Origin of the sequence: Marinomonas posidonica IVIA-Po-181 (assembly GCF_000214215.1) — a bacterium.
In the GTDB taxonomy this organism is placed as follows: domain Bacteria; phylum Pseudomonadota; class Gammaproteobacteria; order Pseudomonadales; family Marinomonadaceae; genus Marinomonas; species Marinomonas posidonica.
On sequence record NC_015559.1, the window covers coordinates 3,571,651 to 3,629,321 of the forward strand.

The 57,671-nt window shown below is 45.6% G+C and carries 47 protein-coding genes, 2 tRNA genes, 6 rRNA genes and 1 pseudogene (2 of these 56 only partly in view); 19 read left to right on the top strand and 37 right to left on the bottom strand.

The annotated features are described in order from the left end of the window. Positions 1-136: the beginning of an ABC transporter substrate-binding protein gene (locus tag MAR181_RS16465; protein ID WP_013797739.1), read on the bottom strand. The gene continues 1,415 nt to the left of window position 1, outside the view; the window shows 136 of its 1,551 coding nt (coding positions 1-136); it begins with the start codon at positions 134-136; the stop codon falls past the left edge of the window. Between the two features lie 219 nt (positions 137-355). Here MAR181_RS16465 and MAR181_RS16470 point away from each other — a divergent pair, with 219 nt between their 5' ends. Beyond that, on the top strand, positions 356-1,282 hold the full coding sequence (locus MAR181_RS16470; RefSeq protein WP_013797740.1) for a LysR family transcriptional regulator: 927 nt from the start codon (positions 356-358) through the stop codon (positions 1,280-1,282). Between the two features lie 120 nt (positions 1,283-1,402). Then, the gene (locus MAR181_RS16475; protein ID WP_041651432.1) at positions 1,403-1,636 is read left to right on the top strand and encodes an FIG domain-containing protein; all 234 of its coding nucleotides are present in this window, start codon (positions 1,403-1,405) and stop codon (positions 1,634-1,636) included. 68 nt (positions 1,637-1,704) lie between these two features. Here MAR181_RS16475 and MAR181_RS16480 read toward each other — a convergent pair whose 3' ends face one another. Continuing rightward, positions 1,705-2,121, bottom strand: coding sequence for a cupin domain-containing protein (locus MAR181_RS16480; protein WP_013797741.1), 417 nt, complete (start codon positions 2,119-2,121; stop codon positions 1,705-1,707). A 422-nt stretch (positions 2,122-2,543) separates the two neighbouring features. Here MAR181_RS16480 and MAR181_RS16485 point away from each other — a divergent pair, with 422 nt between their 5' ends. Beyond that, entirely contained in the window at positions 2,544-3,281 is a 738-nt protein-coding gene (locus tag MAR181_RS16485; protein WP_013797742.1) for a substrate-binding periplasmic protein, read from the top strand. 604 nt (positions 3,282-3,885) lie between these two features. Here MAR181_RS16485 and rrf (MAR181_RS16490) read toward each other — a convergent pair. The 11 genes from rrf (MAR181_RS16490) to guaB form a co-directional block, all read right to left on the bottom strand. Further along, positions 3,886-4,000: ribosomal RNA gene (gene rrf, locus MAR181_RS16490) — 5S ribosomal RNA — on the bottom strand. Positions 4,001-4,160: 160 nt separating this feature from the next. Further along, positions 4,161-7,050: ribosomal RNA gene (locus tag MAR181_RS16495) — 23S ribosomal RNA — on the bottom strand. A 334-nt stretch (positions 7,051-7,384) separates the two neighbouring features. Further along, positions 7,385-8,924, bottom strand: a 16S ribosomal RNA gene (locus MAR181_RS16500). Together the 16S, 23S and 5S rRNA genes form the textbook arrangement of a ribosomal RNA operon. Before the next feature lie 410 nt (positions 8,925-9,334). Next, positions 9,335-9,601: a hypothetical protein gene (locus tag MAR181_RS16505; RefSeq protein WP_013797744.1), complete on the bottom strand. Its 267-nt coding sequence runs from the start codon at positions 9,599-9,601 to the stop codon at positions 9,335-9,337. A gap of 293 nt (positions 9,602-9,894) precedes the next feature. Then, entirely contained in the window at positions 9,895-10,596 is a 702-nt protein-coding gene (gene sfsA, locus MAR181_RS16510; RefSeq protein ID WP_013797745.1) for a DNA/RNA nuclease SfsA, read from the bottom strand. 313 nt (positions 10,597-10,909) lie between these two features. Then, on the bottom strand, positions 10,910-11,368 hold the full coding sequence (locus MAR181_RS16515) for a DUF6641 family protein (protein ID WP_342632927.1): 459 nt from the start codon (positions 11,366-11,368) through the stop codon (positions 10,910-10,912). Positions 11,369-11,897: 529 nt separating this feature from the next. After that, a complete protein-coding gene (locus MAR181_RS18525) occupies positions 11,898-12,074 on the bottom strand; it encodes a hypothetical protein (RefSeq protein WP_013797747.1) in 177 nt (58 codons plus the stop codon). A 68-nt stretch (positions 12,075-12,142) separates the two neighbouring features. Then, positions 12,143-13,024, bottom strand: a complete 882-nt coding sequence (locus MAR181_RS16520; RefSeq protein ID WP_013797748.1) for an FkbM family methyltransferase — start codon at positions 13,022-13,024, stop codon at positions 12,143-12,145. Next, complete coding sequence (locus MAR181_RS18425; RefSeq protein ID WP_013797749.1) at positions 13,021-13,197, bottom strand: H-NS histone family protein; 177 nt, start codon at positions 13,195-13,197, stop codon at positions 13,021-13,023. The genes MAR181_RS16520 and MAR181_RS18425 overlap by 4 nt, the downstream gene beginning before the upstream one ends. Before the next feature lie 842 nt (positions 13,198-14,039). Continuing rightward, entirely contained in the window at positions 14,040-15,617 is a 1,578-nt protein-coding gene (gene guaA, locus MAR181_RS16525) for a glutamine-hydrolyzing GMP synthase (protein WP_013797750.1), read from the bottom strand. Between the two features lie 132 nt (positions 15,618-15,749). Continuing rightward, positions 15,750-17,216, bottom strand: a complete 1,467-nt coding sequence (guaB, locus tag MAR181_RS16530; protein WP_013797751.1) for an IMP dehydrogenase — start codon at positions 17,214-17,216, stop codon at positions 15,750-15,752. Positions 17,217-17,309: 93 nt separating this feature from the next. Here guaB and xseA point away from each other — a divergent pair, with 93 nt between their 5' ends. From xseA to MAR181_RS18760, 4 genes and pseudogenes are all read left to right on the top strand, one after another. Then, entirely contained in the window at positions 17,310-18,662 is a 1,353-nt protein-coding gene (gene xseA / locus MAR181_RS16535; protein ID WP_013797752.1) for an exodeoxyribonuclease VII large subunit, read from the top strand. Positions 18,663-18,848: 186 nt separating this feature from the next. Further along, complete coding sequence (gene parS / locus MAR181_RS16540) at positions 18,849-19,295, top strand: type II RES/Xre toxin-antitoxin system antitoxin (RefSeq protein WP_013797753.1); 447 nt, start codon at positions 18,849-18,851, stop codon at positions 19,293-19,295. 2 nt (positions 19,296-19,297) lie between these two features. Next, the gene (locus MAR181_RS16545) at positions 19,298-19,618 is read left to right on the top strand and encodes an RES family NAD+ phosphorylase (protein WP_216086351.1); all 321 of its coding nucleotides are present in this window, start codon (positions 19,298-19,300) and stop codon (positions 19,616-19,618) included. Between the two features lie 11 nt (positions 19,619-19,629). Beyond that, positions 19,630-19,770 (top strand): annotated as a pseudogene (locus MAR181_RS18760) (RES domain-containing protein); the annotation flags it as partial. A gap of 21 nt (positions 19,771-19,791) precedes the next feature. Here MAR181_RS18760 and MAR181_RS16550 read toward each other — a convergent pair. Further along, positions 19,792-20,688, bottom strand: a complete 897-nt coding sequence (locus MAR181_RS16550) for a LysR family transcriptional regulator (protein ID WP_013797754.1) — start codon at positions 20,686-20,688, stop codon at positions 19,792-19,794. Between the two features lie 153 nt (positions 20,689-20,841). Here MAR181_RS16550 and MAR181_RS16555 point away from each other — a divergent pair, with 153 nt between their 5' ends. Both MAR181_RS16555 and MAR181_RS16560 read left to right on the top strand, forming a co-directional pair. Further along, entirely contained in the window at positions 20,842-21,360 is a 519-nt protein-coding gene (locus MAR181_RS16555; RefSeq protein WP_013797755.1) for a hypothetical protein, read from the top strand. A gap of 37 nt (positions 21,361-21,397) precedes the next feature. Then, positions 21,398-21,769, top strand: coding sequence for a DUF4260 family protein (locus tag MAR181_RS16560; RefSeq protein ID WP_013797756.1), 372 nt, complete (start codon positions 21,398-21,400; stop codon positions 21,767-21,769). A 298-nt stretch (positions 21,770-22,067) separates the two neighbouring features. Here the strand turns inward: MAR181_RS16560 and MAR181_RS18440 are convergent, their stop codons facing one another. Together MAR181_RS18440 and MAR181_RS16570 are read right to left on the bottom strand one after the other, a co-directional pair. Then, entirely contained in the window at positions 22,068-23,996 is a 1,929-nt protein-coding gene (locus tag MAR181_RS18440) for a methyl-accepting chemotaxis protein (protein WP_013797757.1), read from the bottom strand. A 148-nt stretch (positions 23,997-24,144) separates the two neighbouring features. Further along, complete coding sequence (locus MAR181_RS16570; RefSeq protein ID WP_083815578.1) at positions 24,145-24,840, bottom strand: AAA-type ATPase lid domain-containing protein; 696 nt, start codon at positions 24,838-24,840, stop codon at positions 24,145-24,147. A gap of 13 nt (positions 24,841-24,853) precedes the next feature. On the opposite strand from MAR181_RS16570, the gene MAR181_RS16575 reads away from it, so the two are divergent. Next, positions 24,854-25,750 (top strand): O-acetylserine/cysteine exporter, encoded by an 897-nt coding sequence (locus tag MAR181_RS16575; protein WP_013797758.1) that lies wholly within the window; start codon positions 24,854-24,856, stop codon positions 25,748-25,750. 21 nt (positions 25,751-25,771) lie between these two features. On the opposite strand, the gene MAR181_RS16580 is transcribed toward MAR181_RS16575, so the two are convergent. The 9 genes from MAR181_RS16580 to MAR181_RS16620 form a co-directional block, all read right to left on the bottom strand. Further along, on the bottom strand, positions 25,772-26,602 hold the full coding sequence (locus MAR181_RS16580; RefSeq protein ID WP_013797759.1) for an ion transporter: 831 nt from the start codon (positions 26,600-26,602) through the stop codon (positions 25,772-25,774). A gap of 111 nt (positions 26,603-26,713) precedes the next feature. After that, on the bottom strand, positions 26,714-26,989 hold the full coding sequence (locus MAR181_RS16585) for a hypothetical protein (protein WP_013797760.1): 276 nt from the start codon (positions 26,987-26,989) through the stop codon (positions 26,714-26,716). Between the two features lie 245 nt (positions 26,990-27,234). After that, complete coding sequence (locus MAR181_RS16590) at positions 27,235-28,122, bottom strand: AEC family transporter (protein WP_013797761.1); 888 nt, start codon at positions 28,120-28,122, stop codon at positions 27,235-27,237. A 68-nt stretch (positions 28,123-28,190) separates the two neighbouring features. Then, a complete protein-coding gene (locus MAR181_RS16595) occupies positions 28,191-29,171 on the bottom strand; it encodes a substrate-binding domain-containing protein (RefSeq protein ID WP_013797762.1) in 981 nt (326 codons plus the stop codon). Between the two features lie 149 nt (positions 29,172-29,320). Further along, positions 29,321-30,115 carry an ATP-binding cassette domain-containing protein gene (locus MAR181_RS16600; RefSeq protein ID WP_013797763.1) on the bottom strand — a complete coding sequence of 265 codons (795 nt, stop codon included), beginning with the start codon at positions 30,113-30,115 and terminating at the stop codon, positions 29,321-29,323. Continuing rightward, complete coding sequence (locus tag MAR181_RS16605; protein ID WP_013797764.1) at positions 30,115-31,197, bottom strand: ABC transporter permease; 1,083 nt, start codon at positions 31,195-31,197, stop codon at positions 30,115-30,117. The genes MAR181_RS16600 and MAR181_RS16605 overlap by 1 nt, the downstream gene beginning before the upstream one ends. A gap of 93 nt (positions 31,198-31,290) precedes the next feature. Then, on the bottom strand, positions 31,291-32,322 hold the full coding sequence (locus MAR181_RS16610; protein ID WP_013797765.1) for a sugar ABC transporter substrate-binding protein: 1,032 nt from the start codon (positions 32,320-32,322) through the stop codon (positions 31,291-31,293). A gap of 139 nt (positions 32,323-32,461) precedes the next feature. Continuing rightward, positions 32,462-34,972, bottom strand: coding sequence for a PAS-domain containing protein (locus MAR181_RS16615; RefSeq protein WP_013797766.1), 2,511 nt, complete (start codon positions 34,970-34,972; stop codon positions 32,462-32,464). Then, entirely contained in the window at positions 34,972-35,706 is a 735-nt protein-coding gene (locus MAR181_RS16620) for a response regulator (protein ID WP_013797767.1), read from the bottom strand. Before MAR181_RS16620 ends, MAR181_RS16615 begins: the two co-directional genes overlap by 1 nt. Positions 35,707-35,826: 120 nt before the next feature. On the opposite strand from MAR181_RS16620, the gene MAR181_RS16625 reads away from it, so the two are divergent. The 8 genes from MAR181_RS16625 (at position 35,827) to hrpB (ending at position 45,601) form a co-directional block, all read left to right on the top strand. Beyond that, entirely contained in the window at positions 35,827-36,117 is a 291-nt protein-coding gene (locus MAR181_RS16625) for a 2Fe-2S iron-sulfur cluster-binding protein (protein ID WP_144011344.1), read from the top strand. 217 nt (positions 36,118-36,334) lie between these two features. After that, positions 36,335-38,155, top strand: coding sequence for an ABC transporter permease (locus tag MAR181_RS16630; protein WP_013797769.1), 1,821 nt, complete (start codon positions 36,335-36,337; stop codon positions 38,153-38,155). Between the two features lie 4 nt (positions 38,156-38,159). Beyond that, positions 38,160-39,332 carry an ABC transporter ATP-binding protein gene (locus tag MAR181_RS16635; protein WP_013797770.1) on the top strand — a complete coding sequence of 391 codons (1,173 nt, stop codon included), beginning with the start codon at positions 38,160-38,162 and terminating at the stop codon, positions 39,330-39,332. Further along, positions 39,329-40,435, top strand: a complete 1,107-nt coding sequence (locus tag MAR181_RS16640; RefSeq protein ID WP_013797771.1) for an ABC transporter substrate-binding protein — start codon at positions 39,329-39,331, stop codon at positions 40,433-40,435. The genes MAR181_RS16635 and MAR181_RS16640 overlap by 4 nt, the downstream gene beginning before the upstream one ends. A gap of 93 nt (positions 40,436-40,528) precedes the next feature. Continuing rightward, the gene (locus tag MAR181_RS16645) at positions 40,529-41,338 is read left to right on the top strand and encodes an inositol monophosphatase family protein (protein WP_013797772.1); all 810 of its coding nucleotides are present in this window, start codon (positions 40,529-40,531) and stop codon (positions 41,336-41,338) included. After that, positions 41,335-41,979, top strand: a complete 645-nt coding sequence (locus tag MAR181_RS16650) for a dual specificity protein phosphatase family protein (RefSeq protein ID WP_013797773.1) — start codon at positions 41,335-41,337, stop codon at positions 41,977-41,979. Before MAR181_RS16645 ends, MAR181_RS16650 begins: the two co-directional genes overlap by 4 nt. Continuing rightward, positions 41,980-42,990 carry a LacI family DNA-binding transcriptional regulator gene (locus MAR181_RS16655; protein WP_013797774.1) on the top strand — a complete coding sequence of 337 codons (1,011 nt, stop codon included), beginning with the start codon at positions 41,980-41,982 and terminating at the stop codon, positions 42,988-42,990. It begins immediately after the preceding gene. Positions 42,991-43,069: 79 nt separating this feature from the next. After that, a complete protein-coding gene (gene hrpB, locus MAR181_RS16660; RefSeq protein WP_013797775.1) occupies positions 43,070-45,601 on the top strand; it encodes an ATP-dependent helicase HrpB in 2,532 nt (843 codons plus the stop codon). Here the strand turns inward: hrpB and MAR181_RS16665 are convergent. Next, positions 45,584-46,591 (bottom strand): oxidoreductase family protein, encoded by a 1,008-nt coding sequence (locus MAR181_RS16665; protein WP_013797776.1) that lies wholly within the window; start codon positions 46,589-46,591, stop codon positions 45,584-45,586. The two genes, hrpB and MAR181_RS16665, sit on opposite strands and share 18 nt — an antisense overlap. Positions 46,592-46,767: 176 nt before the next feature. Here MAR181_RS16665 and MAR181_RS16670 point away from each other — a divergent pair, with 176 nt between their 5' ends. Then, positions 46,768-47,649: a dimethylarginine dimethylaminohydrolase family protein gene (locus MAR181_RS16670; protein WP_013797777.1), complete on the top strand. Its 882-nt coding sequence runs from the start codon at positions 46,768-46,770 to the stop codon at positions 47,647-47,649. A gap of 4 nt (positions 47,650-47,653) precedes the next feature. On the opposite strand, the gene MAR181_RS16675 is transcribed toward MAR181_RS16670, so the two are convergent. The 11 genes from MAR181_RS16675 to ispH all read right to left on the bottom strand — a co-directional run. Further along, a complete protein-coding gene (locus tag MAR181_RS16675) occupies positions 47,654-47,872 on the bottom strand; it encodes a hypothetical protein (protein ID WP_013797778.1) in 219 nt (72 codons plus the stop codon). Positions 47,873-48,050: 178 nt separating this feature from the next. Continuing rightward, positions 48,051-48,551, bottom strand: a complete 501-nt coding sequence (locus MAR181_RS16680) for a GNAT family N-acetyltransferase (protein ID WP_013797779.1) — start codon at positions 48,549-48,551, stop codon at positions 48,051-48,053. A 92-nt stretch (positions 48,552-48,643) separates the two neighbouring features. Further along, a complete protein-coding gene (locus tag MAR181_RS16685) occupies positions 48,644-48,949 on the bottom strand; it encodes a chorismate mutase (protein ID WP_013797780.1) in 306 nt (101 codons plus the stop codon). A 241-nt stretch (positions 48,950-49,190) separates the two neighbouring features. Beyond that, complete coding sequence (locus tag MAR181_RS16690; protein ID WP_013797781.1) at positions 49,191-49,583, bottom strand: hypothetical protein; 393 nt, start codon at positions 49,581-49,583, stop codon at positions 49,191-49,193. A gap of 495 nt (positions 49,584-50,078) precedes the next feature. After that, a complete protein-coding gene (locus MAR181_RS16700; RefSeq protein ID WP_013797782.1) occupies positions 50,079-50,747 on the bottom strand; it encodes a LysE family translocator in 669 nt (222 codons plus the stop codon). 631 nt (positions 50,748-51,378) lie between these two features. After that, positions 51,379-51,493, bottom strand: a 5S ribosomal RNA gene (rrf, locus tag MAR181_RS16705). Between the two features lie 184 nt (positions 51,494-51,677). Then, a 23S ribosomal RNA gene (locus MAR181_RS16710) occupies positions 51,678-54,567 on the bottom strand. A 290-nt stretch (positions 54,568-54,857) separates the two neighbouring features. After that, a tRNA-Ala gene (locus MAR181_RS16715) sits at positions 54,858-54,933 on the bottom strand. Positions 54,934-55,040: 107 nt separating this feature from the next. After that, positions 55,041-55,117 (bottom strand) — tRNA-Ile (locus MAR181_RS16720). Between the two features lie 189 nt (positions 55,118-55,306). After that, a 16S ribosomal RNA gene (locus MAR181_RS16725) occupies positions 55,307-56,846 on the bottom strand. A gap of 254 nt (positions 56,847-57,100) precedes the next feature. Next, positions 57,101-57,671, bottom strand: partial view of a 4-hydroxy-3-methylbut-2-enyl diphosphate reductase gene (ispH, locus tag MAR181_RS16730; protein ID WP_013797783.1) — the 3' portion only. Its footprint extends 380 nt past the window's final position; 571 of the gene's 951 nt are visible here — the last part of the coding sequence; the start codon falls outside the window, past its right edge — the gene reads right to left on this strand; it ends in the stop codon at positions 57,101-57,103.

Below are 57,671 nucleotides of genomic sequence, written 5' to 3' on the forward strand. Positions count from 1 at the left end.
TGTCGGAAGCATACACAAGCGTATCGTTGCTTTTATCTGCCCATGCGGATGCAGAGGAGGCAATCGCACACGTAATAAGAGAATTCAAAAGAGTTTTTCGAAGAGTAAAACGGGGACTACGACTTTTTTCCATCATTCTGCTTCCTATCATTCTATTGGTAAATTGTGACAATAATACAACCTGCCTTCACATTAATAGAAAAGAATGCATTGCCACAATTAACAAATATGCAAACATTCATTGCCAAATAGGCAACACTATGGCTTGATAAAAACCAAAATCAAAAATATGTCTGGAACAATCAAATAAGTGTTCTAAAGACGACATAACTCGAACTTTTCCACGGTATTTTCAATGAAAGCATCACTAAGACTTCAAGACACCGCCATTCGATATTTTCTAGAAGTGGCGCAATTAGGCTCGATCAGCGAAGCCTCTATACGACTCAACGTAGCCTCTAGCGCAATCAGTAGGCAAATTGGCAGTTTAGAAGACATACTTGGTGCAACGCTTTTTGAACGCCAACCAAGAGGAATGAAGCTAAGTGCAGCGGGCGAGATGCTGGCCACGTATGCGCGCAAGAATGCATTAGAATCCGCCAGAGTTGTTGCTGAGATAGGCGCGCTAAACGGACTTGAAAAAGGCCACATTAATATCGCTTGCTCCGAAGGATTTGCCATGGACTTTATTCCACGCACAATCTCAAACTTTCGTCGGCAACACGATGGCATTCACTTTCATCTCAAAGTCTGCGCACCGGGAGACGTTGCCAAACTGGTCAGCCATGGCGAATCAGACATTGGCATCACCTTAAGCTTATCACCAACAAAAGACATTAAAGTTGAATACCGTCAGCCGTCTCCTATTATGGCGGTATTTCACCCCAGTCACCCCCTTGCCCATAAAAAGTCCGTTTCGCTTTCGCAATTACAGCCCTATCCCATTGCACTGCCCGAAGAAAATACCACTGTCAGACAACTCTTTGATATCTGTTGCAGCCGCCTGAATCTTTTATTCGAACCTATCCTTGAATCAAACCACATGGCAACCCTAAGCCGCTTTACAAGCTTTGGTGGTGGCATTCATCTTTCCGGTGAAATCTCAATGCGCCATCAAATAGCAACACAAGAATTAATCGCAGTACCAATTCGAGATCGAGGAATGGACGTCAGAAACATCGAAGTACAGACCCTTTCCGGCAGAACACTACCAAATGTTGTTAAAGTCTTTCTGGACTATTTGATTGACAAAATGAAACATGAAGAAACGATAGGCTGTTAAAAAAACACGGCTGGATGAAACCCATCTTCCTCAGCCAGTAATATAAACGAACAACTCCTAAACAGCATAAACCGCTGACGATGTCGGTGAAATACATCGTATTTTGTGTCGAGGCGGTACTTGATTTACCCTTGGGACAGCAAGTCACCAAACCGAGCAGGGAAATTACGTTTGATGTATCAAGCAAACCCTATGGCCATGCTGATCAAACAATCAGCTGGTAAAGCACATGCATGCAGTCAACGCATTCTTGATATCCAGCCAGAAGGCATTCACCAGAGAGTGGTGGTGATTCTTGGCGTAGCAAACGAAGTGGATAAGTGCCTAAGTTATGAACATACCGAAACAAACTGACTTAAAAGAAACGGCATGTGGATAAAAACGGAGCTACTGCTCCGTTTTTTTATTCCTTAAATAACGCATTATAAAGGAATGACTTCACTCACTTCAGGCGATCCATATTGCAGGCCAAATTCAACCAAGGCTTTGAAGCCAACATGGGTAACCATATCGTAGGGGTAATTTCGCGGTACTAATAACCAATCACCAGCTTTGTACTCAACGCCATTAAACGTCGCTCTGCCATCGATCAATAACCTAAAAGTAGGTTCATCATGAGTATGTTTTAAGGCTTGAGTCTCCGCTGCAACCGACACCAACATACTGTGTCTAAAGCAATTTTTATCAATCGGAATATCCTTCCTAATAAACAGTTCACCTTCATCGTGAGGCTGGAAAAAATCCCCCCACCCAAAATCCACATTACTGACAATCTCAGTAATAGATTCTGGATCAATAAAAGCTGAAAAGTCTACTAACGTCGTCACATCGCTGCTCATTTTACTCTCCTGTAATTTGAGTGTTCCCATATGGTGAAGCATCAGCATAGAGCGAAATGAGCAACCTTGACAATAGGAAAGCGTATTGACTTGATTCAGCCTAACCCTCTCATCGCCAATTAAGATAAGTTTATATTTCTATTCATTATCAATAAGATACGAAGCAATATAAGCCAATGACAGTGCCACAATCTGCTTCATTAGACTCGAGAATGAACTGTTTCCCGTCGTCCACCAATAAATGCATTTGTCTAAGTGCATATATATTTGATCTGGTTTCATCAAAAATACCGACTCTTTCACACTCACACTTATTCTGTAACAAAACGTGAATAGATATTCAATTTATCAAGAGTAAGAGGTAGATTAAAATGAAGCTGTTCACCTAATAATCAAAAAAATAACTGAAAGGGAACCAAAATATGAAATCACTAAAGCTATTGATATCAGTCATCACCATCGTCTTTCCCCTTATTGTGTCAGCACAAACTGTTAAATTAACCACAATGAATTGGTCTCCCTTTTACGCTGAAAGTTTGAATAATGGCGGCTTTATTACTGCTATTGTTGAAGAGGCTCTGTCTGAAGCAGGTTATGACAGCACTGTCGAATTTACGGGATGGCAAACAGCACTTGATACGGTGAAATCCGGTAGTAAAGATGCGCTTATTGGCGCTTACTACACAGAGGAAAGAACTAAGGACTACTATTACTCCATCCCGATTTATACCGTTTTAGTAGGCCTGATCAAGACCTCTGACTTTCCACTGAAAAACTACAATTCTTTTAATGCAATTAACGAATATAAAATAGGTAAAATTGAAGGCTCTTCTATTGGTGCCTCCTTTGATGCCTTTGACTTTTCTCAGCTTCACGAGTTCGATTCAGTGAGCAGTGCCGTAAAAGCATTAACTATGGGTGAAATCGACTTATATGCGGACAATCTGGCCGTGGCGAAAGACGCTGCTCAATCATCAGGACTTGATGGCTCTCAACTGCAGATTTTGCTTCCACCGTTAGAAGAGAACAACCTTTACTTGCTAATTTCAAAGTCCATTCCTAACGCAGAGGAACTTAGAGACGCATTCAATAAAGGGCTTTTTGCAATTCAGGCCTCCGGTAGATTCAATGAAATTTTAGCGGAATACAATCAACAATAAACCCAGTACAAGAAGAGTACTGTCTGTGCTCTTCTTTCCTCCCGTTTCTAATTCACATGAAACCACGAGAATAAACTCGCTCATTGCAACATAAACACAATGGCCTTATCACATGTGAAACAGTAGTGATACTTCCTACCTCGACAGCACAAGATCCAACATAGCGTAGCCGCTGACACCGTCAGTGACGCAAGGCGTCGCTGTTTCGAATCCAGTTTTGTCTGGGGAGATTAGAGCGCTGAGGATATTAAAAACGACGACCACAATGATCCTAAGCGTTGCTTCGTCCTTAAATCATCTGGATAACATCGTACAAGATCCGAAACAACATAAGCCGCTGACGACGTCAGTGACGCAAGGCGTTGCTGTTTCGGATCCAGTTTTGCCTGGGGAGATTAGAGCGCTGAGGATATTAAAAACGACGACCACAATGATCTGACGCTGCGCTTCATCCTGCTTTGCAGCGCCATTCGGCGTCCTGAGCTGGTTCCTTCGGAACATCGCTCAGTCACATGGATCCAGAAGTAGTGAGGAGATACGTGACGTGGTTCTAAACGAAAAAACCCCGCCCTGCTTCGCAGGACGGGGTTCTTTTCATTTTAAAGCTTGACGACGACCTACTCTCACATGGGATCCCCCACACTACCATCGGCGATGGCGCTTTTCACTTCTGAGTTCGGGATGGGATCAGGTGGTTCAACGCCTCTATGATCGTCAAGCAATTCGGTTTGCGTATCGTTCTGGTTCGAGCTCTTCTACTCTGCAACCAAAACACGCGAATACGTTGCTTGGATCTTTAACAATTCATTTTGAAATAACGTGGATCAAGCGATAAACCAGCTTCAATCGTAATCTATGTGTAAACCACTTTGGTGTTATATGGTCAAGCCTCACGAGCAATTAGTATTGGTTAGCTCAATGCCTCACAGCACTTACACACCCAACCTATCAACGTCGTAGTCTTCAACGGCTCTTTAGGGAACTTATGTTCCAGTGAGATCTTATCTTGAGGGAGGCTTCCCGCTTAGATGCTTTCAGCGGTTATCCCGTCCGAACGTAGCTACCCGGCAATGCCACTGGCGTGACAACCGGAACACCAGAGGTTCGTCCACTCCGGTCCTCTCGTACTAGGAGCAGCTCCTCTCAAATCTCAAACGTCCACGGCAGATAGGGACCGAACTGTCTCACGACGTTCTAAACCCAGCTCGCGTACCACTTTAAATGGCGAACAGCCATACCCTTGGGACCGGCTTCAGCCCCAGGATGTGATGAGCCGACATCGAGGTGCCAAACACCGCCGTCGATGTGAACTCTTGGGCGGTATCAGCCTGTTATCCCCGGAGTACCTTTTATCCGTTGAGCGATGGCCCTTCCATACAGAACCACCGGATCACTAAGACCTACTTTCGTACCTGCTCGACGTGTCTGTCTCGCAGTTAAGCGTGCTTTTGCCTTTACACTCTATGCATGATTTCCGACCATGCTGAGCACACCTTCGTGCTCCTCCGTTACTCTTTGGGAGGAGACCGCCCCAGTCAAACTACCCACCACACAGTGTCCTCGATCCCGATAAGGGACCTGAGTTAGAACCTCAAACGTACCAGGGTGGTATTTCAAGATTGGCTCCAATAGAACTGGCGTCCTATCTTCAAAGCCTCCCACCTATCCTACACAAGTAGGTTCAAAGTTCACTGTGAAGCTATAGTAAAGGTTCACGGGGTCTTTCCGTCTAGCCGCGGATACACAGCATCTTCACTGCGATTTCAATTTCACTGAGTCTCGGGTGGAGACAGTGTGGCCATCGTTACGCCATTCGTGCAGGTCGGAACTTACCCGACAAGGAATTTCGCTACCTTAGGACCGTTATAGTTACGGCCGCCGTTTACTTGGGCTTCGATCAAGAGCTTCGCTTACGCTAACCCCATCAATTAACCTTCAAGCACCGGGCAGGCGTCACACCCTATACGTCCACTTTCGTGTTTGCAGAGTGCTGTGTTTTTAATAAACAGTCGCAGCCACCTGGTATCTTCGACCGACTAGTGCTTACGGAGCAAGTCCTTCACACCGGCCGGCGTACCTTCTCCCGAAGTTACGGTACCATTTTGCCTAGTTCCTTCACCCGAGTTCTCTCAAGCGCCTTGGTATTCTCTACCTGACCACCTGTGTCGGTTTGGGGTACGGTTCCTGTATATCTGAAGCTTAGAAGTTTTTCCTGGAAGCAGGGCATCAACCACTTCGTCCAAAAGAGGACTCGTCATCAATTCTCAGCCTTAAAGGGTTCCGGATTTACCTAAAACCCCAGCCTACAACCTTAAACGCGGACAACCATCGCCGCGCTGGCCTAGCCTTCTCCGTCTCTCCATCGCAATATACACGAGTACAGGAATATTAACCTGTTTCCCATCGACTACGCATTTCTGCCTCGCCTTAGGGGCCGACTCACCCTGCCCTGATTAACATGGGACAGGAAACCTTGGTCTTCCGGCGGGGGAGTTTTTCACTCCCCTTATCGTTACTCATGTCAACATTCGCACTTCTGATACCTCCAGGATGCCTTACAGCTTTCCCTTCAACGGCCTACAGAACGCTCCTCTACCATCCAAGATAAATCTTGAATCCGTAGCTTCGGTGTACAGTTTGAGCCCCGTTATATCTTCCGCGCAGGCCGACTCGACTAGTGAGCTATTACGCTTTCTTTAAAGGATGGCTGCTTCTAAGCCAACCTCCTAGCTGTCTGAGCCTTCCCACATCGTTTCCCACTTAACTGTAACTTTGGGACCTTAGCTGACGGTCTGGGTTGTTTCCCTTTCCACGACGGACGTTAGCACCCGCCGTGTGTCTCCCGCGCTCATACTCATTGGTATTCGGAGTTTGCATGGGGTTGGTAAGTCGGGATGACCCCCTAGCCCAAACAGTGCTCTACCCCCAATGGCAATACGCGAGGCGCTACCTAAATAGCTTTCGAGGAGAACCAGCTATCTCCGAGCTTGATTAGCCTTTCACTCCTATCCACAAGTCATCCCCGGACTTTTCAACGTACGTGGGTTCGGTCCTCCAGTTAGTGTTACCCAACCTTCAACCTGCTCATGGATAGATCGCCCGGTTTCGGGTCTATTCCCAGCAACTAAACGCCCTATTAAGACTCGGTTTCCCTACGGCTCCACTATTCGCTTAACCTTGCTACTGAAAATAAGTCGTTGACCCATTATACAAAAGGTACGCAGTCACCGAATAAATCGGCTCCCACTGCTTGTACGTACACGGTTTCAGGATCTATTTCACTCCCCTCACAGGGGTTCTTTTCGCCTTTCCCTCACGGTACTGGTTCACTATCGGTCAGTCAGGAGTATTTAGCCTTGGAGGATGGTCCCCCCATATTCAGACAGGATAACACGTGTCCCGTCCTACTCGTTTTCATTAAAATGGCGTTTTCGTATACGGGGCTATCACCCTCTACGGCGACCCTTTCCAGAGTCTTCTACTAACACCAAATCAACTTAAGGGCTAATCCCCTTTCGCTCGCCGCTACTTAGGGAATCTCGGTTGATTTCTTTTCCTCCGGGTACTTAGATGTTTCAGTTCCCCGGGTTCGCCTCCACACAGCTATGTATTCACTGTGGGATACTCTACAAGTAGAGTGGGTTTCCCCATTCGGACATCTCGGGATCAAAGTCTGTTTATCGACTCCCCCGAGCTTTTCGCAGATTACCACGTCCTTCATCGCCTCTGACTGCCAAGGCATCCACCGTGCACGCTTGGTCACTTGACCATATAACCCAAAATAGTTTCCACTCAGAAGAGTGTCATATTAAGAATCACATACCAAAGAAGCTTTTGTCTCTTCTCTGGATTTACGATAATAGAAAGTCACTAGGTTAAAGTGCTTTCCACCGGTTTAACGCTTGATTCATCGTTATTTCAAAATTCGAATTGTTAAAGAGCAAGTTTAGTGCAAAGCACTAAGTCAGAAACTAACCAACACAATGTGTTGTGATTAGTGTCTTGCTTAACACTTTGTCTAAAACGCTTTTAAGATAGGTTGCTATGAGAACTCATAGCCATCAGATAATTTGTGTGAACGCTCACCAGTGCTTCATATCGTTTAAGGAGGTGATCCAGCCCCAGGTTCCCCTAGGGCTACCTTGTTACGACTTCACCCCAGTCATTGACCACTCCGTGGTAACCGCCATCCCCGAAAGGTTAAGCTAGCTACTTCTGGAGCAATCAACTCCCATGGTGTGACGGGCGGTGTGTACAAGGCCCGGGAACGTATTCACCGTGGCATTCTGATCCACGATTACTAGCGATTCCGACTTCATGGAGTCGAGTTGCAGACTCCAATCCGGACTACGACGTACTTTATGGGATTTGCACACTCTCGCAAGTTAGCTGCCCTTTGTATACGCCATTGTAGCACGTGTGTAGCCCTACTCGTAAGGGCCATGATGACTTGACGTCGTCCCCACCTTCCTCCGGTTTGTCACCGGCAGTCTCCTTAAAGTTCCCACCCGAAGTGCTGGCAAGTAAGGATAAGGGTTGCGCTCGTTACGGGACTTAACCCAACATTTCACAACACGAGCTGACGACAGCCATGCAGCACCTGTCTCAGAGTTCCCGAAGGCACCAAAGCATCTCTGCTAAGTTCTCTGGATGTCAAGAGTAGGTAAGGTTCTTCGCGTTGCTTCGAATTAAACCACATGCTCCACCGCTTGTGCGGGCCCCCGTCAATTCATTTGAGTTTTAACCTTGCGGCCGTACTCCCCAGGCGGTCTACTTATTGCGTTAGCTGCGCCACTAAGTCATTACAACCCAACGGCTAGTAGACATCGTTTACGGCGTGGACTACCAGGGTATCTAATCCTGTTTGCTCCCCACGCTTTCGCACCTCAGTGTCAGTATCAGTCCAGGGTGTCGCCTTCGCCACTGATGTTCCTTCCTATATCTACGCATTTCACCGCTACACAGGAAATTCCACACCCCTCTACCGTACTCTAGCCTGCCAGTATCCGGTGCCATTCCAAGGTTGAGCCCTGGGATTTCACATCAGACTTAACAAACCACCTACGCGCGCTTTACGCCCAGTAATTCCGATTAACGCTTGCACCCTCTGTATTACCGCGGCTGCTGGCACAGAGTTAGCCGGTGCTTCTTCTGGAGCTAACGTCAAAGTAATTTGGTATTAACAAACTACCCTTCCTCACTCCTGAAAGTGCTTTACAACCCTAAGGCCTTCTTCACACACGCGGCATGGCTGGATCAGGCTTGCGCCCATTGTCCAATATTCCCCACTGCTGCCTCCCGTAGGAGTCTGGGCCGTGTCTCAGTCCCAGTGTGACTGGTCATCCTCTCAGACCAGTTAGAGATCGTCGCCTTGGTAGGCCTTTACCCCACCAACTAGCTAATCTCACGCAGGCTCATCTAATAGCGGAAGGTCCGAAGATCCCCTCCTTTCCCCAAAAGGGCGTATGCGGTATTAGCATGCGTTTCCACATGTTGTCCCCCTCTACTAGGCAGATTCCTACGCGTTACTCACCCGTCCGCCGCTCGACGCCTGATAGCAAGCTATCATCGTTTCCGCTCGACTTGCATGTGTTAAGCCTGCCGCCAGCGTTCAATCTGAGCCATGATCAAACTCTTCAGTTAAAAAGTTTGCTTACTCAAAACTCGAAACACTAACAATTACTTAATAAAGCGAATTGACGTGTTTGACTCTCGTAAGACTTCAATTTTTTTTGAAGCCCCAGCGAGCGCCCACACAAATTATCTGATTATCTATTTTAAAGAGCGTTGCCGTGCCACTTAAGCTGCTTATCCTCTACTAGAGAGTGAAGCCCTGTCCGTGTCAGCGAGGGCGTATATTAAGGATCTACAGATTTAGTGCAACTGTTTTTTTCAGTTTTTTGATGTTTTGGTTAAGTTTTACCGTTTAGGCATACAAATGCGCCGAAATCGTTTAAAAAACAAACAAAAACAACCCTGTAACAAGAAAAAGGCCACTCTAAATCTCTCTAGAGTGGCCTCCGTTAACCAGACTATCCTAATAATAGGCGTCTTTACTGTGCAGTTTGTGCTTGCAAGCTTTCAAGTTGCGCTTGAAGCTCGTCATACTTAGCACTAAGTGCCGCTTCTTTTTCAATTGGTGTTGCGGCTTCGTTAAAGTCAACAGTGGAATCTACTTCAGCGCCCATGCTTTCTAATTGTGATGCAATGGCATCCACTCGAGACTGAACTTCAGCCAAAGCATCTTCATTTGCAAACGCAGCTGTGGACAGTGCAGCCGCCGTAAATAGTGTTAGAGCTGATTTAGTGAATGTCTTCATAACGTAATCTCCATTTTGTTGGTAAATTTTCAAGTCCTAATTTAGGGCTTGATCAGGAACTATCTCGTTCCATGGAAGTGATACTAGACAAGACAAATTCATAAAAACAGCATCAACACACTGCTTCCCAGTTTGATCCAGAAAGCCCACAATCAACTTGCATTTCATCGAGTAACGTAAAGATAAGTAAGGGTATTTTGACAGTATCCGTATTTAACAGACGCTTTCCTTAAGTAAGGATTCCAATCTATTATTTCATTGACGATGAACTGACCCTAACCCTCTTTTTAGTGTCAGCAAACCACAATAGCATGAGACACTTCCATCTTATTGTAAGTGATATCCACCTTGTAAGCTAAAACTTCCACTCCTTTCGACACCGCCAACTCAAATGCATCCGCATACGCTGGGTCAATATGTCGCGCAGGTGACACTTGATCAATCCCCATATGACTGACACAAAAAAACAACACGGCTCTATGGCCTTGTTCCACCATAGCAATCAGTTCATTCAAGTGCTTCCGCCCTCGCTCCGTAACCGCATCAGGAAAATAACCTTTGCCGTCTTCCTCTAGCAAGGTAACGTTTTTAACTTCCACATAACACTTCTCTCCATCAGTGCCTGTCAGTAGCCAATCGATTCGACTCTTCTCGCCATATTTTACTTCCGCTTTTTGCTCTGAATAACCAGAGAGTTCTGTCACAACGCCTTTAGCGATGGCCTCACCTACCAGCTTGTTCGGCAATCCCGTATTGATACAAGCAAGATGCTTCTCATCAACCTCGACTAACTCCCAAGTATAAGCCAGCTTACGTTTTGGGTTATCGCTCTTAGATAACCAAACGCGGGCATTGTCCTGCTGGCAACGCTTCATTGATCCCGTGTTCGGACAATGCGCTACCACTACCTCACCATTTGGTAACTGAACATCTGACAAAAACCGCTTATAACGTTTAAGCAAACGCCCTTCTATTAAGGTCGTAGGAAACTCCATCGACTACCTCTTCTATTTTATCCGTCAGACAAACAAAAACGGCCCTCTTTATAATAAGAGAGCCGTTTCATTAAACCACTAACTTGACCAGATTATTCCCACTCAGTAGTAACGTAGATTTCATATCGTTTATTATCAATTACTTAATGACAACTCATTGCTCGTGTGTAACTAGTGTGTAACTCATTAATCACTCTGCACGCTTTTTCTACGCTTGCGTACCTATTGCAATTCAATAGTTTACTCACTCAGAACTTGCACACTGTACGACGAAGAACGTGCTTAATCCATACACGTTCTTCTGTTCGTTTGTTCACTTGTTCTTTTGTGTCTCTCGTCTATCAAACTGCGCTTGCTGTTCAATAAGTGTATCTAACTCACCAAGTTCAACAGCATCACGTACCTTACGCAGTGTATCAGCTACCTCAGCTTCGCTAGCTAGTTCAATGACATTCTTACCTTTAGCAAACTCTAGTGGCTTGCTTCCGTAGCGCACTACAAGATTAATCTTTCCATCAACGCTAGCAGTCCACCAACGCTTAATACGTTTAGCAACTTCAACTTTGGTTTGCTTACCTTCGTCATCAATAACCCATTTTTGTTGCGTAGGGGTGTAGTCTTTGTTTGTTGCAAGTTGAATTTGATCATCTATCTTTGCCATCAACTTGCGACGACGAACTGCAATAGGGTTGTTGTTTTGAAGTGGATTAAATGCAACGAAATTCAGTGTATCAAGTACAGTCATAACAGCCTCCTTGTTAGCTCTAAGCATTGTGCTTTCAGAGTTAGGAGGCTGTCATCCGAAGATTACTCGTCAGTGTTCAGAAACTCTTCTAGCATCAACCTATCAGCATTGGACGATACTTCTGTGTCTCTACCGATACTATTAATTGCATGTTCAACAACACTTATTTTTACGTCAATCTTCTTCACTAAACGACTATCGTCACTCAGCTTCTCTATACTACGTGATGTAACCAAGCGCGGTAAGTTGCCAAGACTTGCATCAATTAAACTAACATGTCCGAAGTCTAAATTCCTATTAAACCAAATCTGCAAGCTAGCATCAGCAGCAACAATTTCTTGAAGTACCTCTAGTGCATTTTAACATAAGCTTTCGCACTTGCTGTCCAACTTATATGCTGCAGACTTCTTACCCTTTCACGATTACGCATCATAATCGCTTCTTTCAACTTATCCTCGTATCGTTTTAGCTCAGTCGGTTTATCTTTAAGTTCTTCTCTAAACAGCTTTTGCATGTCCCATTCAGCAGCTATTTGTTCGTACTCATCCGCACTAAGTCAAGGTTGCAACTGACGATTTTGCACGTTTTCACCATGCGTAAGTTTTTCAGCTATCGATTCTAATTTAGCTAGGCGTTTAGCCTCTTCGGCAGATAAGTTACGACGTGGATTAGCTTTCTCAATTCGTACTTGCAAGGTTTCTTTAGAAGAAAACATAATTAATTTGAATGCCACAATCTATCATCTGAACATTGCTTTGCATAAACAACCATATCTACGGACTTTCGATTTAAGGCTGTAAACTATTCATAATAGTTATCAAGAAACTGTTCAAACTTTACTTTTTCGAAGTGCCCCACACTTAATGGATAATTACTAACATCGAGGCGCTTGTTAATGGCCATAATGTTATAGCCAAAGCCATAGACACCAGCTGATAGTTTGCTTTGCAAAAATTCATCATCTATTCTGATCAAATTTGAATTAACAAATCCTGCAGCCCAAATTGGGTGGGTTTCATCTTTAACAATAAAGAATTCGAAACTATCTCCAATTAAATTAAAATAGTCTGAGGCAACGATTTTTCTATTCTTATAGTTAGCACCTAAGCCGAGTTCGAATTGAATAAAGCTAATTTCTTTCAGAAGCTCTTCGGCACCAAGTAAGGCAAAAAAATCATACTCTTCTATGTCTGTTTTGAGGAAGTCTATCTTTAGAATCCCTTTCTCGTTGCAGTATGATTTAATTGTTCGAACAGGGAGTTTTTTTTCGAAAACAGCTTTTGAGTTTTCTACACCTGTCGTATTCTTCAGAACTGACTCCGAGTCTTCGTAGTAAGACAAATGGTCATCAGAATCTGCAATACCGAAGTTATTTGCTGAGATATCTTCGTTCGAAAAATTATCCTCTATCTTTTTATGTAATTTTTTAAAAAATTTTGGATTGATTTCAAATAAATGGTATTTTTTTCTGTTACCCTTTGAAACTTCGAGATATTCAGTATCATATCTCGCACCAACGTCAAAAATCACTTCGCAGTCTGAAAATATTGCCTTAAACACAGCCATCTCGCCTTCGAGCATCTTTGGGGCTTTATAAAATATTTTGTTCCTTATCCTTTTCAAACTTCTGACATAAGAAACAATTAAAGGGTACTTCTTTAGCCCCGCCTTGAGTCTTTTCATTTCTTATTTCTCCCTTCAGCTAATGAACCTTTCAACATTCCTGCAGTGAAGCCAAACTCTTTACAAAAACACTTTATCTCTTTCAATGCGTTAGCACGTTCGTTCTTCATAGCTTCAACCATCCGCTGCTGAATTGTTTCCATGTCAGCTTTCAACTCGCCATACGAATTCATCACACGCCTCTTTTGAATAAGTGTATATTTAATCATACAGATTTACGAAAATTTTGGGAAGCACTTTTCTTTCTACATCTGCCGTAACGTTTTGTATTAAATAGGAAAAATATTCACACAACTCCTCACAATGCCAGTCAATCACTGTATCACCATAAAGTCAAACGTCTAAAAAAACGTGCAGTTTTGACTAATTTTCAGCGCTTCTCTCTGCCGTCTTGTTGATTTGGTAACAATAACTGTGGACGCATAAGTGTGAAGCCTGTTCGCTCTGCGTCTTTTAGTGTCATCTGTGGCTGTTGTTTGACTATCTTCGTCTAAGGTACTGCTATAGTGTGTATCACAGTCTTTGTATCTGGTTTTACCATCTTCTTAGCTAGTGCTACCACACTGCTGCTCGTGCCTAGCATCAACTCAAGTGCTGCCCACTTTGTCTCGTCGTCAACACGCTCAAACCTCGCCACGTACTGCATTCAACACTTGCTGTATGTCGTGTAAAGCACTCTTGTTCATACTGCTATTTAGCAACTAACAAACTGGGGGGATACAGAACCACCACCTATCTATGATAAGTGATTTACCTAAAAAACCTTTTTCGGGTGACAAGTTTGTTCTTTCGACATTACAGTGTAATTTATCAAACCCTAGCCTCATCGCACCACCACGCCAAGGCATCGCTGTTAATCTACTTGTTACACTTCAATAAACCGCTTTCCTAGCTGCGTTTGGTGCTCTGTCGCCGCCATACAGCGTCCGCAGCACTTTAGTTTACTTGAACATACAAAAAAACGGCCCCCTTTATACAAAGAAAGCCGTTTTTATTTAACAATTAAAAGGAAACCTTATTCCCACTCAATCGTAGCAGGTGGCTTAGACGACACATCATAAGTCACACGAGATATATGTTCGATTTCATTAATAATGCGACCAGATACTGTCTCTAGTAGCTCATAGGGAAGATGAGCCCAACGAGCTGTCATGAAGTCGATGGTTTCAACCGCACGCAATGCAACAACGTATTCGTAACGACGACCATCACCTACTACGCCTACGGACTTAACTGGCAAAAAGACCGCAAAGGCTTGACTGGTTTTATCGTACCAACCAGAGCGACGAAGCTCTTCAATGAAGATAGCATCAGCACGACGAAGAATGTCAGCATAGTCTTTTTTAACTTCACCCAAGATGCGAACACCTAAACCAGGTCCTGGGAATGGATGACGGTAAACCATGTCATACGGTAGACCCAACTCCAGACCCAACTTACGTACTTCGTCTTTAAACAATTCACGTAGCGGTTCAACCAATTCAAACTGCATGTCTTCTGGCAAACCACCTACATTATGGTGAGATTTGATGACATGAGCTTTGCCCGTTTTAGAAGCCGCAGACTCAATCACATCTGGGTAAATCGTACCTTGCGCAAGGAAATCCACATCGGTCAATTTACCCGCTTCGTCATCAAAGATATCGATGAAAGTATTACCAATGATCTTACGCTTAACTTCTGGATCGGCTTCACCAGCAAGCTTACCAAGGAACAAATCTTCTGCGTCGACACGAATGACTTTCACACCCATGTTATCTGCGAACATTTTCATCACTTGATCGCCTTCATTTAAGCGAAGCAAGCCATTGTCCACGAACACACACGTCAGTTGGCTACCGATGGCTTTATGAAGCAAAGCTGCGACGACAGACGAATCCACACCACCAGACAAGGCCAATAGCACTTTGCGGTCACCCACTTGTGCTTGCATACGCTCAATCGCATCTTGAGCAATGTTGGCTGGCGTCCACAAAGTGTCACAGCCACAGATATCCACAACAAAACGAGACAGAATGCGGCCACCTTGTAGCGTGTGCGTTACTTCTGGGTGAAACTGAACACCATAGAATTTCTTCGTTTCGTTCGCCATCGCGGCAATAGGACAGCTATCAGTCGATGCCATGAGAGTGAATTCTTCTGGCATGGCAACCACTTTATCACCATGACTCATCCACACGTCTAGTAAGGCAATGCCATTGTTCGCAACATGGTCTTGAATATCGTCAAACAAAGATGGGCCATCGTGTTTGCGAATCTGTGCGTACCCAAATTCACGTACTTCAGAACCTTGAACTTTACCGCCCAATTGCTCCGCCATGGTCTGCATACCGTAACAGATACCAAATACCGGCACGCCCAGATTGAAAACGGCTTCAGGAGCACGCGGCGAACCAGGCTCCGGCACAGATTCAGGGCCACCAGCCAAGATCACACCCTTTGGATCAAAGTCGATTACTTCTTGATCTGTCATATCAAAAGCACGAACTTCACAGTAAACACCGATCTCACGAACTCGACGCGCAATCAGCTGCGTATACTGAGAACCAAAATCAAGAATAAGAATTTTATGAGCGTGGATATCTTGCGACATTGTTAGCCATTCCTCTCACTCTAGGCAAAAGAGCCAATCTTTTATCTAGAAGTCATCAATTAAAAAAATTAAAGCAATAAATAAAGATGGGGCGTGTTGTACGCCCCATCTTAATCAGCACTTATCAGCGACTTAACTCGCGTGATAATTCGGCGCTTCTTTCGTAATGGTCACATCATGAACGTGACTCTCACGCATACCAGCGCCTGTTATTTGTGAGAATTGCGTTTTCGTACGCATCGTCTCAATATCGGCAGAACCAGTGTAGCCCATTGAAGAACGAACACCGCCCATCAATTGGTGAACAACTGCGACCATCGGTCCTTTAGAAGGCACACGACCTTCAATACCTTCCGGCACCAACTTCTCAACACTACTAGAGTCTTGGAAGTAACGATCACTGGAACCTTGAGCTTGAGACATCGCGCCAAGCGACCCCATTCCACGATACGCCTTAAAAGAACGGCCTTGGAAAAGTACGACTTCACCTGGTGCTTCATCAGTACCGGCCAACAAACCACCGACCATGATGACACTCGCCCCCGCCGCAATGGCTTTGGAAATGTCACCGGAAAAACGTACACCGCCATCAGCAACCACTGGAATACCACGAGGATTCATAGCGTCTGCAACGTTAGCCACCGCACTGATCTGTGGTACGCCAACACCAGCAACGATACGTGTTGTACAAATAGAACCTGGGCCAATACCCACTTTCACACCGTCAGCACCCGCATCCGCAAGCGCAATCGCCGCTTCCGCTGTGGCAATGTTGCCACCAATCACTTGAATGTGTGGGAAATTTTCTTTTACCCAACGCACGCGATCAATCACACCTTTAGAGTGACCATGCGCCGTATCAACCACCACCACATCGACACCCGCGTCAGACAATGCTTTCACTCGATCTGCCGTGTCCGCACCCGTACCAACAGCGGCACCAACACGCAAACGACCTTGCTCATCTTTACACGCATTTGGGTAAGTCGTCGCTTTATTGAAGTCCGTTACTGTCACCATGCCACGCAACTCGAATTGATCATTCACGATCAAGACTTTCTCGATGCGATTTTCATGTAGGAGTTTGCGAATAGAACCAGAAGAAGCCCCTTCTAAAGCCGTTACCAAACGCTCTTTTGGCGTCATAATATCGGCAACAGTTTTTTCGAAGTCTTTAACGAAGCGAACATCACGGCTCGTCACGATACCAACCAGGTCAGAACCTTGAACAACTGGTACGCTCGAAATGCTGTTTGCCGAGGTCAACGCCATTAGTTCGTCAACCGTAGCGTTAGGCTCAATAGTGACAAGATCACGGACAATGCCACTCTCGAACTTTTTCACCTTGCGAACTTCGCGAGCTTGCTCTTCAATGGTCAAGTTTTTGTGCACAATGCCAATGCCACCTTCTTGAGCCAAAGCAATCGCCATACGGTGTTCAGTCACCGTATCCATTGCGGAAGACGTAAGCGGGATATTTAATTCTATGTCTTTAGTGATCTTCGTTTTAAGGCTAACATCCTTAGGAAGAACTTCAGAATAGCCGGGGATAAGCAATACGTCGTCAAACGTTAAAGCTTCTTGCACGATTCGTAACATAATGGGGAGTTTCCAATGCCAACAAGGGTGTTAAGATGGCAAGTAATTCTACTCCAATAGTTGCTGTCGGTAAATCAAAACCACGAGAGATTGATGAAAAATTTTACAACAACCCATTCACAAGAAACCGCTTTTACCGTCTCACAACTGAACCGACAGATCCAACAACTTTTAGAAGCCAGTTTGCCATGGATTTTAGTCGAAGGCGAAATTTCCAATCTGGCGAAACCGGGGTCAGGTCATTGGTATTTTTCCCTAAAAGACGATCGTGCTCAGATTCGCTGCGCCATGTTCAAAAGCAAGAACCTTGCCGTGCGTTTCCGTCCTAAAGATGGTGATCTCGTCCGTTTACGCGCTCGCGTGGCTTTTTATGGCCCCAGAGGCGATTGCCAACTGAGCGTAGAAAGCATGGAATCGGCTGGCGAAGGTGCCCTACAACAAGCCTTCGAAAGGCTGAAAGGGCAACTGCAGTTAGAAGGCTTGTTCGACGCCAAACACAAACAAACCTTGCCGACCCGACCTGAACGTGTCGCCATCATCACCTCGCCAGTGGGGGCCGCCATCCGCGACATGATCATTGCCTTCCGTCGCCGCTTCCCTTTAACCGAACTGACTATTTTACCCTCGTTGGTACAAGGCCAAGACGCCGCAACCAATCTGCTGAGACAACTTAACCGGGCCGACGCCAGTGGACACTTTGATGCCATCATACTAGGTCGAGGCGGCGGCTCGCTGGAAGACTTGTGGAGCTTTAACGACGAAGCATTGGCCAGAGCCATTTTTAATGCCAAAACACCGATCGTGTCCGCCGTGGGTCACGAAACCGATTTTACCATCGCCGATTTTGTCGCCGATGTTCGTGCGGCCACACCGACAGCGGCCGCAGAATTACTGAGTCCAGATAAAGCGCATCTAATTCGCCAAATTGAGCAACACACAAAACAACTCACCTCGCGTTTGTCGCAAAAGCTGGAACAAAGCCACCAGCAATTAGATTTTTTGATTAAACGTATTCGCCATCCGAAAGAACGCATAGAGCAACAACAGCGCCAACTGTCACAATTGCAAAAACAGCTTAAGCAAGCGATGGAGAGAACGCTAACACAGCAGCAAGTACTCACTAACAACATTCATCAAAGACTGCTTAACCAAAGCCCAGACAGAGCATTAGCTCAACACAAAGCCAGAATTGACGACTTAAATACTCGTTTAAGCCTGGCCCTACGCAATAGCCTTACCAGTAAACAAACTCATTTTGCACGCTTAGTCGACAAGCTCAATCTAGTCAGCCCACTCAACACCTTGTCCCGTGGCTACGCCATCGCCAGTAAAGACGAGCAAGTGATTCGTTCCATTAAGGACGTGGAGAAAGGCGATGCGATAAACGTCCGAGTTGAGGATGGGGAAGTCAGCTGTACCGTCGACACGACAAAATCGATTGGTTAATTTGATGAGAACACACTTCTGGACAAGTTAGCTCATCACCAATTGAAACGATAAGAGACAAAATAATAAGCAACATTTTTGCACAAGACCCAGCAGAGAAGTCTCATACGGCCTTCTCACAACCCCCTCTTGCTAAAAAGCCCATTTGAGCTACATTATAAAAACCAAATGGGCCAAGGTGATGTTATGTCTGTTGTGAAAGCGTTTAAACCTCAAAGGTCAAAAGCCTATAGCTTTTGGGAAGGCTTGGGGATTGCTGAGTCTGATGCGTTGGTGGGCAACTCTGTTCGCGAGGGGTTTACGACTTACGCTTATGATCAGATTCTTGCGCGTACTAAGTTGTCTCGCACCAAGTTTCAACAGTTCACTCATATTCCCGTGAGTACCATTAAGCGTCGTTTAGAAAAGCAGGAACGTTTCAGCACTCAAGAAAGTGATGTCATGTATCGCTTAGCCTTGTTGATGAAATTGGCAACAGACATGTTTGACGATGAAGACACGGCGCTGGCGTGGATGGAAGAAGCAACCTATGGTTTAGGCGGTAAACGTCCATTAGATATGATCGCGACGACGGTGGAATTTGAACAAGTAAAAGATCTGATTGGTCGAATCGAACACGGTGTCTTTTCTTAATAATGAAGCTGTTTCGACTTACTCAGAAGAAATCCTCAGATGATCCTTTCAACCCTTTAGGCGCACGTCGGTTTGGTGGCCGCTGGAACAGCAAAGGCACAGACGCTCTATATTTTGCTGAGTCTGAATCCTTGAGTACATTAGAAGTCTTTGTTCATGTCAGCCACCACCCCGACATTATGAATCAATACAACTTATACTGTATTAAATTGCCAGATCACTTGATCGCTCGATTAGAAAAGGAAGATTTACCCAGTCAATGGCGTGCCATTCCCTTTTCTGAAAGTACACAGGTCATTGGTGATGAGTTTTTCTCACGTTAGCCGACAATGAATTTGCCGCGTTACAGGTGCCTTCTATTATTTCTCCTAGGGATTACAATTATCTCGTTAACCCAAATCACCCAGCCATGAAAGCCGTTTTAGCATCCGCCGTAAAACTCGACTTTGAGTTTGACCCTAGGATTTTCAAATAACCCCCATCGCGAATCATAAACCTAAACAGATGCTTTCAAATGCTCGATAAACGCCACGACGTGAGCAGGCAGAACTCGATCTTTCATGGTAACTAGATCGATTCCTGCTGAAATGGATTTGGCGTTCGGTAAAATTTCTACGACTTCTCCATTAGCCAGTTCTTCTTCAACTAAAATTCTTGGAACATTAGCAATACCAAGACCCGCCATCACAAATTCTTTTATCAGTCGATCATCATTGGCAGACATAGAAGCGGTTTTCACTTCCAACAACTTCACCAATTTTTTGTCGTTTTTACCTAACCACGTTTTCATAGATGGACAATCCATTTGATAATCTATGATATCGAGATCAACAATCTGCTTAAAATCGGTAATCTCTTCATGCGCTTCTACAAATTCACGATTCGCCACCGTCACAAATGCCTCAGTTCGACATGGCTGAATGTCCAATAATTGAGTGTCAGAGGAAAATACCACCATCCCCAAATCCGTCTTACCCTGTACTATGTTATTCACTGTCATGGCGTCATCTTGCAGCTCAAGTTCAATCTTGACTTGAGGGTGCTGTTGCCTAAACGCCACAATTACCGGAGCCAATATTAAAGTCGCCAATTCCATGGTGCAGCCAATAGACAAGCTACCAAATAAGCTTCCTGAATCTTGCTTAACCTTGATCATTTCTTCTTCGAGCGCTGAAAGGTACTTTCCTGCTGTGACGAAAAGCTCCCTTCCCTCTGGTGTGAGATAGATTTTCCGATGAGCTCTTTTAAATAACAGAATTCCTAGCTCTTCTTCCAGTTTCTTCATTTGATGAGAAACCGCCTGTTGCGTTAGGTGCAGTCGAGTGGCCGCCTTGGTCACACTTTCATATTTAGCCACCTGAATAAAGGTCACAAGATTATTTAAGTTCCGCATGATTTGGCCCTGAAGTGATGTCGTAAGCGAAAAATGGATTAAAGATTGCACAAATTTAATTTAACAAATATTAAAAATATACTGTTTTTTATTTGTATATAAAATCCACATACTGCAGCTCTCACTCACCACAGACAAAGAGAGCCAAATACGATGAAAATTCATATGCTGTTCTTTAGCACCTCCATGTTACTAAGCCATCAAGCAATGGCTTTCGATGTTGAAGTTGATCCGTTTGCCTATGCACTGTCTGGACATTCTGTCCATTTCGGCTTTGGTGAAAACAATTTCCGCTTTGATATAGGTCTATTCGGGGCGGACATTCCTGAGGCTTTTCATGGTAACGAAAATTATGAACAAGAATTCACCGGATATGGCGTCAAGCTAGACTACTTATTTGGGCGCTATGAAGGTTTATTTGTTGGTATCGAAGCACAAACATCTGAATACAAATACACCCTGAAATCCACCAAAGAAAACACCACTCGAACTCAAACCTCGTTCGGACCAAGAATCGGTTATCGCATCATGTACAGCAAGAACATGACCATTACGCCTTGGCTTGGAATTGACTTTAATCTGGAGCATGACGATATCGTACTGAGTGGAGAAAAGTTCGAAAGTTCTACTGTTTCTTTATTCCCAACCGTTCATCTTGGTTGGAAATTTTAAAACCGAGTTTTATCAGAAAAACGATAGGCATCATTAAATGAAAGGCATCACAGGAAATCTGAATTGGCTTTTAAGGCTTGAAGGTCTCACTCTTCTTACCTTATCGACAGTGGCTTTTGCACACTATGGTATTGGTTGGAAGGTGTTCGCCCTACTCTTTTTAATACCCGACCTTGCCTTGATCGGCTATTTATTAAGCAATAAAGCAGGCGCCATTTTATACAATCTGACACACGCATTGATTGGCCCAGCTTGCTGTCTTTGTCTTGGCCTGATCATAAGTGACAGCCAATTTATGGCCATCGGATTCATCTGGTCAGCGCACATAGGGTTTGACCGAAGCTTAGGTTATGGCCTGAAATACAGTGCTGGCTTTCGCTATACTCACCTTGGAACAATAGGGAAATGACAAAATAGCTCACTCTTCACTACACCTACAATTCGTATCACTCGATTTTTTTAATCAAGCCTTGTCGTGATAAACCCAATGGTTAGTAAGGTGTAAATACGCCCCCCCTGAGCTTCAATCTTGCCAGAAAAACAGGCCATCAAGACAAGAGTGAGCAGTATTGTTCATGCCCTTCAATCACGTCTTAACAAAAAGAGGCCGTTTCTCAGAAACGGCCTAAAGAACGCACTAAAATCAAAAGACTTATTCTTACCTAGCTTAAAGTACAGCTAGGCTTAGGTATTTACTTTGCGACCTCTTAAATCCCTTGAAATGTACTTATTTTTTCTTTGAGATGCGCCATTTCATTACCAATCGACTCTGTTGCCGTGCGACTTTGATCAAATAGTCCACCGGTATGCTCACTTTGGTCTGCCAACATTTCTAGCTGAGTATTGATTTCTGTAACCGCGGTATCTTGAATTCCCGCTCGTTCGGCAACTTGTTCATTCATATCAAACAACTGTTGTAAAAAAGCATCTAACGCCGCCACTTTTTCAGCAACCGATTTTTGACTGCCTAGAGTATCCGCACTTTTATCACAAGCCATATCGACTTGGTTCGTCATTTGAGAGGATGCATTTCTCAATTGAGTAATAATCTCTTGGATTTCAGAAGTAGACTGGCTCGTTCTCTGAGACAACATACGAACTTCATCAGAAACGACTGCAAAACCTCGTCCATGCTCACCTGCTCGTGCCGCTTCAATTGCAGCATTAAGCGCCAATAAATTGGTTTGCTCTGATATAGACGTAATCACATCCAACACAGACATGATTTTTTCAATATTGTCATTGAGTTCAACCAGGCTCAATTTGCTTTGAGCCATATCGCCCTCTAGCTCTTCCAAAAATACCAAGCTATTCTTCACTTCTTGGTTAGCTTGCTTTAGTTCACTGTTACTCTGATGAGAAAGTTCACCTGCTTGCATCGCTAAACTCGTCACCTGTGCACTTTGTTCAGTAATGTCTTTAGTTAGTACAAAAATGCGATGAACCGATTCTTTTTCATTTTCAGACGCTTGAAAAAGTTGGTCTGCTTGTTGGTTTAAGCCACCAATAGCATTATCTGTTGTGGACACAGCTTGATTGACCGTCGTTAGAGATCCTTTTAACGTCGCGATTAATTGATTGATAGCGCCAGCCAACGTGCCTATTTCGGCCTGATCTGGTGTTATAATTTTATAGCTTAAATCCAAATTTTGAGCCACATTTCGAACATCACTTGCAATTCTAATAATGGGTTTGGTTAATGTACCAATTAGAAAATAAAGAACCCCAAGCGTAATAAAAATAAAGACAATAGCAGCAATGAAATCTTTTCTAAGTTGCTGATAGATAGGAGCCATAATCTGACTACGAGGTACATCAATAACAATAAATCGGCTCAACGCAGGAATCCACATAGCACCGAAATAATGAAGGCTTCCATCTATTTCAATTTCATCAATCGTAATGTCACTCTTATTTGAGATCCATTTAGTTAAATGTTGTTTATTAATTTCCTGAGTATAAGAAGAGTCACCCTTCACTTGAATGACGCCTGACTCAGTAACGAGCATGGCACGGCCATCATCACCAATATGAAGCTTGTTCACCATAGCAATAAGCTTACTAGCTTTAATCCCTAATCCAGCAACCGCATAAGGCGTATTTGTTTTAGAATTAACAGCATCACTTCTATAGTTGATATAAAGCATTTCTGTTGCATATTGTAAGTTCAACTCATATTCTTTTCCTGTTGCTAAGAAATCAGGATAGAACTGTTTGTAGGGATATTTTTCCAGTAACATGGAAGAAAATTCACCATTATTCTCTATGTATTCAAGGCCTTTATTTGTTTCGAAGACATAGAAGACCGTATCACTGCCAACCATTTCTTTGATCGACTTCATCTTTTCCCCGACCAAAGGCATCTGGGTATCCATTTCACCATTTCGAAGAAAACGCTCTACCAATGTGTCGTTTGCCATCAGTTTTGAAACCGTAACTAACGGCAATATTTCAAGGCTAATTTTTGTAGATAAATCCGTTAAATAATGGGGAAATGTTTCTTTTTTGAGTTTATCTAGCTCAAAATTAATAGTAGAGAGGGTTCCTAATAAAGCAGAGGAAATAAAAGAGACGACCAACAACAATGATAAAACAGTGAACATACGACTTCTAATAGACAACCTGTTCCAACTCATTTTTATTCCTTATGTTTTTACACTTATTTACTACACAGCGAAAAGCAAAAGAAATAAAGCAATCCATTGCTTATCGAATTCAAAAGTTCGAAAACAAATTCTACTATAAAAAAGCACGCTATAAACCACGAAAGACTAAATTTCTTGCCTATGGTGGTAGTGCATACCTTTCTATCTTTTTGATCAGACCTTGCCGTGAAATACCCAGCCGTTTTGCGGCTTGGGTACGGTTATCTTGGCAAGTCTTTAGTGCTTGGTGAATAAGCCGAATCTCCAGATCTCGTACTTGTTCATCAAGAGTTCCCTCTTTACTCAAGGCGCTTGCAGCTCTTTGACTGACTTTCTCGGCTATGGGATACAAGAGCTGTATATCATCCATGGTGATCATGCCTTCAGGGCAAATAGAAGCGACGCTTTCTAGAGCGTTTTTCAATTCACGCACGTTGCCAGGCCACGCCTGACATCGAAACCATTGCAACGCCTCACTACTCAGTTGCAATGATTTCTCTTGAGACATTTGCAACCGAGATAGGAACGCTTGTAATAAGACAAGCACATCTTCTAAACGTTCTGCCAACGCCTGAGTTTCAATATTAACGCCCTTAATTCGGTAATATAAATCTTCGCGAAAGCTCCCTTCTTTCACTTTTTCCAGCAAGTCTGCGTTGGTCTCATGAATGATCCAAGGAGTGTTGTAGCGACATCCATTAACACGCGGCTCGACTTCAGTAAACGTCCTCAGCTTTTGTATCTGTGTCCTTCGTTCTTCCTTTATCTGTCCATGTGCAAGCGGATCGGAAACACGTAAAGTGGAGGGCCTATTTTTCGCCTCACAATTCGACAGTTAAGGACTCAACATGATTCGCAAAGATATGTTTTTAGCACTGATCATTATCGTCGCGTGGGGCTTTAATTTTATCGTTATGCGTTGGGGTTTAGATGAACTCACACCTATGATGTTAGGCGGATTACGCTTCCTCGTTATCGGCATGATTGGCTGCTTCTTTTTCTCTCGCCCTAATACCCCACTGTTTTGGTGTATTGGTTACGCTTTGTCGTTAAACTTCGGACAATTTGCCTTTTTATTCAGTGCCATGTCTTTTGGTATGCCCGCAGGGCTGGCCTCCTTGGTGCTGCAATCCCAAGCTATTTTTACGCTGCTATTCGCTATTCTGATGTTGAAAGAAACCATCCGGCCGTACCAAGTACTCGCAATTGGCATTGCCATTGGCGGTTTAGCTGTGATCGGATTAGACAATGAAGACACCACCATGACCGCACTTGGTTTTGGTTTGACCTTAGCGGCGGGATCAAGCTGGGCGTTGGGTAATATTTTCACCAAAGTCATCAGCCGAAAAGGCTACGATGCCAACCTAAACCTTATCGTTTGGTCTAGCTGGGTCCCGCCCGTACCCTTTTTTCTTTGTGCGTATTTCATTGATGGGGGCGATGTCATGTGGAATAACCTCATTGGATTGAATTTCAAATCCATGGCGTCACTGGCCTATTTATCCCTCTTTGCAACATTGGCAGGCTATGGTTTGTGGAGTCATTTACTGTCTCGCTATCCGGCGGCCACTGTCGCTCCGCTCACCCTGGGTGTACCTGTTGTTGGATTAACATCAGCGGAAATTTTTCTGTCTGAAACGGTCAGTATGACGCAATGGGTGGGGATTTTAGTCGTGCTACTTGGCTTGATGCTAAATACATTCGGTGGCCGCTGGCTAAAAAACGTGAGCCAGCGCACCATTTAGCAATCATTAAGACATGAACTATTACTCTTTTCGATCTTGTTGCGCATCGATTTTATCCGCCAAGCGAGCGACCTGAGCTTGTAACTCAGAAATCTGCGTAACCAAAGCCTGGTGATGGTTTTCCTGATTCTCATGCTCTTCTTGCACGGTTTCTCTCGTCATCACATCCAATACCACCCCCACCATCATGTTCAAGAACACAAATGCGGTTAAGAAAATAAAGACGATGTAGAAGATCCAACTAAACGGATAGACCGTCATGGTTTCATACATGACGTCGGTCCAATCTTCAAATGTGGCGACGCGGAACAAGGTCAGCATAGAAATGGCAATGTCTCCCCATAGATCTTCATTGACCTGATGAAAGAAGATGGAGCCCACCGCAGCAAAGATATAGAAAATGATAAACATCAATAAGGCGATGTAACCCATTTTTGGAATAGCTTTGAGTAGCGCATTGATCAGAAAACGCAAATCCGGAATGATGGAAACCAAACGCAAAACACGAAATACACGCAGCAAACGCGCCACTAAGATCATTTCGGTATCGGATACGGGAATCAAACTCCCCACCACAATCACAGTATCAAAAATGTTCCAAGGATCACGGAAAAAACGTTTCTTATCGTCACACGCAATAAAACGCAAACTGATCTCAACGAGAAAGAAAACCGTGATAAAAGCATCTAAATAATTGATGGCCGCTTCCACACCATAAGGTAACGAATAAGTTTTCGCTCCAACCGTGAGTGCTGCAACAATAATAATACTGATGATAAAACCCTGGAACCAGACACTGCGTTCAACACGTTTCATCAAAGCTAGCCAGTTACCCGAACGACTCATATCCATGACAATTGCACCTAATAATCAAACTGATGTACCCGCTTCAAAGACAAGCGCAGTCATATTAAGTTCATATGGTGAGGATTTAAAGCAGAAATAAACAGCCATGAAGGCAAGTTAAGTACGTTTGACGCGAACCACTTTCATAATCTCAACAGGGATGCCAGCGACGATCTCCTGAGTAGGGTAATAAGTCAGGTTAACGCGTGCACCACGAAGAGTACGGTATTTACCTTGGCGCTTAAAACGAAACGGCACGTCATAGCCTTCGATCATCAGGGTATGGAGGATCCAATCTTCTTGTGAGCGCTGCACATGAGACTTCACTTTTAAGGCATCAGAATGTACGAGTTCTCCGTGACTTTTTAACAGAGTTTCAGGATCTGATTTCACTTGAGCCTCCTTCCGATAGTATGAAAGCCTCTAAGTATGACACAAAACCAACCGAAGCATAAAAAATTGAGCGTTTTTTAGCCAGATGCGCCCTTTTTTCTTATTTCACATTAGTTTCTGTTGTGGCCTCTGCTTTACTTCCTGATGGCATTGACTGGCCGTCATTGCCGTTTCTTGTGTGGCAAACCTATCACAGCCTTCAGCAAAGTCAGACGAACTCAATAAGGTAGCGTTGTGAACGACCGTTACAACACATAAAACAACACACATGGCACGATGGCCAGACTCATCAAATTGCTTATTAACACAATCGACGCGACTTTATGAGGCTCTTGTTGATATAACTCAGCCACCATGTAGTTTAGTACGGCTGGTGGCAAGCACGCGAAGACCAGTAAATAACCAAAATATTCATCCGACATGCCCACTGTTGCTTGCCATAAAAAAGCCACCACCAGCCCACTCAACGGGCATAAAAAACCACTAATCACCCCTAATCGCCACTGACTAAAGTCCACACTGGTCATGCGCACACCCAATGCGAACAACATCAATGGAATGGCAATTTGCCCCAGCATATCCACTGAGACCTTCATTGCAGGCATCAATTCCCAACCTTGAAAGCTCCAAATCAGCCCTAAAATGGTGGCGATAATCATCGGCATTTTCAACACATTCAGTGGGTTGGACTTCGGATTCAGAAGATAAATCCCCACCGTGAAATGCAGTAGGTTTTCGGTTAAAAACAGCACCACGGCAATCGGCAAAGCCGACTCACCAAAAGCCAGTAAAATCAGCGGAATTCCTAAGTTACCACTGTTATTGAACATCATAGGTGGCACCAAGGTTTTCGGTGACACCTTTAACCATTTACACAATGGCCACACCAACAAACCCGATCCTAATACCACCGCCATAGCGGCCAGCATCAAATCCAAATAAAACGCAATATGGAACTCTTTGGAAGCCATGACGGAGAAGATTAACGCTGGGGCAAACACACTGATATTCAGACGATTAGCCACTGTCATATCCGTCGGACGGACACGTGCATACAGAAAAGCAACTAGGACAATACAAGTAAGAGGAAAGACCGTATTAAAGATTTGCGTCAGTAAAGCTGAAGAGTCCATTATTCGCCCTTTGAAAAGAAGAACGATAGCTTACCCTTGTTAGATTAAAAGGCCAATCTGCTCAGTAGCTAGTTTTTCTCAAACAGTACCGATGGAATCAAAATAAACCGTTGTGGGACGTCTTTACCCGCCAACAGATCCATGCCAATTTCAATGGCTTTTTCGGCCATTTGCACAGGACGTTGAACCGCCGTGGCAATCCAAGGGTTGTTCGGTTGTTTGATCAGGTCTTCGGCAAAAGGAGCGCCATCGACCGAGGCCAACAGAAATTCATCTCGCTGAGCTTGCTTTGCAGCCCTAAGCACACCCAGAGCAGTAGGGTCATTAATGGTAAATACCGCATCGATATGATCATACTCTTCCATCAAATAGGTCATGGCTTCCATACCGCCTTCAACACTGCCTGTGCCATTCATGCGATCACTGAGCAGGTGGATATTGGGGTATTTATTCAACGTCGATTTACAACCAGCAACACGCTCAATGACCGATGACACCAGCACGCCATTGATGATCACAAAATTGCCTTTGTAGCCGGTTTTCTTCGCTAACCTTTCGCACGCTACCACACCCGCTTGAACATTGTCTGTCGTGATCGTCGCATCCGCACCATCGGCATTCACATCTACCGCGATGACTTTAATACCAGCACGCTGAGCCTTTGCCACCACTGGTGCCACCTTGTACTCATCAGCCGCGGTCAACACAATTAAATCGACATCTTGTTCAATAAAATCATTTAATTGTTCTATCTGCCTTTGCCAGTCATAAGCATCGGAACGGATCAGCATTTTAACTGGACCATTCGCCAATGCTTGGGCTTTACTGGTCGCGGCATCCACTAGCTTAACGAAATATGGATTACCCAAATCGGCCACACTAATGCCAATGGATCTAAGTGGCTGAGGTTCGGAGGATTGGGAAGAAATCGGTAATACTAATGTCGAACAGAGCAATACTGCCATGCCACTCGGAAGCACACGACGCACCAACCAACTTGTGCGCAGGCTGACCATGCCACGGTGAAGAAGTTTGATGATTGTTTTCATGAAATGTCCTCTAACATGGCAGGATAAAATAAGCCCCTATTTTGCCTTACTCATTGGCAGAACAAAATAGAGGCTTAAGCGGTATCTGACTCGCTTTTAGCTAATGTCTCTTTTACTCTCGAAACCATGCCAAACTGAGCTTGGTAACATTAAGCGGCACTCTCAGTGCCATCAACCTCCATCGCCCCGGTCATAATCGCGACAGCATCCGCCATAGAATGCGATTCAGGTGTCACCACCGCGGTTCGTTTCCCCAAACGGTGAATGTGAATACGATCTGCTACCTCAAACACATGCGGCATGTTATGGCTGATAAGGATAATAGGTAAACCACGATCTCGTACTTCCTTGATTAAATTCAATACGCGTCGTGATTCCTTCACACCCAGTGCAGCGGTGGGCTCATCCATAATCACCACCTTACTACCAAATAACGCGGAACGAGCCACCGCCACACCTTGACGTTGACCACCCGATAATGACTCTACCGCTTGGCTGATGTTTTGAATGGTCATCAAGCCTAGCTCCGCCATTTTTTCACGGGCGCGTTTTTCCATTTCTTTCTTATCGAGCATACGAAAGACTGACCCCAAAATACCCGGTTTTCTTAATTCACGACCAAGAAACAAATTGTCTGCAATGTTCAACGCAGGCGACACCGCCAAGTTCTGATAAACCGTTTCAATGCCAAGGGCTCTGGCTTCCATAGGTGAACTAAAATGAACCGGTTTGCCATCCAGTAAAATCTCCCCTTCATCTGGGGTCAAAGCACCAGACAAGGCTTTAATCAAAGACGATTTGCCCGCTCCGTTGTCACCAATGACGGCTAAAATTTCACCAGGATAAAGCTCAAAGTCAGCATGATCGATGGCGGTGACACTGCCATAGCGCTTCACCAGTTTTTTAGTTTGTAAAATAGGCGTTTGGTTATAATCAACTGTCATTATGCTGTCCCTCTTCGAATCCACTGATCGACACCAACGGCGACGATAATCAAGATACCCACGGTGAACTCTTGCCATAAGACATCCACACCGGCGAGCGCCAAGCCATTACGAAACACCCCAACGACCAGCGCCCCAATCAAGGTACCGTAGATAGAACCGCGCCCACCAAACAAACTACAACCACCAATTACCACGGCAGTGATACTGTCCAAGTTAGTGGTATAACCTGCCTGTGGACTGACCGAACCAATACGACCAATCAATACCCAAGCCCCAATCGCACACACCACGCCCGCTAAGATATACACGGATAATAAAATACGGTCTGTACGGATACCGGCCAATTTTGCCGCCGCAGGATCATCCCCGGTGGCGTACACATGACGTCCCCAAGAGGTCCAATTCAAGGCGTACCAAATGACAAAAAACAGCGCCAACATCAACAGAGAGCCATAGGTTAATCTGGCACCAAAAACGTTAATCGTCTCCCCTAACCACTGCAATAATGGCGCGGCCGAATTAATATCTTGTGAGCGAATTGTCTCACTTTTGGAGTACCAAAGATTCAATGCAAAAAACACATTCCAAGAGCCTAAGGTGGCAATAAAAGGCGGCAATTTCATGCGTGTAATGAGTAAACCGTTAATAAAACCGGCAATGGCCCCAACACCGATCCCGATCAGCAAGGCTAACCAGGCTTCAAAGCCGTAATCCATCGCCATCCGCCCCATAACAACGGATGCCAGTACCATGATGGCACCGACGGAGAGATCAATGCCGGCGGTTAAAATAATCAGCGTTTGCGCGACACCAATCACGCCTATGATGGTGACCTGCTGCAAAATCAGTGACAAGTTAAATGGGTGTAAAAATCGGCCACCAATAATCATACTGAAAGCCACAATGGCAAGAATCAGTACAATGCTTGGTGCCGCAACAGGGTAATGATGTAGAAACTTTTTGAAACGCTCTAGTAAGCTTGCTCGATGTTCAAAACTGGCGACATACGTCTGCGCTTGATCCGCCACTTTATCGTGTTCAAGCACAGGTGAAGAAGGTTTTGTGTCGGTTGAACTCATAGACTACTCCAGACAGGAAAACAGCCGTTAGCCCATGACGGCTAACGGCAAAAGTGGGCATCTTATTTTTACCCAACTATCATTGAAATGGGGTTAGCCCCAGCACATACTCAAACCCGTTTCCGAACTAATGGATTGAACGCCTTCGACTGGCTCATCTGTGATCAGTTGAACCCCTGTGTCGAAGAAGTCTAAGCCATCAGAAGCCGATGGACGTGAGCCTGACTTAGCAAAATCAACAATCGCAGTGACGCCTTCAGAGGCCATTTTAAGAGGGAATTGCATAGAGGTTGCGCCGATCACACCATCGCCGATGTTTTGTACGCCAGGACAGCCACCATCGACAGAAACAATCAGTACGTCTTTTTCCAGACCAAACGACTTCAATGCTTCATATGCACCGGCAGCAGCCGGCTCATTGATGGTGTAAACCAAATTCACTTCAGGGTCTTTTTGCAATAGGTTTTCCATTGCTCGGCGACCGCCTTCTTCCGAACCTTGAGTAACGTCATTGCCGACAATGCGAGAGTCGGTTTCGTCACCATTACGACGTGGGTCTTTTACATCAATGCCAAAACCTTTCAAGAAACCTTGGTCACGCGCAACATCGACTGTGATTTGACTGCTGTTCAAATCCAATAAGGCAATTTTCGCGTCTTTCGCTTTATCACCCATTTTCGCTTTTGCCCACATGCCAATCATTTCACCGGCTTTAAAGTTATCTGTGGCAAACGTCATGTCAGCGGCATTGGCAGGGCTTAAAGGGGTATCCAAGGCAATGACTAATAAACCCGCATCGCGAGCTTTCTGAATAGCAGGAACAATACCTGAGGTATCACTTGGGGTAATCAATATGCCTTTCGCACCGGCTGAAATTAGATTCTCAACGGCTTGTACTTGGGTTTCATTGTCACCGTCATAACGACCAGCAAAAGTACGTAACTCAACACCCAACTCTTTTGCCTTGGCTTGAGCACCTTCTTTCATTTTCACAAAGAATGGGTTGGTGTTGGTTTTGGTGATAAGACCTATGATAGGGGTTTCGGCTACGGCCACAGTGGACAAACTGGTTGCTGCGATTAGGCACGCCAATTTCTTAGCAGAAAATTGCTTCATAAATGTCATTGTTCTGTCACTCCAATATTTTGTTTTTATTATTGGCATTGATGCCACGAAGGATCTTTTAATCCTTGCTAATAATATGAAGCGCAAAAACTAACGAATAATTTCAATTCTCATTTTTTATTGTAATATTTGTAATATTTCAGCGACTGATGTGAAAAATCTTCTCTAAGTCTTTGATCGTAAAGGGCTTGGAAATAAACAAATCATTACTTTTTAGATGATATTTTTGTTCTAACTCATCTTTTGGCAAGCCAGACATTAATAAAATATCGCCTTGGAAGGCTTTTTCTTGATCCTGTATATGATGCGCTAATGCAACGCCATTCATGGCACCCGATAAATTCACATCCGACACAATGGCTTCAGGCAGAATCGCCTTTTGCAACGCCTTTAACACGCTTTCAGCGCAATCAAACGATTGTACAATCAGGCCCATTTTTTCCAATTGTTCACGCATGACTCGGCACACTTCTTCATCGTCTTCCACCAGCCAAACTAAACTTTGTTCCAGCAAATGAATTCGCGCCACATGCTGTTCTGCGAATTGATCTGCCACCGCCAAGGGTCGCAACTGTTGTGGCAAAAACAAACACACTCGCGTCCACTTACCGGGTTCAGAGGTAACTTTAATTTCACCACCACTTTGCTTCACAAAACCGTAAATCATGCTCAAGCCTAAACCGCTGCCTTTGCCCACCGGTTTAGTGGTAAAGAAGGGCTCAAAAATACGCCCAATAACCTCTTCTGAAATTCCTTCACCCGAGTCTTCAACACGAATACGAATGGCTGGAATGTCACTGTCTGGCAGAGTGCACGTTTTGGTAGAGAAAGACAGACGTCCACCTTCTGGCATCGCACTAGCGCTGTTTAAGGCCAGATTCAAGAGGGCATTTTCCAGTTGGGAAGGATCAATCAAGCTGACCACATTCGGGCATTGCAACTCGCTGTCGACCTGAATGTGGGATCCAACACTGTATTCCACCAGATCCAACATGCCTTCAATCAAATCATCGACAGCAATCGACACAGGAAACAATTGCTGACGACGGCTGAATGCCAGCAAACGTTGCACCAAATTACTGCTTTTTTCAGCCACCACCAAGGCTCGGTCTATGTACCTTGCTTGATCGGCGGATTGTGGCTGAGAATCTGACAACATTTGCAGATTGCCCATAATCGCTGCCAGAAGATTGTTAAAATCGTGCGCAACGCCTCCTGTTAATTGGCCAAGCATTTCCATCTTTTGTGCCTGTCTTAACTGGCTTTCCACACTTTTACGTTCTGTTAGGTCCGTATACAGGGTGACAAAGCCACCTTCCGGCATAGGTTTAGAACGGAACTCAATGATCTTACCGGAATCAAAATGGCGCTCGAAACTTTGCACACGCAAGTGTCGAGATTCATTGACCTCATCCATGTGTACTTGTTGGTTTTCTAAATTAAGGTTTTTGTGTTCTCCCCGATTAATCAAGCTTTGCACCTCATCAATCGGCATGTCGATGCGTAGCTCTTCATCCGCTAAATCAAACAACTTTTGATAGCCTAGATTCCAAGCCACCAGCTTACCTTTGGATGAAAAGACGCTCAAACCATCGTTCATATTATCAAAAATGGTTTCTAGCAAGCGCTTCTGTTCTGACAACTCCGCCGTCACGGCAATTCGTCGCAAGGCATCTTGGCGAAACACATCAAAGGTATCTGCTAAGGTTCCAATCTCGTCATTACGGCGAATCAGGGCCCGTTTTGAATCCACTTGTCCCAAGGACAATTGCTCCATATTGTTGGTGACCACGCCTAAGTCTTTGGTCATACGCTGGCTGTACCAATAAAGCCGCGCCAGACCTAACAATAAAAACAGTGAAATGCCAATGATCCAATTCTGTCCAGTGGCCACAAAGGACGAAACATCCTGACGCTGACGACTCACTTTTTTCTGTAAGCCCCCCACAAAGTCACTCACTTGCTGACTCAGCTGTTCAGACTTCGCCCGAATGGCAATCAGCAAATAATTTTTTCTCTCTTGTATTTCATTTAAGCGCCGATGAGCCTGCAATAAATCCTGCGCAATACTGGTCACATCGGCGTCTTGCTCAGAAAGCTTTAAAGTCTTTGCGATGCGTTCGGGCAACAAACTGGGGGCTTCTAATAACTGAAGTAACCACGCCAATCCTTGTTGATTGGGAATGTCTATGGTGTTGGTTGAAGGCAATAACTGACGAATACGAAACTGTTGCGCTAAACCATCTTCCCGTAAATATAATTCTTCTCGAACGAGAGAAACCAACTCCTCCAGAGTCGCCTGCAAATCATCCAAACGCTTATCTATGTCCACCTGAAATTCTGAATCCATCAGGCTGTCAGCGACGCCCCGTAACTCGACAATACGACGATGAATTCGCTCTGACTCCGTTTGCAACTGGAATGGCCGACCTGAACCCGCTGTGTAAGGTGCAATCGCCGCTAACTGAGCAACGCCTTCCGCTAAGGTTAGCGATGTACTGATTTCTGGGAGGGTTTCGGATTCAAATTCCGATAAAGTCGCTTCACTGACTCGCATGGATTGCCAACCAATGCCGATCATGAAAAAGGCCACCAGACTGATAGCCAACATGGACAAAGAGGCTTTTTGACGAATGCTGACAAAGCGCATCAGCTGGCTCGCACTGGGCCTTGAAAGAAATACCCAAGACCACGTTGTGTTTTAATGAATTCTGGGGTTTTCGGGTTGGATTCGATTTTACGTCTGAGGCGCAAAATCAGCACATCAACAGTACGATCAAACACCTCCGTTTCTAACCCTCGACTTTGTTCAATCAATTGCTCACGAGTGAAAATCCGATCTGGATGTCGTGCCAGCACTTCCAGCAAGGAGAATTCGCCTAGGGTCAAGGTCACCAATTTACCCTCTTGATCCTGTAGCAAACGCGCGGTGAGATCCAATACCCATGAGCCAAAACGCAAACATTCGTGGTCTTGATTAACGGTATGAATGTCAACGGGAGGTACTTGAACAGAACGACGTAACAAAGCATGGATACGAGCGGTCAACTCACGCAAGTTAAAAGGCTTCATCATATAGTCATCGGCGGCCAACTCTAACCCTAAAATTCGATCGGTTTCATCCCCCTTCCCAGTAAGCATCATGATGGGCATGATAAATCGCTCTCGAACGTCTCGCGCTAAATTCAGGCCATCTTCTTCTTTCAAGTACAAGTCCATTAATACCAGATCCACCGTTTCTGCCTCTAGATGCGCCCACATTTGATGTCCATCTTCAGCCTCTCTCACTTGATAGCCTTTCTGTGATAACGCATCACACAATAGCTGACGAATATCCTGGTCATCGTCAACGACCAATAAGGTTTTTTTACTTGGCTCTGTCATTATATTGGTTAGGATCCGTTGTCATTATTATTCGATGCACAATGGCCTTGCAGCACCGCAATATTCTTATCATGTTAAAGTTAATAGAAGATTAACAGAAGGAAAAGCATCTTGCCCCAGATGAAACGCATTCAGCTTAGCTTTTTACATCCTCCTCGTTGGATAGAGTGTGCTTCAGAAGACACCATTCTCATGACCTTGTTGGCCCAGCAAGTACCTATTAAACACGCCTGTGACAATGGCGTCTGTGGTGTTTGCCTGACAAAATTGTTGGCGGGAGAAATACATTACGGCACGAAAATACCACGCGGCCTCACCACCAAAGAACAAGCCGAGCATTACTTCTTGCCCTGCATCGCTACCTGTAAAACGGACATTGTCATTGCTCAACCTAAAGTTAAGATTCGCTGAAAGCCCAATTTAAAACCTTCCACACGATAACCCCCTTTTTTCTCTAACGTCACTTTCTGTGCCGTCATCGTTTAAATGATCAAGCCGTTTCGACCAAATATGCATCGTTCTGAACCTTTTTCAAACTTTTTTGCACATAGTTGCAAAATGTCATCTTTCTGACATGGAAGGTCTCTATCTTAGGTTTCAACATTCGTTTTTTGAACTTGAGGATGACATGACAGCAGTATCCCAATCGGCTCATTTATCACCATTGCAAAAATGGCGACATCGACTTGTGATCGCAAAGTGCGATCCAACTTTATTGATTGGTTTGGGGCTATTATTTGTCTTTGCGTGGTTGATTGCGGCACCCATCATCAATGTCCTGTTTGAAGTGTTTACCGTTCAAACAGGGGATGAAATGCGCACTGGTGGCGATGCAGGCCAAGTGACGAGCTATTACCTAGAACGCGTCTTTGCCTCCCGGATGTCCTCTATTATTTTTTGGAAGCCCTTGTGGAATACCTTATTGGTTTCCATTATCTCTATGCTGCTTTCCATGACCATTGGGTCCATTCTGGCTTGGCTGCTAGTACGGACGAACCTCATGGGGCGTCGTTGGTTATCCACCGCCTTGATAATCCCTTTTATGCTCCCGGCTTGGACCTTTGCCTTGGCGTGGACCACCTTGTTTAAAAACGCCACGATTGGTGGTCAACCGGGTTGGGCCGAAGCCATGGGCTATCAGCTGCCGGATTGGGTGTCTTATGGTGCGTTTCCAACCATCCTGATTATGACGCTCAACTACATTCCATTCGTTATTTTATTAGTGGGTAATGCGTTAAGACGCTTAGACAGCCAACTCGAAGAAGCCGGTCAGATGCTAGGGGCCAGTCGAGGGAGAGTCGCCTTATCGATTGTTTTCCCGTTAATGCGTCCAGCATTGATGTCCTCCGCGTTATTAATTTTCGCTGATGCAATCGGTGAGTTCTCAGTGCCTTATGTGCTAGGTCTACCAGTACAGTTTGAAACTCTCGCCACCTCTCTGTACCGCGCCATCGGCACTCAGCAAAATGGTGTGGCGGCGGTGTTTGCAGGCGTCATTTTAGTGGTCGGCATTGCCACCTTAGCACTGGATACTTGGATGATGCGCGAAGCTAGACGGTTTGCCATTATCGGTTCCAAGGGAGCGATGGAACGTCGTCAATCACTTGGTTGGCTACAATGGCCTGCGACCATTCTTGCATTAGTCATGGTCTTTATTGGCGTCATTGCACCACTGGGAGCGCTGGCATTATCCACTGTAATGCATTTGCCAGGTCGCTTCGAATTATCAAACTTCACCTTAGACTATTGGATTGGTACCAACCTAGATACGGTGGCATTACGCAACGGTATTCTGTTGTCATCGGAATTTTGGAACGCCGCTTGGAGCTCCATCAGCATTGTCGGCAGTGCTTCAATATGCGCTGGAATTTTAGGACTATTAACCGGCTACATTGTGTTGCGCTCACCTTTGAAGTTCGTATCCGTGTCCTTACGTCAAATTACCTTCTTCCCCTATTTAGTGCCAGGGATTGCCTTTGCGGCGGCTTTTTTAACCTTATTCGCTGTGCCACATGGCCCTATTCCAGCCCTATATGGCACCCCCATGATCCTTTTCCTTGCCCTCATTGCTGACCAAATGCCCTTTGCCAGTCGCGCAGGGATTTCAGCCATGACCCAACTGGGTAGCGATGTTGAAGACAGTGCACGTGTCGCCGGTGCAGGTTGGTTACGACGCATGTTCTCTATCATCCTGCCCATTCAACGTAACGCTCTAGTGACGGCCGTTTTAATGCCTTTCATCTCAGGTATTAAAGGCGTCAGCTTGTTCATTATCCTGGCGGTGCCTGCGACCGACGTACTCACGACGTTCTCAATCCGTCTTATTGATTTCAACTACACCCAAGCCGCTAATGCGGTCGTATTGATGATTGCCTTGATTGCCCTATTCGGCACCATCCTCATCAATCGCCTCACTGGGACAGGCTTAGCTCAAGGTCTGGAGAGCTAATACTATGTCAAATATTACCTTAAACAATATTTCGAAATGCTACACCCAGGGCCACCCACCAGCGGTCGATCAGGTATCCATGGAGATCCAAGATGGCGCGTTTATGTGTGTGTTGGGGCCTTCTGGCTGCGGCAAGTCCACCATTCTGCGCATGATCGCCGGTCTGGAACACTTAACAGATGGCGAGATATCTGCCGATGGAAGAGTACTTGATAACGTCGCCAAAGGCCTCTTTATTCCAGCGGAAAAACGCCATATTGGCTTGGTTTTCCAATCCTATGCCTTATGGCCTCATATGACTGTCTCACGCAATATTGAGTTTGGTCTGCGCTTAAAAGGCTTACCAGCTAAAGAGCGTAAAAAGCTAGTGGCTGAGATGATCGTGATGCTCAAGATCGAAGGGCTGGAAGATCGCTACCCTGCACAGCTTTCAGGCGGACAACAACAACGTGTTGCCTTAGCTCGAACCTTGGCCATGAACCCCGGCATCTTATTATTAGATGAGCCATTATCGAATCTCGATGCGTCATTGCGCCTGTCCATGCGGGCTGAGTTAACGCGCCTACATCAAGAGTTCGGCACCACCATTGTCTTCGTCACCCATGATCAGTGGGAAGCCATGACATTGGCGACACAAATTGCCGTGATGAACAAAGGCACTCTCCAACAAATAGGCACGCCGGATGATATTTACGAGCGCCCAGCGAATCGTTTTGTCGCTGAGTTCATCGGTAATCCGCCGATTAATATGATCTCAGCGGAAACAAAGCCTGCTCAGCAATTAATGCATCAAGCCGGCTTTTCCATGTCAGTCAGTGAAGGAACACAACTTGGCTTGCGTCCAGAAGGTTTACAGTTAAGTCGAGAGGCTTCGCCATCCAGTGTGCCCGTCACAATCAACGACATCTTACCAACTGGCGGAGCTTGGATCATTGAACTGACCATAGATCAAGATGAAACATCGCCTTTAAATCTGGTCCACACCACTCAAACACCACCACTTTGGCAACGAGGTGATCAAGCCAATTTAAAAGTCGCCAGTCACGCCATGCATTTATTCAATGCAGATGGCAAACGCCAACCCTTTGCTTTAACCCCTAAGGCTGCGACCTACCGCACTTCTGCGGACCTGGTTTCGCCTGATTTTAGTCAATCCAAAATTGAGGACATCTCATGATTCGCAACATCCCTAGCCTACTATTAGTCGGCACGCTTGCTTCGACGTCAGCCTTCGCGGAGGATTTCGACCTTAATGCCTTAGTCAAAGCCGCCAAGTCAGAGCCTGCGCTTTCTGTCTACGACTCGACCGGCAAAATCAAGAAACAAGCCAAGGCCTTTGCTAAAAAATACGGCATTGAAAACACCGGCACCAAGATCAAAGCCGGCGCCAGCATCAAAATGGTACTGAGTGAAACCAAAGCCAATAACGTCAAATCGGATGTGGTAATCATCTCAGATGTACCAGCCGCTTCCGCTCAGTTATTATCGAATGGCTATACATACAGCTATCTACCGGAAGACATGAAAAGTAAGATACCAGCACAATTTAGCAATCCATTAGTGGTATCAAACTCACCTGTTGTTTGGTCTTACAACACCGCACTAAACGACAGCTGCCCGGTTGATAACATCTGGGCACTGACCGACCCTGAGTGGAAAGGTCATGTCACCATGCCGGACCCGCTGAACAAATCCCTATACACGGACTTTTTCAACCAGTTTGCCATGCATCATGACAAGCTCATTGCCGACGCTTACCAAGCCCACTACGGCAAGCCGCTGAAAACCAATTTAGACAGCGCCACTGCGGCCTTTGTGGTCGCCCTAGCAAAAAATCAGCCGTTGCTAACCAATTCGGATGGTGATGTCGCCTCCGCGGTTGGCGCACCTGACACCAAGGAAAACTTCATTGGCATCATGTCATCAGCGAAATACCGTGAAAACAAAAACGGCATGAAACTTGGCATCTGTGCGTCAATGAAACCTATGGTTGGCATGCTTTACCCTAAATTCATGATGATCACCAAAGGCACGGACAGCCCAAATGCGGCGAAATTATTTGTGCATTACATGTTGACCAGTGAAGGCTTTAAGCCTCAAGCCATCGACGGCAAAATCTCAACCAATATTGACAACAAAATCCCTGCTGTCGAACCTTCTGGCGTGTCGGCTTACCTAGATCAACTAATAAAATACAACCCAGCGTCAGCTCAAGATGACTGGGCAAGCCGCCAAGACTGGCAAGACCTTTGGGCGCTTGCACGTGCTGGCCAACTGTAGACAACCTTGAGACTAGATGAACCCAGTTCATCTAGTCTCATCAGTAAGACACAGGCCAATGACTGAGCCTGTGTCAATTTTTAAAGGATTACCTTGAACACATTACATGATATTGAACCACGTGCCAGCTTCCTAAAAACCTTGATTCAAAAAGCCTCCGCGCGCGCGCTGGAAGGTTACTTAAATCGAGAAGCCGGTTCCTATGATTTAAAAGGCCCACAAGACTTTTTAACCGAAACCGATCTCGCCGTCGAAACCATGATTCGGGAGGAAATATCACGCCATTTTCCTGAAGATGCCATTTTAGGAGAAGAAGGCGGCGGTACACCTGGGCCCGCCACTTGGATCATAGACCCCATTGATGGCACCGCCAACTTTGCTCGTGGCATTCCCCATTTCTGCGTCATTATTTGTTTTTGCGTCGATGGCAAAGCCCAATTGGCCGCCATTGCGCAACCAGTGTCACAGGAGTTGTACTTTGCTCAACGCGGCAAAGGCGTCACCAAAAATAACCAAGCCATTAGCGTGGCACCTACCTCAGATATGACACAAGCCCATGTTGAGCTTGGCTGGTCACAAAGAGCCACAACACAAGCCTACTTAACGGCTCAAGACGACTTATTCAAACAAGGTGCCAGCATTCGTCGAGGCGGTTCCGGCGGCTTAGGATTAGCCTGGGTGGCAGAAGGACGAACCGATGCCTATCTAGAAATCTCCATGAACACTTGGGACTGTATTGCTGGCATGTTGATGGTCGAAGAAGCCGGTGGGCAAGTCGGTACTTGGCCAAACAGCTTGGCAGATCTACTAGACACTGGCCCTGTACTCGCTTCGGCCCCCGCCATTGCGACACAAGTTTGCCAAGTTAACTTTCCAAATTTAGCCCTAAAGGATCCATCATGAATCAATCAACTGTCACCGACATTAAACAAGTCTTTCGAGAGGCCGACGCAAAGCGTGCACCTCTTCATCTGATTCATAAAAACTTTCTTGGTCGTAACATCGACCTTTATATTGGCAACAAACAGGCCGCTTCCGATCCTGAATTATTAAGCCAACATGGTATAGGTACGGTTTTCAATTGTGCGGTCAATCTGGACATTAACCTGGTCACCACGCAAGACCCGTTAAGCAAGGTCTTACCCTTTGGTTGGTCGCCTGTGCGTTACTACAAACTGGGCATTGTCGATGGCCCTGGCAACCCTCATCCAATGATGCTGGCAGGCTATTATCAATTGCGCAGCTTGATCGACCAAGAATTACCAAATAAACCAAGTTACCCGTGGAAAGAAACTGGTAACATACTCATCAACTGTCGTGGTGGACGCAGTCGTTCAGTAACGTTAACCGCACTTTTACTGCATTTAGACGAGGCTGAAACCTATCCAAGTCTAGAAGACGCCATCGCTCACATACGTGAAGCCAGACAATTGATTAAAGAAGAATGGCCTGAAGCGCCCAAACAAGTATTGGTCGATGCCGCCCATTGGGCCGCAGAACAAGTAAAACGTTTGCAGCCCTATCTGCCCAAAGAGAAAGTGTAAATGCAAAGAAACAAAGGTCCTGAAAAAAACAAAGCGACGTCGGCTGCCGACGTCGCGCGTTTGGCTGGTGTCTCACGTTCGGCTGTTTCTCGCACCTTTACTGACGGCGCCAGCGTCTCGGCGAAAACCCGAGAGAAAGTGCTGGCGGCTGCCACCGAACTCAATTATCACGTTAATCATCTAGCCCGTAGTATCTCAAAAGAACAAAGCCGACCCGTTTGCCTACTGGCCGCTAATTTAGACAAGCCTTATCACAATCTATTATTAGACGCTCTCACCAAACAACTACAACAAGACGGACGCATGGTGATGGTGATCAATGCCAGCTCAGAGCCTAGCAGTGCCGAACAAGCCATGCGTCGCGCTCTGCACTACCGAGCATCCGCCAGTGTGGTGATGTCGGGAACACCACCGCAAGAATTGGTCCAAGCCTGTGTCGACTCAGGTCAGAAAGTCATCATGATTAACTGTAGTGATGAGGTCGAAAACGTCCATCACATTCAGATTGACTATGTCGATGCCATGCAACAAGCCGTCACTCTGTTTCAACAAGCTGGCTGCCAAGCCCTTTCCTTAGTCAGCTCGACCAAGGGCACGCCTAGCCTGCTAGCCCGTGAACAGTTTTTTATCTCAGCAGCGCAAGCACAAGGTTTTGAGGTGACGATTTGGCGAGGTGACAACACCAACTATGAGGACGGTCAACACGCTGCTCAAGCCTTATTGTCCAATCGTCAGCCAAACCATGCCTATTTTTGCATTACCGATTTAGTCGCTTGCGGCTTTATTGATACCGCCCGCCATCAGTTTAATCTTTCAATTCCTGATGACATTAGCATTCTTGGCTTTGATGATATTCCTCAGTCCGCATGGCAAGCCTATCAACTCACCACCTTTGCTCAACCTTATCAGGGCATCGCCAATCGAGTCAGTGATATTTTAGGGGAACTTGAAGAAGCCGATTTAACCTCACGATTGACCGCGATCCCCAAGCTGCGTAATAGCCTTCGCTAAGAGTCGGAATAAAACGCATGCTTGCTGAAAACCAACCTAAAAATCGCTATGATGTTGGCACTATTTTAAAGGTTCTAACATGACATCCTCTTTGCCTATTCATGCCATTCTGCCCGACTTGCTTCAAACCTTATTGGAGCAAGATCAAGCGATCTTAGAAGCGGCACCCGGTGCGGGTAAAACCAGTGTGGTGCCATTGGCTTTGATGGATCAGGCCTGGAATCAAGGACGCAAGATAGTCATGTTGGAACCCCGTCGTTTAGCTGCCAAAGCGGCCGCGAAGCGATTGGCTGATACGTTAAAAGAGCCGGTAGGAAAACACATAGGTTATCGTATTCGTCACGACACCAAAGAAAGCAAAGAGACGCAAGTCTTGGTGGTCACCGAAGGCGTCCTAACTCGCATGTTGCAAGATGATCCTTCACTGAGTGATATATCACTTGTTATTTTCGATGAATTTCATGAGCGCAACCTCCACTCTGATCTGGCCTTTGCCTTATGTTTACAGGCACGAGAACTGTATCGCGATGAAGATCCTTTGAAACTACTGGTCATGTCCGCGACCCTCGATACGACCTTATTAGAACAACGTCTCAACTGCACCAGTCTCACCAGTACTGGTCGTAGCTTTCCTGTCAGAGCGCATTACGCCAACAAAACGCTGAAAACCGTCGAGGTTATTGATGAAGTGGCCCGTTTAACTTTGGCCGCCTATCAAGCAGAAAGTGGTAACATTCTGGTCTTCTTACCGGGTCAAAAAGAAATTAGACAACTCCATCAACAGCTTCAGGCACAGCTGAGTGAGCAACCACATTTAACCATTATGCCCTTGTATGGAGACCTTAGCTTGGAACAACAAGAGCAGGTCATCAAGGCAACCGTACCCCCTAAACGTAAAATAGTATTGGCGACGGCCATTGCGCAAACGAGCTTAACCATTGAAGGAATTGGGGTGGTGGTTGACAGTGGCCTGAGCCGTGAAGCCAGATTTGATGCCAATACCGCTACCACGCGCTTGCATACTCGTCGCGCGACACAAGCCGAAACGATTCAGCGCATGGGACGAGCAGGTCGTACTCAGGCGGGGGTTTGCTACCGTTGGTGGAGTGAAGAACAGCAGCATCGCTTAGCGCCACAAGCCCAACCTCAGATAGAATGCGTCGACCTAAGTGCTGTGACACTTAATCTGGCTCAATGGGGTGTACAAGATCGCTTAGAGCTTGATTGGATCACACCTCCACCCGAAAGCCACTTTCAACAATCCATTGATGTATTACGTCATTTAAATGCCATCGAAGCGACTAACCTGACATTGACGCCTCATGGTGAACAAATGAGTAAATTGAATTTAGAGCCAAGGCTGGCGCAAATTCTCTTGTTAGGCAAACAATGGGGAGAAACCGAGCTGGCCTGCCAAGCCTGTGCCCTATTGTCAGAAGGCGATCCGTTCTCTCAGCAGGATAGTGACTTTTCAATGCGCTTAGAATGGCTGGCCAATAAAAGCCCGATATCGACTCAAAAACCAAAACATTTTTATCTGCAATCTCTAAGGCAATGGCAAAATCGCAGCCAAAATCTCAAGCAAACAAAACAACAAATTGATCTTAAACAAGGTGTCGTACTGGGCACATTACTAGCAGGCGCTTATGCTGATCGTATCGCTCAACGCCTTCCCTCACAGGCTAAACAAAACGCTCAAAGCACGCGTTTTAAATTAGCCAATGGCCGTATTGCCACACTGGACAGTCGCGACTCAAATGCTCAAGCGGACTACCTTCTGGTCTTAGATATTGGTGGTCATCAAGGTCAACAAGAAGACCGTATTTTTCTTGCCCAATCATTGGATATCTCCGCCTTATCACATGCCTTGCCGCACCTACTGAAAACTCGTTCTCATCTGGCGTGGTCAAAATCGGAAGCGCGCCTTATCAGTGAACAGCAAACCTGGATTGGTAAGCTCTGTTTACATCGCAAGCAGTCTGCTCAATTCGATCCTCAACAAATCACCGAGGCAATGCTACAACACATTCGCCAGACGGGGCTCGATACGCTACCTTGGCAAGACGATAGCTCACAATTGATAGCACGCATTCAATTTGCCGCCAGTCATGACACTCAGGATTGGCCAGACATGGCGGATCAGGGCTTACTCGATAGACTAGCGGAATGGTTAGGCCCCTATTTGACCAACATCACAACGCAAAATGCCTTAAATAAACTGCCCCTTAAGCAAATCCTGCTGGACAGTTTGTCATGGGAACAACAGCGCAGATTGAATGAATACATACCGGATCGCTTAGCTGTTGCTTCAGGCAATCAGCATAAGATAGATTACCGCCAGCAACCGCCTAAACTCAGTGTCAAACTACAAGAAGTGTTTGGCATGACACAAACACCCAGTGTTCTAGGACAAAATTTAACCCTAGAATTGCTGTCCCCTAATCAACGTCCATTGGCCGTCACCCATGACCTGCCTTTCTTTTGGCGAGAGGCTTACCCAGAAGTAAAAAAGGAAATGCGCGGTCGTTACCCAAAACACCCTTGGCCTGACGATCCTTTAGCGGCACAAGCCACCGCAAAGACCAACCGAGCCTTACGAGCTTCTCAATAATGCCAATGCTCGTGCTGTAACCATTTGACTGAAGGCTGTATTTTTCGCGTGAGTTGGGCTCCAACCTAATATAAAGCGATGAAAATCGGCCCAAGCGATATCGAATAGTGAGCGCCATTCCACACAAACCTCTGACGCCAAATCAGCCGATTCGCCTTGCGCCACTAAACAGCGGGCTAGCTCAGCGTAGTAATACTCTAATAAATAACTAAGATGCTCTGTTAAGCTAGCTTCGTCTAGACAACTACCAAGAAAATAGGCCACATCTTGTACCCCAACACCTCGGCCTATGTACTGAAAATCTACTGCCGCAACCTGATCACCCAATTCAGAAAAACAAAAATTGGCTACCTTAGCATCACCATGTAGCAAGGTTTGAAAACGCGCTTGTGACAAGATTTCATCAATGCGACTCGCTGAGTCCTTCAACTCACCGTCAACCATTGCCTGCCATTCGTCAGGACGAGTCGCCAAATGCCAATACGTCCCTCGTGGCCACAACCCATTATCAGGCGTCGACTTTACACCAATAAAACGACTATGAAAGTTTGCCAACCAGTCCAATATAGGCAAACAAGCTTCCCATTCTAAATGGCCGTAACGACGTGGAAAACCGGCCTCATCCATGTCCTCAAGTAATATGTAGATCAAGTCGTCAGTTTGGTGCACGGCATAACAAATAGGGATCCTCGCCAACCGTTTTACTTGATCGCTCCAATTAGCATACCAATGTGCTTCAACTCGATAGGATGTTAACTTGCGCTGATGGGAGCGTTCTGATTGCCAGCCCCGTGGATGAGCCATAACTTGATCTAAACGAATCGTCTTCAAGATAACCGATGAGCCGGACAGGCTTTGGGCAGCCACTTGATAACGAACAATCTCGCCATATCCACTCCACAGAGATTGAATGATGTCTGCACGGACGACGGAGTCAGCCGCCAAACTGCGCTTAATAAATATTTCTGGTGACATAAAAGCCTCAAGCATCAACTGCTCCCATTGTACCCAAATTGCCACCGACAATGACAAAAGGAATCGTACAAGCCGACCGCTTTGATCAAGAAGAATATGATATAAAGATGCCTCAGGTTAGGCGTATAAACAGAAATTCTCTCTGCTTATAAAGCCTTAAGTCATACCCGCAGTGATAAGGATGAGTTTACATGGCGAATTATGGTTGTCAGCTGATGGCTGAAAAGATGTCAAAAGTATTAATGAGACGCCCAGGAGACAGTTTAAGACAAGCCAATCAAGCGCAATGGCACTACAACCATCTATTTGATGCCGAAAAAGCCATCCAACAGTTTGACGCTTTCACACAATTGATCATCGACAGTGACTGCGAGATTGTGTGGATGGAAGAAGGTAATGATGGACTGTGCGACGCCATGTTTACACGCGATGCTTCCCTCATCACCAAAGTAGGCGCCATCCCTTTGCAAATGGGCAAACCACTGCGAGCGCCAGAACCAGAGTTACACAAACAAACCTATGAAAAGCTGGGCATCCCGATTCTCGGCCAATTGACAGGCGACGCCAAAATCGAAGGCGGCGACACCATTTGGTTGAACGAAAAGACCTTATTGGTCGGTATGGGGTTTCGCTCCAATCAAGCTGGCGTTGCACAACTCAATGAGTTACTTAATCCACATGACATTCAAGTACTTGGCTTTGACATGCCTTACTGGAACGGTAAAGACGCTTGTTTACACCTAATGTCTGTTATATCACCGTTAACCGAGAGCAAGTACCTAGTGCATCCTCCTCTGATTCCAGCACGATTGTGGCAATTACTGGAAGCCGAAGGCATTGAATGTGTTATCGCACCAGAAGATGAGTTCACCGCCTCCTTTGGCTTAAACCTGAATGTTCTGCCTACTTCACCAGATCAATGCATCATGATCGATGGCTTTCCAAAGACCAAACAAGTTATGGAAGAACATGGTGTGACAGTGACGGTATTTGAAGGGGACGCTTTGTGTATGGCATGTGAAGGTGGACCCACTTGCCTTACCAACCCAATCCTACGTGAAACAAGCCAATAACAAATCAATCATCATCCTGCATGGGAATAGAACTGGCGCCTGAACGGAGTATTGATAGCTTTTGCGCAATACTCTGTCTTTCCGGTTCAGTTAGCGGCACAGGCTCATTATCTGGATGAAAGACGTACTCTTCCTTCATACCATCAAATTTAATCTTGCCAAGAATCTGACCTTGCTGACTAATACAGTCCAAATCTTGCTGTGCGGGAAAGAACAAAACCATTAACAGAACCTATTTATTTTTATCAAAGACCCTTGATATTAAAATCAGACACGTCCGTGATCAAGCTGACTTTATGAATAACCAAAGCTTAGACAGAACCTAGGTTTGATAAGTGTAGAGGGTGATGGTCTAGACAAGCTGAAAACTAAACACCTCTTAGCTGGGATTGAGTTCATTGTTAGCATTTTCGCTGATAGAACGCTGTACCATTAAGGCTCTCAAGAAAATGAAAACCGTTTTTAGTAAGAACCTTTACCGAACCGATATTGCTAGGGACGACACCTCCGATAACTGAAGACACGCCTTCGATCTTGGATAATTTAGAGATCAGCGCCTTAATTAACTCACTGGCGAACCCCTTCCCCCAGAACTCATCTGAAATCACGTAACCGATACGAACGTCTTGATCCTTCTTACCTTGTTCAAAACCATAGATCAGAAGTAACCCAACAAACGTATTACACGCCTTTTTTGACACTAAGAACAAGTCACCTTCAGATAGTCGTTGTTTAAGCCATGTATCAGCCTTACTCTGACTATCTATATTGGCCCATTCTTCAGGCAAATATTCTGTGGCATCACCTGATAGTACATCAATGATAGCGCTCAATAACTCTGGGGTCTCAGCAGGGAACCTAAAGATATCCAGCCTTTCTGAACAAAAATTTTCAAACGGCATAATCTCGCCTAAAAAATTCTCATGCCAAGTTTAGTGACGAGCATGAAAGAGTTAACAGCCCACCACAAAGCCGTGTTTTTAGGACGGTATTGCTACAGCGTGTTGTCATGACGTTCAAATGAATAACTATTAGCAATTGTAACGTGATTTGAAACAACCCTATCAATTACCGTTTTCAGAAAGTCTTTTGCAAACTCTGGATCTAATCCATACGTTTCTGCTAATTCTGCAATGCGAGTGAACTGAGAATCTTCACGTTCAATATCTTTCGCTGGCAACCCATTTTTCGCTTTGAATATGCCTACTTTGTTCGTGACTTTGAAACGTTCGGCGAACATAGCAATAATGGCATTATCAATATTATCTATGCTCTTTCGATAATCACTTAAGTCTTCCACAATCCTTACCTCCAAAAGAGTCATAACGCTTAAAGCAGAGACGCGCTCAATTTGCACGTCCTGCTAAGGAAGGTACGAACAAGTCCACTGACTTCAGCGTGTACATCATTCTCTATTATTCGAGGTAAGTTTCGCCGTTCAATATTGAACATATAGGCAACAAGCTTAACAAAGAATAAAGAGAACTTAGGCCACGCCCTTCGGGTCTTTCAGCAGACTTATTCACACCTTCCCTAACATATTAGGTTTCACTTATTACGACGGCCTGTTCACGGTATATCTGCCATACACCATTCGATTTATTGAGCATGAGATTAAAAACAATTTTTTTGGAACCTTCTCCCAAATCCATCTGTCGCGTAACGATCACATAACCAAATTGATCTCGCACATCAATATAATTATATTCAGCCGTTTTATCGATTGGAGGTGCACCGGAATCTCGTAATTGACGGAAGAATTCCATGTTTTGTTGGTAATCAAAATTTAAAACACTCCCATCAGGCAGGAGCATGACAATGGTCAGTTCTGGCGCATATAATCTTTCAAGGTCATCAAGTCGATAATTGCACCCCGCATCAATCAAGGCTTCTACTGCCTCTTTCAATTCCTGTTGAATCTTATTCAATAACATATATATCCCACAATTTTAAACAAAGCGCCCACAGCACCAGGTTAAATTGGAACGCTGCGACAATTTAGTCCGAGTGGCTTTGCTTGTTAATATTTTTTAACTCAAAACCTCGAACAATCAGATAAGCAATAAGGGCAAATATGAAAACTACAAGATACATCCAAGCAATACTTTGCATGGTTTCAATAATGGTACGATAAACTTAGATGGTCCGGTCCAGTGCTCGGCCGTCAACTCTAAGACCTGTTGATCTTTGTGACCTGCGGTTATGTATTGCTCCAGCTGATAAATACGACCACCTCCTGAAATGCCAACGACATAAGTGGCGAAATGCATAAGCCGCTGACGGCGAAAGTGACGCTAGGCGTCACAGGCTGGGATTGATTTGATATGCGTTCTTGTCAATCTGGGGTCAGATAAGAAACAGTGCTATTTCTCTCTGCCCCTAGATTTAAACCGTTATATTTCAAGGGAAACTGACGTGTACCTTCTAAATCACGCGTTTTTCAATTGAATGCCTTTGTTAGACCCAGACAGAGCCAAATAGATACCTAACCCAACAAGACAGAGACCAGAGGTGGCTTGCTGTACTTTTCTGAATGTCGCACTCGTATTCCAAAGGTGCTCTACTGGCTTCGAAAAAAATGATATTAAAAAATCAGGTAAAGAATTAAATAAGACGACCACCATACCTAATACAAAAAACTGGAGGAACAGATCTCCCTTTTCAGGGTGAATAAATTGCGGGATAAATGCTAAAAAGAAAATAGCCGTTTTAGGATTCAGTATTTCTGAAATAACGCCTTGGTAAAAAGCGGACTTTATTTCACCCTTTTTCTCTGTTTCTCTTTTAACGGTACTTAAATCCACCTTTTTAAATGCAGACAAGATCATTTTCACACCTAGATAAACCAGAAAAATGGCACCTAGATATTTAACCACCGTGAATGCAACCGCCGACGTGGCTAAAATAGCAGACATTCCTAGTGCAGCAGCAAATACATGGACTACCCCTCCACTCGCGGCACCAAGTGTAGAGGCAACGCCAACAGACCTCCCTCCAGAAATCGTTCGAGAAAGGACATAGAGCATTCCAGGTCCGGGAGCAAACGCTAAAGCCAATGATGCGGATAGAAATACTACCCAAGTGTGAAAATCAAGCATTCGATTTTATCCTCTAATTTTCATGTGGTTTGTTTAATCTATTTCATAGTGCACATGCGCATTCTTGCTGATGAAGTCTTTTCTAGGAAATGTAATACCTTGAGGTTAAATGATTTTTTCAACATCCCTGAAAAGTGAGCGGTCAAAACGTACATGCGCATTATTTCGACAAGCAATAGTATAGCGGTTTGATAGTAGTACAGTCTTTTCCTAGGTGGAAGGACTAAACAAGCAACACTGCATAAATAACCAACCTTAAAACAATGTTAAATGACTGATGCTAGATAATGAACACACGATTACGCTGTTCTCATCCGGCCTAAACCTTATCGAATTAGTAGAAGTGGAAGCAGCGTAAGCCGCTGACGACGTCAGTGACGCAAGGCGTCGCTACTTCGGATCGAGTTTTGTTTAAAAGGCATAGAGTACTGAGGATATTAGAGACTGCGACTACTATGATCTGAAGCTTCACTTCATCCTTAAATCATCTTGCTAACATCGTACAAGATCCGTAGCAGCGTAAGCCGCTGACGACGTCAGTGACGCAAGGCGTCGCTGTTTCGGATCGTGACTTTTCTACAGACGTAAAAAAGCCCTGACAGGATAACCTATCAGGGCTTCTTAATATAAAGCTTGACGACGACCTACTCTCACATGGGATCCCCCACACTACCATCGGCGATGGCGCTTTTCACTTCTGAGTTCGGGATGGGATCAGGTGGTTCAACGCCTCTATGATCGTCAAGCAATTCGGTTTGCGTATCGTTCCGGTTCGAGTTCTTCTACTCTGCAACCAAAACACGCGAATACGTTGCTTGGATCTTTAACAATTCATTTTGAAATAACGTGGATCAAGTATTAAACCGGATCGTAATCTATGTGCCTGTTAATGAATCACTCCATTATACAGTAAAACCACTTTGGTGTTATATGGTCAAGCCTCACGAGCAATTAGTATTGGTTAGCTCAATGCCTCACAGCACTTACACACCCAACCTATCAACGTCGTAGTCTTCAACGGCTCTTTAGGGAACTTATGTTCCAGTGAGATCTTATCTTGAGGGAGGCTTCCCGCTTAGATGCTTTCAGCGGTTATCCCGTCCGAACGTAGCTACCCGGCAATGCCACTGGCGTGACAACCGGAACACCAGAGGTTCGTCCACTCCGGTCCTCTCGTACTAGGAGCAGCTCCTCTCAAATCTCAAACGTCCACGGCAGATAGGGACCGAACTGTCTCACGACGTTCTAAACCCAGCTCGCGTACCACTTTAAATGGCGAACAGCCATACCCTTGGGACCGGCTTCAGCCCCAGGATGTGATGAGCCGACATCGAGGTGCCAAACACCGCCGTCGATGTGAACTCTTGGGCGGTATCAGCCTGTTATCCCCGGAGTACCTTTTATCCGTTGAGCGATGGCCCTTCCATACAGAACCACCGGATCACTAAGACCTACTTTCGTACCTGCTCGACGTGTCTGTCTCGCAGTTAAGCGTGCTTTTGCCTTTACACTCTATGCATGATTTCCGACCATGCTGAGCACACCTTCGTGCTCCTCCGTTACTCTTTGGGAGGAGACCGCCCCAGTCAAACTACCCACCACACAGTGTCCTCGATCCCGATAAGGGACCTGAGTTAGAACCTCAAACGTACCAGGGTGGTATTTCAAGATTGGCTCCAATAGAACTGGCGTCCTATCTTCAAAGCCTCCCACCTATCCTACACAAGTAGGTTCAAAGTTCACTGTGAAGCTATAGTAAAGGTTCACGGGGTCTTTCCGTCTAGCCGCGGATACACAGCATCTTCACTGCGATTTCAATTTCACTGAGTCTCGGGTGGAGACAGTGTGGCCATCGTTACGCCATTCGTGCAGGTCGGAACTTACCCGACAAGGAATTTCGCTACCTTAGGACCGTTATAGTTACGGCCGCCGTTTACTTGGGCTTCGATCAAGAGCTTCGCTTACGCTAACCCCATCAATTAACCTTCAAGCACCGGGCAGGCGTCACACCCTATACGTCCACTTTCGTGTTTGCAGAGTGCTGTGTTTTTAATAAACAGTCGCAGCCACCTGGTATCTTCGACCGACTAGTGCTTACGGAGCAAGTCCTTCACACCGGCCGGCGTACCTTCTCCCGAAGTTACGGTACCATTTTGCCTAGTTCCTTCACCCGAGTTCTCTCAAGCGCCTTGGTATTCTCTACCTGACCACCTGTGTCGGTTTGGGGTACGGTTCCTGTATATCTGAAGCTTAGAAGTTTTTCCTGGAAGCAGGGCATCAACCACTTCGTCCAAAAGAGGACTCGTCATCAATTCTCAGCCTTAAAGGGTTCCGGATTTACCTAAAACCCCAGCCTACAACCTTAAACGCGGACAACCATCGCCGCGCTGGCCTAGCCTTCTCCGTCTCTCCATCGCAATATACACGAGTACAGGAATATTAACCTGTTTCCCATCGACTACGCATTTCTGCCTCGCCTTAGGGGCCGACTCACCCTGCCCTGATTAACATGGGACAGGAAACCTTGGTCTTCCGGCGGGGGAGTTTTTCACTCCCCTTATCGTTACTCATGTCAACATTCGCACTTCTGATACCTCCAGGATGCCTTACAGCTTTCCCTTCAACGGCCTACAGAACGCTCCTCTACCATCCAAGATAAATCTTGAATCCGTAGCTTCGGTGTACAGTTTGAGCCCCGTTATATCTTCCGCGCAGGCCGACTCGACTAGTGAGCTATTACGCTTTCTTTAAAGGATGGCTGCTTCTAAGCCAACCTCCTAGCTGTCTGAGCCTTCCCACATCGTTTCCCACTTAACTGTAACTTTGGGACCTTAGCTGACGGTCTGGGTTGTTTCCCTTTCCACGACGGACGTTAGCACCCGCCGTGTGTCTCCCGCGCTCATACTCATTGGTATTCGGAGTTTGCATGGGGTTGGTAAGTCGGGATGACCCCCTAGCCCAAACAGTGCTCTACCCCCAATGGCAATACGCGAGGCGCTACCTAAATAGCTTTCGAGGAGAACCAGCTATCTCCGAGCTTGATTAGCCTTTCACTCCTATCCACAAGTCATCCCCGGACTTTTCAACGTACGTGGGTTCGGTCCTCCAGTTAGTGTTACCCAACCTTCAACCTGCTCATGGATAGATCGCCCGGTTTCGGGTCTATTCCCAGCAACTAAACGCCCTATTAAGACTCGGTTTCCCTACGGCTCCACTATTCGCTTAACCTTGCTACTGAAAATAAGTCGTTGACCCATTATACAAAAGGTACGCAGTCACCGAATAAATCGGCTCCCACTGCTTGTACGTACACGGTTTCAGGATCTATTTCACTCCCCTCACAGGGGTTCTTTTCGCCTTTCCCTCACGGTACTGGTTCACTATCGGTCAGTCAGGAGTATTTAGCCTTGGAGGATGGTCCCCCCATATTCAGACAGGATAACACGTGTCCCGTCCTACTCGTTTTCATTAAAATGGCGTTTTCGTATACGGGGCTATCACCCTCTACGGCGACCCTTTCCAGAGTCTTCTACTAACACCAAATCAACTTAAGGGCTAATCCCCTTTCGCTCGCCGCTACTTAGGGAATCTCGGTTGATTTCTTTTCCTCCGGGTACTTAGATGTTTCAGTTCCCCGGGTTCGCCTCCACACAGCTATGTATTCACTGTGGGATACTCTACAAGTAGAGTGGGTTTCCCCATTCGGACATCTCGGGATCAAAGTCTGTTTATCGACTCCCCCGAGCTTTTCGCAGATTACCACGTCCTTCATCGCCTCTGACTGCCAAGGCATCCACCGTGCACGCTTGGTCACTTGACCATATAACCCAAAATAGTTTCCACTCAGAAGAGTGTCATATTAAGAATCACATACCAAAGAAGCTTTTGTCTCTTCTCTGGATTTACGATAATAGAAAGTCACTAGGTTAAAGTGCTTTCCACCGGTTTAACGCTTGATTCATCGTTATTTCAAAATTCGAATTGTTAAAGAGCAAGTTTAGTGCAAAGCACTAAGTCAGAGACTATAAATCACCTCCGCATAACGAATCATGCAGGGTTAGTAGTATCTTGCTTAAGGCTTTGATTGTGTCGTGTATGTTTTCCAAGAAATGGTGGAGCTATGCGGGATCGAACCGCAGACCTCCTGCGTGCAAAGCAGGCGCTCTCCCAGCTGAGCTATAGCCCCATTTTTTCGTCTTTCTTTATTCACCGAATTTTTCTTAGAACAAGGCGTGAAGTTTTGACGCATAGCTCACTATGCGAGAAACTTCATAACGAAGTTGTAAGGAAAATTGGTGGGTCTGGGCCGATTTGAACGGCCGACCTCACCCTTATCAGGGGTGCGCTCTAACCAACTGAGCTACAGACCCATACTTACTAGATTCTCAACCTAGTCGGCTGCGACCTCACCCTGCTCTCTACCTTAGTAAAGGGGGTGCGTTCTAACCAACTGATCAACTAATCCAATCTGTGCTAAATCAAATCGATTCAGACTACGACACTCTAAACTACAGATATCAGATAATTTGTGTGAACGCTCACCAGTGCTTCATATCGTTTAAGGAGGTGATCCAGCCCCAGGTTCCCCTAGGGCTACCTTGTTACGACTTCACCCCAGTCATTGACCACTCCGTGGTAACCGCCATCCCCGAAAGGTTAAGCTAGCTACTTCTGGAGCAATCAACTCCCATGGTGTGACGGGCGGTGTGTACAAGGCCCGGGAACGTATTCACCGTGGCATTCTGATCCACGATTACTAGCGATTCCGACTTCATGGAGTCGAGTTGCAGACTCCAATCCGGACTACGACGTACTTTATGGGATTTGCACACTCTCGCAAGTTAGCTGCCCTTTGTATACGCCATTGTAGCACGTGTGTAGCCCTACTCGTAAGGGCCATGATGACTTGACGTCGTCCCCACCTTCCTCCGGTTTGTCACCGGCAGTCTCCTTAAAGTTCCCACCCGAAGTGCTGGCAAGTAAGGATAAGGGTTGCGCTCGTTACGGGACTTAACCCAACATTTCACAACACGAGCTGACGACAGCCATGCAGCACCTGTCTCAGAGTTCCCGAAGGCACCAAAGCATCTCTGCTAAGTTCTCTGGATGTCAAGAGTAGGTAAGGTTCTTCGCGTTGCTTCGAATTAAACCACATGCTCCACCGCTTGTGCGGGCCCCCGTCAATTCATTTGAGTTTTAACCTTGCGGCCGTACTCCCCAGGCGGTCTACTTATTGCGTTAGCTGCGCCACTAAGTCATTACAACCCAACGGCTAGTAGACATCGTTTACGGCGTGGACTACCAGGGTATCTAATCCTGTTTGCTCCCCACGCTTTCGCACCTCAGTGTCAGTATCAGTCCAGGGTGTCGCCTTCGCCACTGATGTTCCTTCCTATATCTACGCATTTCACCGCTACACAGGAAATTCCACACCCCTCTACCGTACTCTAGCCTGCCAGTATCCGGTGCCATTCCAAGGTTGAGCCCTGGGATTTCACATCAGACTTAACAAACCACCTACGCGCGCTTTACGCCCAGTAATTCCGATTAACGCTTGCACCCTCTGTATTACCGCGGCTGCTGGCACAGAGTTAGCCGGTGCTTCTTCTGGAGCTAACGTCAAAGTAATTTGGTATTAACAAACTACCCTTCCTCACTCCTGAAAGTGCTTTACAACCCTAAGGCCTTCTTCACACACGCGGCATGGCTGGATCAGGCTTGCGCCCATTGTCCAATATTCCCCACTGCTGCCTCCCGTAGGAGTCTGGGCCGTGTCTCAGTCCCAGTGTGACTGGTCATCCTCTCAGACCAGTTAGAGATCGTCGCCTTGGTAGGCCTTTACCCCACCAACTAGCTAATCTCACGCAGGCTCATCTAATAGCGGAAGGTCCGAAGATCCCCTCCTTTCCCCAAAAGGGCGTATGCGGTATTAGCATGCGTTTCCACATGTTGTCCCCCTCTACTAGGCAGATTCCTACGCGTTACTCACCCGTCCGCCGCTCGACGCCTGATAGCAAGCTATCATCGTTTCCGCTCGACTTGCATGTGTTAAGCCTGCCGCCAGCGTTCAATCTGAGCCATGATCAAACTCTTCAGTTAAAAAGTTTGCTTACTCAAAATTCGAAACACTAACAATTACTTAATAAAGCGAATTGACGTGTTTGACTCTCGTAAGACTTCAATTTTTTTTGAAGCCCCAGCGAGCGCCCACACAAATTATCTGATTATCTATTTTAAAGAGCGTTGACTGCTTATTCGCTGTCAGTGGGGGCGTATAATACAGTCTGATTATTTTTACGCAAGTAGTTTTTTCATAAAAATCAGAAAAAGTTCTTTCTGATAAAAAGAGCCAATCAGACTTCTACTATTCTGAGTTCTTTTGGCATGGAGAACGAAACGTTTTCCTCTCTTCCTTGAAGCTCTTCTGGCGCTGAGCCACCTTCTGCAACAAGTCGGTCAATCACCTCGTTCACTAGCACTTCTGGTGCTGACGCTCCCGCTGTGACACCAACGCTCGTCACCTCATTCAACCAGTCATGCTGAATTTCACTCGCGTTGTCTATTAGATAAGCCGTTGCGCCCATTCTCTCAGCCAGCTCTTTTAAACGATTTGAGTTGGAACTGTTTACCGACCCAACCACTAACACTAGCTGCGACTCTTGCGCGAGTGTTTTCACTGCATCCTGACGATTCTGTGTTGCATAACAAATATCATCTTTTTTAGGGCCACGAATCAGTGGAAAATGTTCACGCAACGCATCGATTACAACAGAAGTATCATCCATAGATAAGGTTGTCTGCGTTACGAAAGCTAATTGATCCGGGTTCTGAACGCTTAAATTGCCCACATCAGCTGGACTCTCCACTAGGTAAATAGCACCACCTTTTGAATCGTCATACTGTCCCATGGTGCCTTCCACTTCA

Coding starts and splice junctions, on each gene's coding strand:
- MAR181_RS16590 (WP_013797761.1), bottom strand. CDS start 28,122: ATGGACTCTTCAGCTTTACTGACGCAAATCTTTAATACGGTCTTTCCT.
- MAR181_RS16470 (WP_013797740.1), top strand. CDS start 356: ATGAAAGCATCACTAAGACTTCAAGACACCGCCATTCGATATTTTCTA.
- MAR181_RS16650 (WP_013797773.1), top strand. CDS start 41,335: ATGAATCAATCAACTGTCACCGACATTAAACAAGTCTTTCGAGAGGCC.
- MAR181_RS16655 (WP_013797774.1), top strand. CDS start 41,980: ATGCAAAGAAACAAAGGTCCTGAAAAAAACAAAGCGACGTCGGCTGCC.
- MAR181_RS16595 (WP_013797762.1), bottom strand. CDS start 29,171: ATGAAAACAATCATCAAACTTCTTCACCGTGGCATGGTCAGCCTGCGC.
- parS (WP_013797753.1), top strand. CDS start 18,849: ATGTCTGTTGTGAAAGCGTTTAAACCTCAAAGGTCAAAAGCCTATAGC.
- MAR181_RS16555 (WP_013797755.1), top strand. CDS start 20,842: ATGAAAATTCATATGCTGTTCTTTAGCACCTCCATGTTACTAAGCCAT.
- guaA (WP_013797750.1), bottom strand. CDS start 15,617: ATGTCGCAAGATATCCACGCTCATAAAATTCTTATTCTTGATTTTGGT.
- MAR181_RS16690 (WP_013797781.1), bottom strand. CDS start 49,583: ATGTTATTGAATAAGATTCAACAGGAATTGAAAGAGGCAGTAGAAGCC.
- MAR181_RS16600 (WP_013797763.1), bottom strand. CDS start 30,115: ATGACAGTTGATTATAACCAAACGCCTATTTTACAAACTAAAAAACTG.
- MAR181_RS16580 (WP_013797759.1), bottom strand. CDS start 26,602: ATGGATATGAGTCGTTCGGGTAACTGGCTAGCTTTGATGAAACGTGTT.
- MAR181_RS16620 (WP_013797767.1), bottom strand. CDS start 35,706: ATGACAGAGCCAAGTAAAAAAACCTTATTGGTCGTTGACGATGACCAG.
- MAR181_RS16640 (WP_013797771.1), top strand. CDS start 39,329: ATGATTCGCAACATCCCTAGCCTACTATTAGTCGGCACGCTTGCTTCG.
- MAR181_RS16630 (WP_013797769.1), top strand. CDS start 36,335: ATGACAGCAGTATCCCAATCGGCTCATTTATCACCATTGCAAAAATGG.
- MAR181_RS16605 (WP_013797764.1), bottom strand. CDS start 31,197: ATGAGTTCAACCGACACAAAACCTTCTTCACCTGTGCTTGAACACGAT.
- MAR181_RS16485 (WP_013797742.1), top strand. CDS start 2,544: ATGAAATCACTAAAGCTATTGATATCAGTCATCACCATCGTCTTTCCC.
- MAR181_RS16575 (WP_013797758.1), top strand. CDS start 24,854: ATGATTCGCAAAGATATGTTTTTAGCACTGATCATTATCGTCGCGTGG.
- MAR181_RS16515 (WP_342632927.1), bottom strand. CDS start 11,368: ATGCTTAGAGCTAACAAGGAGGCTGTTATGACTGTACTTGATACACTG.
- MAR181_RS16665 (WP_013797776.1), bottom strand. CDS start 46,591: ATGCTTGAGGCTTTTATGTCACCAGAAATATTTATTAAGCGCAGTTTG.
- MAR181_RS16480 (WP_013797741.1), bottom strand. CDS start 2,121: ATGAGCAGCGATGTGACGACGTTAGTAGACTTTTCAGCTTTTATTGAT.
- MAR181_RS16625 (WP_144011344.1), top strand. CDS start 35,827: ATGAAACGCATTCAGCTTAGCTTTTTACATCCTCCTCGTTGGATAGAG.
- hrpB (WP_013797775.1), top strand. CDS start 43,070: ATGACATCCTCTTTGCCTATTCATGCCATTCTGCCCGACTTGCTTCAA.
- MAR181_RS16700 (WP_013797782.1), bottom strand. CDS start 50,747: ATGCTTGATTTTCACACTTGGGTAGTATTTCTATCCGCATCATTGGCT.
- MAR181_RS16615 (WP_013797766.1), bottom strand. CDS start 34,972: ATGCGCTTTGTCAGCATTCGTCAAAAAGCCTCTTTGTCCATGTTGGCT.
- MAR181_RS16680 (WP_013797779.1), bottom strand. CDS start 48,551: ATGCCGTTTGAAAATTTTTGTTCAGAAAGGCTGGATATCTTTAGGTTC.
- MAR181_RS16610 (WP_013797765.1), bottom strand. CDS start 32,322: ATGACATTTATGAAGCAATTTTCTGCTAAGAAATTGGCGTGCCTAATC.
- MAR181_RS16545 (WP_216086351.1), top strand. CDS start 19,298: ATGAAGCTGTTTCGACTTACTCAGAAGAAATCCTCAGATGATCCTTTC.
- MAR181_RS16675 (WP_013797778.1), bottom strand. CDS start 47,872: ATGGTTTTGTTCTTTCCCGCACAGCAAGATTTGGACTGTATTAGTCAG.
- MAR181_RS16670 (WP_013797777.1), top strand. CDS start 46,768: ATGGCGAATTATGGTTGTCAGCTGATGGCTGAAAAGATGTCAAAAGTA.
- MAR181_RS16550 (WP_013797754.1), bottom strand. CDS start 20,688: ATGCGGAACTTAAATAATCTTGTGACCTTTATTCAGGTGGCTAAATAT.
- xseA (WP_013797752.1), top strand. CDS start 17,310: ATGAAAAATTTTACAACAACCCATTCACAAGAAACCGCTTTTACCGTC.
- sfsA (WP_013797745.1), bottom strand. CDS start 10,596: ATGGAGTTTCCTACGACCTTAATAGAAGGGCGTTTGCTTAAACGTTAT.
- MAR181_RS16635 (WP_013797770.1), top strand. CDS start 38,160: ATGTCAAATATTACCTTAAACAATATTTCGAAATGCTACACCCAGGGC.
- MAR181_RS16560 (WP_013797756.1), top strand. CDS start 21,398: ATGAAAGGCATCACAGGAAATCTGAATTGGCTTTTAAGGCTTGAAGGT.
- MAR181_RS18425 (WP_013797749.1), bottom strand. CDS start 13,197: ATGAATTCGTATGGCGAGTTGAAAGCTGACATGGAAACAATTCAGCAG.
- MAR181_RS18440 (WP_013797757.1), bottom strand. CDS start 23,996: ATGAGTTGGAACAGGTTGTCTATTAGAAGTCGTATGTTCACTGTTTTA.
- MAR181_RS16505 (WP_013797744.1), bottom strand. CDS start 9,601: ATGAAGACATTCACTAAATCAGCTCTAACACTATTTACGGCGGCTGCA.
- guaB (WP_013797751.1), bottom strand. CDS start 17,216: ATGTTACGAATCGTGCAAGAAGCTTTAACGTTTGACGACGTATTGCTT.
- MAR181_RS16520 (WP_013797748.1), bottom strand. CDS start 13,024: ATGAAAAGACTCAAGGCGGGGCTAAAGAAGTACCCTTTAATTGTTTCT.